The organism is Pararhizobium mangrovi, assembly GCF_006516965.1.
Classification (GTDB): domain Bacteria; phylum Pseudomonadota; class Alphaproteobacteria; order Rhizobiales; family Rhizobiaceae; genus Pararhizobium_B; species Pararhizobium_B mangrovi.
The window spans coordinates 225,317-281,777 of record NZ_VHLH01000001.1; the positions used below are offsets into that span (position 1 = coordinate 225,317).

The 56,461-nt window shown below is 65.9% G+C and carries 49 protein-coding genes (1 of these 49 only partly in view); 19 read left to right on the forward strand and 30 right to left on the reverse strand.

Features of this window, described 5'->3' with window-relative positions; genetic code table 11:
• Window positions 1-307: 307 nt before the first annotated feature.
• Entirely contained in the window at window positions 308-1,318 is a 1,011-nt protein-coding gene (locus FJU11_RS01090; protein ID WP_235890713.1) for a DUF2778 domain-containing protein, read from the forward strand.
• Between the two features lie 84 nt (window positions 1,319-1,402).
• Here the strand turns inward: FJU11_RS01090 and mgrA are convergent, their stop codons facing one another.
• The 9 genes from mgrA to FJU11_RS01130 all read right to left on the reverse strand — a co-directional run bounded on the left by mgrA (window position 1,403) and on the right by FJU11_RS01130 (window position 11,898).
• Complete coding sequence (gene mgrA, locus FJU11_RS01095; RefSeq protein WP_141165152.1) at window positions 1,403-2,446, reverse strand: L-glyceraldehyde 3-phosphate reductase; 1,044 nt, start codon at window positions 2,444-2,446, stop codon at window positions 1,403-1,405.
• Window positions 2,447-2,482: 36 nt separating this feature from the next.
• Window positions 2,483-3,619: a Gfo/Idh/MocA family protein gene (locus tag FJU11_RS01100; protein WP_141165153.1), complete on the reverse strand. Its 1,137-nt coding sequence runs from the start codon at window positions 3,617-3,619 to the stop codon at window positions 2,483-2,485.
• Between the two features lie 27 nt (window positions 3,620-3,646).
• Window positions 3,647-4,414: a sugar phosphate isomerase/epimerase family protein gene (locus tag FJU11_RS01105; RefSeq protein ID WP_141165154.1), complete on the reverse strand. Its 768-nt coding sequence runs from the start codon at window positions 4,412-4,414 to the stop codon at window positions 3,647-3,649.
• A 26-nt stretch (window positions 4,415-4,440) separates the two neighbouring features.
• Window positions 4,441-5,127 (reverse strand): D-lyxose/D-mannose family sugar isomerase, encoded by a 687-nt coding sequence (locus tag FJU11_RS01110; protein ID WP_141165155.1) that lies wholly within the window; start codon window positions 5,125-5,127, stop codon window positions 4,441-4,443.
• Window positions 5,124-7,610 (reverse strand): beta-mannosidase, encoded by a 2,487-nt coding sequence (locus FJU11_RS01115; RefSeq protein WP_141165156.1) that lies wholly within the window; start codon window positions 7,608-7,610, stop codon window positions 5,124-5,126. The genes FJU11_RS01110 and FJU11_RS01115 overlap by 4 nt, the downstream gene beginning before the upstream one ends.
• Before the next feature lie 51 nt (window positions 7,611-7,661).
• Window positions 7,662-8,753 (reverse strand): ABC transporter ATP-binding protein, encoded by a 1,092-nt coding sequence (locus tag FJU11_RS01120; RefSeq protein ID WP_141165157.1) that lies wholly within the window; start codon window positions 8,751-8,753, stop codon window positions 7,662-7,664.
• A gap of 4 nt (window positions 8,754-8,757) precedes the next feature.
• The gene (locus FJU11_RS01125; RefSeq protein WP_235890742.1) at window positions 8,758-9,603 is read right to left on the reverse strand and encodes a carbohydrate ABC transporter permease; all 846 of its coding nucleotides are present in this window, start codon (window positions 9,601-9,603) and stop codon (window positions 8,758-8,760) included.
• A 44-nt stretch (window positions 9,604-9,647) separates the two neighbouring features.
• Complete coding sequence (locus FJU11_RS18495) at window positions 9,648-10,535, reverse strand: carbohydrate ABC transporter permease (RefSeq protein ID WP_235890715.1); 888 nt, start codon at window positions 10,533-10,535, stop codon at window positions 9,648-9,650.
• 109 nt (window positions 10,536-10,644) lie between these two features.
• Window positions 10,645-11,898, reverse strand: a complete 1,254-nt coding sequence (locus FJU11_RS01130) for an ABC transporter substrate-binding protein (RefSeq protein WP_235890717.1) — start codon at window positions 11,896-11,898, stop codon at window positions 10,645-10,647.
• Window positions 11,899-12,175: 277 nt separating this feature from the next.
• Between FJU11_RS01130 and FJU11_RS01135 the strand changes: the two genes are divergently transcribed.
• Complete coding sequence (locus FJU11_RS01135; RefSeq protein ID WP_141165159.1) at window positions 12,176-13,231, forward strand: LacI family transcriptional regulator; 1,056 nt, start codon at window positions 12,176-12,178, stop codon at window positions 13,229-13,231.
• Window positions 13,232-13,531: 300 nt separating this feature from the next.
• Here FJU11_RS01135 and FJU11_RS01140 read toward each other — a convergent pair whose 3' ends face one another.
• Genes FJU11_RS01140 through FJU11_RS01150 form a run of 3 tightly spaced genes read right to left on the reverse strand, consistent with a single transcriptional unit; the run spans window position 13,532 to window position 16,286 of the window.
• Window positions 13,532-14,230 (reverse strand): phosphatase PAP2 family protein, encoded by a 699-nt coding sequence (locus FJU11_RS01140; RefSeq protein WP_141165160.1) that lies wholly within the window; start codon window positions 14,228-14,230, stop codon window positions 13,532-13,534.
• Between the two features lie 29 nt (window positions 14,231-14,259).
• Complete coding sequence (locus tag FJU11_RS01145; protein ID WP_141165161.1) at window positions 14,260-15,453, reverse strand: ATP-grasp domain-containing protein; 1,194 nt, start codon at window positions 15,451-15,453, stop codon at window positions 14,260-14,262.
• A 2-nt stretch (window positions 15,454-15,455) separates the two neighbouring features.
• Window positions 15,456-16,286, reverse strand: coding sequence for a bifunctional allantoicase/(S)-ureidoglycine aminohydrolase (locus FJU11_RS01150; protein ID WP_141165162.1), 831 nt, complete (start codon window positions 16,284-16,286; stop codon window positions 15,456-15,458).
• 505 nt (window positions 16,287-16,791) lie between these two features.
• Between FJU11_RS01150 and leuA the strand changes: the two genes are divergently transcribed.
• A complete protein-coding gene (leuA, locus tag FJU11_RS01155; RefSeq protein WP_181408003.1) occupies window positions 16,792-18,471 on the forward strand; it encodes a 2-isopropylmalate synthase in 1,680 nt (559 codons plus the stop codon).
• Window positions 18,472-18,684: 213 nt separating this feature from the next.
• Here the strand turns inward: leuA and FJU11_RS01160 are convergent, their stop codons facing one another.
• A complete protein-coding gene (locus tag FJU11_RS01160; protein WP_141165164.1) occupies window positions 18,685-19,635 on the reverse strand; it encodes a metallophosphoesterase family protein in 951 nt (316 codons plus the stop codon).
• A gap of 3 nt (window positions 19,636-19,638) precedes the next feature.
• Here FJU11_RS01160 and FJU11_RS01165 point away from each other — a divergent pair, with 3 nt between their 5' ends.
• On the forward strand, window positions 19,639-20,169 hold the full coding sequence (locus tag FJU11_RS01165; RefSeq protein ID WP_141165165.1) for an NUDIX domain-containing protein: 531 nt from the start codon (window positions 19,639-19,641) through the stop codon (window positions 20,167-20,169).
• Between the two features lie 16 nt (window positions 20,170-20,185).
• Here the strand turns inward: FJU11_RS01165 and FJU11_RS01170 are convergent, their stop codons facing one another.
• Complete coding sequence (locus FJU11_RS01170; RefSeq protein WP_141165166.1) at window positions 20,186-21,175, reverse strand: glutathione S-transferase family protein; 990 nt, start codon at window positions 21,173-21,175, stop codon at window positions 20,186-20,188.
• Between the two features lie 244 nt (window positions 21,176-21,419).
• On the opposite strand from FJU11_RS01170, the gene FJU11_RS01175 reads away from it, so the two are divergent.
• Together FJU11_RS01175 and FJU11_RS01180 are read left to right on the forward strand one after the other, a co-directional pair.
• Entirely contained in the window at window positions 21,420-21,929 is a 510-nt protein-coding gene (locus FJU11_RS01175) for a GNAT family N-acetyltransferase (RefSeq protein WP_141165167.1), read from the forward strand.
• Window positions 21,930-22,136: 207 nt separating this feature from the next.
• Window positions 22,137-22,559: a VOC family protein gene (locus FJU11_RS01180; protein ID WP_141165168.1), complete on the forward strand. Its 423-nt coding sequence runs from the start codon at window positions 22,137-22,139 to the stop codon at window positions 22,557-22,559.
• A gap of 397 nt (window positions 22,560-22,956) precedes the next feature.
• Here the strand turns inward: FJU11_RS01180 and FJU11_RS01185 are convergent, their stop codons facing one another.
• The 4 genes from FJU11_RS01185 to FJU11_RS01200 are packed head-to-tail and all read right to left on the reverse strand — an operon-like array spanning window position 22,957 to window position 29,806.
• Window positions 22,957-25,026 carry a hypothetical protein gene (locus FJU11_RS01185; RefSeq protein WP_141165169.1) on the reverse strand — a complete coding sequence of 690 codons (2,070 nt, stop codon included), beginning with the start codon at window positions 25,024-25,026 and terminating at the stop codon, window positions 22,957-22,959.
• A gap of 2 nt (window positions 25,027-25,028) precedes the next feature.
• On the reverse strand, window positions 25,029-27,866 hold the full coding sequence (locus tag FJU11_RS01190) for a DUF4159 domain-containing protein (RefSeq protein WP_141165170.1): 2,838 nt from the start codon (window positions 27,864-27,866) through the stop codon (window positions 25,029-25,031).
• Window positions 27,867-28,781 carry a DUF58 domain-containing protein gene (locus FJU11_RS01195; protein ID WP_141165171.1) on the reverse strand — a complete coding sequence of 305 codons (915 nt, stop codon included), beginning with the start codon at window positions 28,779-28,781 and terminating at the stop codon, window positions 27,867-27,869.
• A gap of 8 nt (window positions 28,782-28,789) precedes the next feature.
• A complete protein-coding gene (locus tag FJU11_RS01200) occupies window positions 28,790-29,806 on the reverse strand; it encodes an AAA family ATPase (protein WP_141165172.1) in 1,017 nt (338 codons plus the stop codon).
• A gap of 167 nt (window positions 29,807-29,973) precedes the next feature.
• Between FJU11_RS01200 and FJU11_RS01205 the strand changes: the two genes are divergently transcribed.
• The 3 genes from FJU11_RS01205 (at window position 29,974) to FJU11_RS01215 (ending at window position 32,518) form a co-directional block, all read left to right on the forward strand.
• Complete coding sequence (locus FJU11_RS01205) at window positions 29,974-30,609, forward strand: DUF1285 domain-containing protein (RefSeq protein WP_141165173.1); 636 nt, start codon at window positions 29,974-29,976, stop codon at window positions 30,607-30,609.
• Complete coding sequence (locus tag FJU11_RS01210) at window positions 30,606-31,247, forward strand: CoA pyrophosphatase (RefSeq protein WP_141165174.1); 642 nt, start codon at window positions 30,606-30,608, stop codon at window positions 31,245-31,247. Before FJU11_RS01205 ends, FJU11_RS01210 begins: the two co-directional genes overlap by 4 nt.
• 65 nt (window positions 31,248-31,312) lie before the next feature.
• On the forward strand, window positions 31,313-32,518 hold the full coding sequence (locus tag FJU11_RS01215; protein WP_235890749.1) for a CCA tRNA nucleotidyltransferase: 1,206 nt from the start codon (window positions 31,313-31,315) through the stop codon (window positions 32,516-32,518).
• Between the two features lie 78 nt (window positions 32,519-32,596).
• On the opposite strand, the gene FJU11_RS01220 is transcribed toward FJU11_RS01215, so the two are convergent.
• Both FJU11_RS01220 and hemF read right to left on the reverse strand, forming a co-directional pair.
• Window positions 32,597-32,788 carry a DUF1059 domain-containing protein gene (locus FJU11_RS01220; RefSeq protein ID WP_141165176.1) on the reverse strand — a complete coding sequence of 64 codons (192 nt, stop codon included), beginning with the start codon at window positions 32,786-32,788 and terminating at the stop codon, window positions 32,597-32,599.
• A gap of 77 nt (window positions 32,789-32,865) precedes the next feature.
• On the reverse strand, window positions 32,866-33,774 hold the full coding sequence (gene hemF, locus FJU11_RS01225) for an oxygen-dependent coproporphyrinogen oxidase (protein WP_141165177.1): 909 nt from the start codon (window positions 33,772-33,774) through the stop codon (window positions 32,866-32,868).
• Window positions 33,775-33,901: 127 nt separating this feature from the next.
• Here hemF and FJU11_RS01230 point away from each other — a divergent pair, with 127 nt between their 5' ends.
• Together FJU11_RS01230 and FJU11_RS01235 are read left to right on the forward strand one after the other, a co-directional pair.
• On the forward strand, window positions 33,902-34,159 hold the full coding sequence (locus FJU11_RS01230; RefSeq protein ID WP_141165178.1) for a hypothetical protein: 258 nt from the start codon (window positions 33,902-33,904) through the stop codon (window positions 34,157-34,159).
• A gap of 120 nt (window positions 34,160-34,279) precedes the next feature.
• On the forward strand, window positions 34,280-36,301 hold the full coding sequence (locus tag FJU11_RS01235; RefSeq protein ID WP_141165179.1) for a sensor domain-containing diguanylate cyclase: 2,022 nt from the start codon (window positions 34,280-34,282) through the stop codon (window positions 36,299-36,301).
• 1 nt (window position 36,302) lies between these two features.
• On the opposite strand, the gene FJU11_RS01240 is transcribed toward FJU11_RS01235, so the two are convergent.
• The 5 genes from FJU11_RS01240 to petA form a co-directional block, all read right to left on the reverse strand.
• Window positions 36,303-36,779: a tRNA (cytidine(34)-2'-O)-methyltransferase gene (locus FJU11_RS01240; protein WP_141165180.1), complete on the reverse strand. Its 477-nt coding sequence runs from the start codon at window positions 36,777-36,779 to the stop codon at window positions 36,303-36,305.
• Between the two features lie 28 nt (window positions 36,780-36,807).
• Entirely contained in the window at window positions 36,808-37,350 is a 543-nt protein-coding gene (locus tag FJU11_RS01245) for an adenine phosphoribosyltransferase (protein ID WP_141165181.1), read from the reverse strand.
• Between the two features lie 87 nt (window positions 37,351-37,437).
• Entirely contained in the window at window positions 37,438-38,280 is an 843-nt protein-coding gene (locus tag FJU11_RS01250; protein ID WP_141165182.1) for a cytochrome c1, read from the reverse strand.
• A gap of 22 nt (window positions 38,281-38,302) precedes the next feature.
• Complete coding sequence (locus FJU11_RS01255; RefSeq protein ID WP_141165183.1) at window positions 38,303-39,604, reverse strand: cytochrome b; 1,302 nt, start codon at window positions 39,602-39,604, stop codon at window positions 38,303-38,305.
• 14 nt (window positions 39,605-39,618) lie between these two features.
• Window positions 39,619-40,197: a ubiquinol-cytochrome c reductase iron-sulfur subunit gene (gene petA, locus FJU11_RS01260; protein WP_141165184.1), complete on the reverse strand. Its 579-nt coding sequence runs from the start codon at window positions 40,195-40,197 to the stop codon at window positions 39,619-39,621.
• Window positions 40,198-40,444: 247 nt separating this feature from the next.
• Here petA and FJU11_RS01265 point away from each other — a divergent pair, with 247 nt between their 5' ends.
• Entirely contained in the window at window positions 40,445-40,702 is a 258-nt protein-coding gene (locus tag FJU11_RS01265) for a hypothetical protein (protein WP_141165185.1), read from the forward strand.
• Between the two features lie 37 nt (window positions 40,703-40,739).
• Here the strand turns inward: FJU11_RS01265 and FJU11_RS01270 are convergent, their stop codons facing one another.
• Window positions 40,740-41,606 (reverse strand): NAD(P)-dependent oxidoreductase, encoded by an 867-nt coding sequence (locus FJU11_RS01270; protein WP_141165186.1) that lies wholly within the window; start codon window positions 41,604-41,606, stop codon window positions 40,740-40,742.
• A gap of 57 nt (window positions 41,607-41,663) precedes the next feature.
• On the opposite strand from FJU11_RS01270, the gene FJU11_RS01275 reads away from it, so the two are divergent.
• Window positions 41,664-44,126 carry a penicillin acylase family protein gene (locus tag FJU11_RS01275; RefSeq protein ID WP_141165187.1) on the forward strand — a complete coding sequence of 821 codons (2,463 nt, stop codon included), beginning with the start codon at window positions 41,664-41,666 and terminating at the stop codon, window positions 44,124-44,126.
• A 3-nt stretch (window positions 44,127-44,129) separates the two neighbouring features.
• Here FJU11_RS01275 and FJU11_RS01280 read toward each other — a convergent pair whose 3' ends face one another.
• On the reverse strand, window positions 44,130-44,945 hold the full coding sequence (locus FJU11_RS01280) for a class I SAM-dependent DNA methyltransferase (protein ID WP_141165188.1): 816 nt from the start codon (window positions 44,943-44,945) through the stop codon (window positions 44,130-44,132).
• A gap of 143 nt (window positions 44,946-45,088) precedes the next feature.
• Window positions 45,089-45,739, reverse strand: coding sequence for a molybdenum cofactor guanylyltransferase MobA (gene mobA / locus FJU11_RS01285; protein ID WP_235890718.1), 651 nt, complete (start codon window positions 45,737-45,739; stop codon window positions 45,089-45,091).
• A 258-nt stretch (window positions 45,740-45,997) separates the two neighbouring features.
• Here mobA and FJU11_RS01290 point away from each other — a divergent pair, with 258 nt between their 5' ends.
• The gene (locus tag FJU11_RS01290; RefSeq protein WP_141165189.1) at window positions 45,998-46,435 is read left to right on the forward strand and encodes an FKBP-type peptidyl-prolyl cis-trans isomerase; all 438 of its coding nucleotides are present in this window, start codon (window positions 45,998-46,000) and stop codon (window positions 46,433-46,435) included.
• Window positions 46,436-46,541: 106 nt separating this feature from the next.
• Here the strand turns inward: FJU11_RS01290 and moaA are convergent, their stop codons facing one another.
• Window positions 46,542-47,567 (reverse strand): GTP 3',8-cyclase MoaA, encoded by a 1,026-nt coding sequence (moaA, locus tag FJU11_RS01295; protein WP_141165285.1) that lies wholly within the window; start codon window positions 47,565-47,567, stop codon window positions 46,542-46,544.
• Window positions 47,568-47,669: 102 nt separating this feature from the next.
• Between moaA and FJU11_RS01300 the strand changes: the two genes are divergently transcribed.
• The gene (locus tag FJU11_RS01300; RefSeq protein ID WP_141165190.1) at window positions 47,670-48,041 is read left to right on the forward strand and encodes a gamma-butyrobetaine hydroxylase-like domain-containing protein; all 372 of its coding nucleotides are present in this window, start codon (window positions 47,670-47,672) and stop codon (window positions 48,039-48,041) included.
• Between the two features lie 90 nt (window positions 48,042-48,131).
• On the opposite strand, the gene FJU11_RS01305 is transcribed toward FJU11_RS01300, so the two are convergent.
• On the reverse strand, window positions 48,132-49,148 hold the full coding sequence (locus FJU11_RS01305) for a GGDEF domain-containing protein (protein ID WP_181407995.1): 1,017 nt from the start codon (window positions 49,146-49,148) through the stop codon (window positions 48,132-48,134).
• Between the two features lie 345 nt (window positions 49,149-49,493).
• Here FJU11_RS01305 and FJU11_RS01310 point away from each other — a divergent pair, with 345 nt between their 5' ends.
• The 4 genes from FJU11_RS01310 to lon all read left to right on the forward strand — a co-directional run.
• Window positions 49,494-51,575, forward strand: a complete 2,082-nt coding sequence (locus tag FJU11_RS01310) for a L,D-transpeptidase family protein (RefSeq protein WP_181407996.1) — start codon at window positions 49,494-49,496, stop codon at window positions 51,573-51,575.
• 251 nt (window positions 51,576-51,826) lie between these two features.
• Complete coding sequence (locus tag FJU11_RS01315; RefSeq protein ID WP_141165286.1) at window positions 51,827-52,465, forward strand: ATP-dependent Clp protease proteolytic subunit; 639 nt, start codon at window positions 51,827-51,829, stop codon at window positions 52,463-52,465.
• 255 nt (window positions 52,466-52,720) lie between these two features.
• Complete coding sequence (clpX, locus tag FJU11_RS01320; protein ID WP_141165193.1) at window positions 52,721-54,001, forward strand: ATP-dependent Clp protease ATP-binding subunit ClpX; 1,281 nt, start codon at window positions 52,721-52,723, stop codon at window positions 53,999-54,001.
• 231 nt (window positions 54,002-54,232) lie between these two features.
• On the forward strand, window positions 54,233-56,461 hold the 5' portion of the coding sequence (gene lon / locus FJU11_RS01325; protein ID WP_141165194.1) for an endopeptidase La. 195 nt of this gene lie beyond the right edge of the window; 2,229 of the gene's 2,424 nt are visible here — the first part of the coding sequence; it begins with the start codon at window positions 54,233-54,235; its stop codon lies beyond the right edge, outside the window.

Below are 56,461 nucleotides of genomic sequence, written 5' to 3' on the forward strand. Positions count from 1 at the left end.
GCAAAATCGTCGTCTTTTTCGGGCTTGTCGGAACCCGGGGCGTCGCCGCATCCGCTGCGGTCGCTTCCAAAAAGTCGGCAGCCGTAAAGACCTTGGTTACCAAGTTGATCGATTCTGGCCGCGTGGGACCGGTATAGCCGGCCCATCAGGGATCGACCGAGGGACATGATGACCGGACGGGCTTCCAGCCCTACGGACAGGGGATGAAATGGTGGACATTCGAAGCCCATACGGCAGCGCGCCGCATGACGCGACCGTGCGCCCAGATCGCTCCAGACGCCTGTTTCGCCGCAGTATGTGCGCGGGAATGGGCCTTGGCGTCGTCCTTGCCGGGGGCATCGGCTTTGCCGATCTGCATCCGACGGACCTGCTGGTGCCCGGCGGCACGCAGCACACGCCCGTCATCGAGAGCTCGCTGGCGCCGATCGCCGACAGGGCCGAGGCACCCGCCGGCACCGACGTCGCGCAATGGATGCCGAAGGGCATGAGTGCGGTGGAATCGGGTCGCAGCGGCCGTGTGGAAGCGACGGCGCTTCGCGGTGCGACGTTGCCGAGCAACATGCGCCTGGTCAGGATCAGCCGCTCCACGCGCCTCGACACGCGGCCGTGGATGACGCCGCTGAGCACGCTGAAGGCGATGGCCAAGAAGGGCCTCGCGACCGAAGTGGCACTCGCCAATATTCCGCTGCCGGGGCTCGCACCGCTCGACACCTCGCGCAGCGATGCCGCTTCGAACGCCGCCCAGGCCTTCGGCGAAGTGCTTTCGGGCGATGGTATTGATGGAAAGCCGGCGGCGGACGGCGAGCCGAGCCTCGGCCCTGCGACGCTCGCCTATGCCAGCCCCGACATGGTGCCTTCGCCGCGTCCGCAACTGCCGAAGAGCCCGCTCGCGACGCTGCAGCAGACCGACGGCAAGACGGCCGTCTACGACATCAAGAACGCCGTGGTCTACATGCCGGGCGGCGACAAGCTGGAGGCGCATTCGGGCCTCGGCAAGTTCACCGACACGCCGCGCTACGCCGATCGCAAGAACCGCGGACCGACGCCGCCCAACATCTACGACCTGACCATGCGCAAGCAGCTCTTCCACGGCGTGCGTGCCGTGCGCATGCTGCCGAGCGACGGCCGCAACAGGTTCGGCCGCGACGGGTTCCTCGCGCATACCTACATGCTGCGCGGCCGGCCCGGCCAGTCGAACGGCTGCGTCGTCTTCAAGAACTACGACAAGTTCCTGAACGCCTTCAAGAAGGGCAGGGTGGACCGTATCATCGTGGTGAAGGACCTTTCCGACCTCACCATTCAGATGGCTTCGCGCTGAACCGATCCGCATTCCCCGAATTCGAAAGAGACCCCGGACGGCGATGGTCGTCCGGGGTTTCTCGCGTTTCGATACCTTCATCGCTTAGCGTTTCGGGCCCTGCCGTTCGGCGGATGCCGCCCAGAGATTGATGTCCGCCTCGCGGGCGTAGGTCTCGATCTCGTCGAGTTCGGCATCGGTGAAGTCGGGATTGTCGAGCGCCCGGACGCAATCGGTCACCTGCTCGGGCCGGCTGGCGCCGATGAGGGCCGTGGTCACGCGGCCGCGCCGGAGAACCCAGGCGAGCGCCATCTGCGCGAGCGTCTGACCGCGGCGCTTGGCGATGGCGTCGAGCTGGCGGATGTTTTCGACGTTCTTGTCGTCGAGGAAGTCCTTCTTCAGCGACTTGCCCTGCGCGGCGCGGCTGTCTTCGGGAATGCCGCCTAGATACTTGTCCGTCAGCATGCCCTGGGCGAGCGGCGAGAAGACGATCGAGCCGACGCCGAGATCCTCGAGCGTATCGAGCAGCCCGTCGTCCTCCACCCAGCGGTTGAGCATGGAATAGCTCGGCTGGTGGATGAGGCAGGGCGTGCCGAGATCCTTCAGGATCGCGGCGGCTTCCCGCGTGCGCTGCGAGTTGTAGGAGGAAATGCCGGCATAGAGCGCGCGACCGGAGCGCACGATCGCATCGAGCGCGCCCATCGTCTCTTCCAGCGGCGTGTCGGGATCGAAGCGGTGGGAGTAGAAGATGTCGACATAGTCGAGGCCCATGCGCTTCAGGCTCTGGTCGCAGCTTGCGATCAGGTATTTGCGGCTTCCGAAATTGCCGTAGGGGCCGGGCCACATGTCGTAGCCGGCCTTGGAGGAGATGACGAGCTCGTCGCGATAGCCGGCGAAATCGGTCTTCAGGATGTCACCGAAAGCCTCTTCCGCCGAGCCGGGCGGGGGACCGTAGTTGTTGGCAAGGTCGAAATGGGTGATGCCGAGATCGAACGCGGTGCGACAGATGGCGCGCTTTCGCTCGTGCTCGGTGTCGCCACCGAAATTATGCCACAGGCCGAGCGCGATCGCCGGCAATCTGAGGCCGCTGCGTCCGCAGCGATTGTAGGTCATGCGTTCGTAGCGGTCTTCGGCAGGGTGCCAGTCCATGGGGCGTCTCCGCTTGGTTCGTGAAAGGGCGGGCGATCAGTCTTTGAGAAGCGCCCTGGCTTTCGAAACGCCGAAGGCGGGCGGACGTTCGCACGTCGTCGTCAATTCGACGAAACGCTTCTCCTCGCCGGACCGCAGGATCGACGTCATGATGTCGACGCCGTGGAGTGCCCGGTCGATCGAGCAACACGGCTCGCGCCCCGCGACGATCGCGTCCGCCATCTCCGCGAGCCCGACGGTGCGGTAGTTCGCCTTCATCCCGTCCGGGTGTTCCTGGTTCACGATTTCGAGCGGATGGTCCCAGGCTTCGAGCGGCGCGATGGCCGCGCCCTGCCGGGCGGCCTCGACGGGCCCGCCGAAGAAGTTCGGGTCGGGAACGAAGAGCGAGCCTTCGGTGCCGTAGAGTTCCATCGGCGCGTGGCCGTGCGTCCACACGTCCCAGCTCGCCGAAAGGGTGACGGTCGCGCCCTGTTCGAATTCGAGAAGGGCGTGGATCGTCGTCGGCGTCTCGACGGCGACCATCTCGCCCTTGCGCGGTTCGCACAGGATCTCGCGCTCGGTACGGGCCATGGAGGTAAGGGCACCGACCCGCCTGACGGGGCCGATCAGATTGATCAGATTGGCGACGTAATAGGGGCCGACGTCGAGGATCGGCCCAGCGCCAGGCTTGAAGAAGAAGTCCGGATTGGGATGCCAGTGCTCCATGCCGCGGCTCATGACGTGGCACGTGCCCGAAACGACACGGCCGATCAGGCCCTCGTCGAGCACGGCACGGGCGTGCTGGTGCGCGCCACCGAGGAACGTGTCCGGCGTGCTGGCGACGACGAGACCCTTCTCGTCGGCGAGCCTGCGCAGCGCCTCGCCCTCTTCCATCGACAGGACCAGCGGCTTTTCCGAGTAGACGTGCTTGCCGGCGTCAAGGGCGGCCTTCGTCACCTCGAAATGTGCGGAGGGAACGGTGAGGTTGACGACGATGTCGACCTTACCGTTGCCGAGCAGCGCTTCCACCGACTGCGCCGCGACGCCGTATTCTTCCGCGCGCGCCTTTGTGGCGGCCGGATCGATATCCGCGCAGGCGACGATGCGGATGCCGTGAAAGAGCGGAGCGAGGGTGAAGTAGGTCTTCGAGATGTAGCCGCAGCCGACGATCCCGATCCCGAGTTCTTTCGTCATCGCCATTCCTCCCCTGGTCCAGATCGATTACGCCGAAAGCGCCTTCGCCCCGTCGATGGAGCGGGTCGCGAACCGGCGGTCGTCTGCCGGCTTGTCGTGCTCCATGACGTAGTGGCGCACGCGCGTCTTCCCGATCGCTTGCATCAGGTCGCGCCAGGGCAGGGTGCCGTCGCCGACATCGGCCCAGCCGTCCTCGTCGGCGTTTTCGCCCGGTGCCGCGATATCCTTGACGTGGACGGCCGTGATCCGGTCGGCAAAACGGTCGATCCACGCGAACGGATCGGCACCGGCACGGGCGACCCAGGCGATATCGGCCTCCCACTCCAGCCCGGAACCATCCGCGAACACGTGCTCGATCGGCAGCGATCCGTCGGAAAGGGGCGTGAACTCAAAATCGTGGTTGTGCCAGCCGAACGAATGGCCCGATTGGCGCACCGCCTCGCCGACCGCTTCCAGCCGCTCGCCGAAGGCCTTCCAGCCGGATGCGTCGCCCGGTCGTCGCTCCGGCGCGATATGCGGACAGTAGATCGCCTCGATGCCGAGGGCGTCGGCGATCGCGCGCACCCGCTCCATGTCGCCTTCGAGCAGATCGAGGCCGAGATGTGCGGTCGGCATGGCGAGGCCGTAGTCGTCGAGCTCGCCCTTCAGGCGCGAAAGGGCGCTGTCGTCCATTCCCGCAAAGAGCGGCTCGTAGCCTTCGACCCCGGAATAGCCGGCCTCGTGAAGCATCCTGAGCGTGCCCGAGACCGGCGGAAATTCACGTGAACTGTAAAGCTGGTAATTGAACTCGGGCACGGCCATTCCTCCCTTTTCGCGGCTCCTCAGAGCCAGGTGTCGTAGTCGGAAACGAGAAGGTGAAGCGGCGCCTCGTCCTCCTCGACGGTGGAAAAGCGGCCGATGTCTTCATGGAAGATGTTGTCGGTCGCATCGTCGTTGACGGTGGAAACCTCGCCGATGAGCACGTCCTCGCCTTCGCCCCAGAAGGCGTGCCAGATGCCCGGCATCAGCGTGACGCTCTCGCCGGGAGCGAGCTTGAGGTGGCCGCCCGCTTCGAGCGTGCGCATGACGCCGTCGCAGGGCACTGTCACCTTGCTCTGCCGGTCGGGGCTGCCATCGGCCGCCTTTTCGTAGAGCTCGATGACGAGCGTGCCGCCGCCGCGATTGATGATGTCCTCGGCCTTCAGCTCGTGCCGGTGCATGGGCGAGAGCTGGTCCTTGCGCGAGATCATGATCTTTTCGGCGTAGAGCATGCCCTTGCCCTTCTTCAGGTCGTCCATGCGCCCGTTGCGCACGGTGAAGAGGAAGAGCCCCATCTTCGAAAAGTCGCCGGCGCCGTAGTCGGTGATGTCCCAGCCGAGGCGGGCCGCGTCGATCGCCTTGGCGTCGTCGCCGACGCGCGTCTTCATTTCGTCGGGCGACCAATAGGCGAAGGGCGGCATGACGTAGCCGAAGGAACGGATGAAGCTGTCGCTTTCGCGGATGATCGCGTTGATTTCGGAGCGTTTCATGGGTGGTTTCCTTGAGCGGAAGGCGTGGCCGAACTGGCTTGCAGATCGTAGATGCGAAGATCTGCCGGGGCCTCGCCCGGCACGGCCGGAATGAAGACGATGCCGAGCGGTTCGCCGGGCAGCACGTCCACCGCGTTATCCGAAAAGACGCCTTCCGTCGACGTTTCCAGAAAGACGTAGAGCGCGGGATCGTCGCTCGTCAGCATAAGGCCGGTCGTGCCGTCGGCGCGGGCCTCGCTCATGATGCGAATGTCGGCGGCCTTCAGCTCGAGGCCCTTGTAGGTGGCGGGCGCCAGATGCTCGCCGCCGGCCATGCCGTTGTCGGCCGTCCAGCGATAGAGCAGCATCTCGCCGTGGGCGAGATCGGCGGCGTCGACCTCCGCGAAAGTCGTGGCCTCGTCCGTTCCGCATCGCGTTTCGGCCTGGAAAAGCGTGCGGGTTCCCTTTGCCGGATCGAGCGCGAAGACCGTCAGCGAGATGGCGACGGGATCGGTCGTGTCGTTGATCGCCGAAAAGGAAAAGCGGTCGTTGTCGGCGGAGGGAATGGCGACCACGTTGACAGGGCTGAAGAAGCGCCTCGCCAGATAGTGCAGCGCCTTCCAGCGGCCGCCGTAGTCGAGGCTCGCCCAGGAGGCGACGGGCCACGTGTCGTTCAGCTGCCAGTAGAGCGTGCCCATGCAGTGGGGTTTCAGCGCGCGCCAGGCGTCGACCGCGGTGCGGATGGCGAGCGCCTGCTGGATCTGGCTCAGATAGACGAAGTTCGCGAAGCCTTCCGGGTAGCGGAAATAGCGGAACATCGTCTCGGCGATGCGGGCGTTGCCGCCGGCGTTCTTCTGGTGCGATTCCATGACGGGCGCTGAGACGTTCATGTCGCGCTCGCCGGCGAAGGTCGCGATCACCGGCATCGAGGTGAAGGACTGGAAGCCGAATTCCGAACAGAAGCGCGGACGTACGGATCGGTACATGTCGAAGGATTCTCCCTCGTGCCAGACCGACCAGTAGTGCATGTCGCCGGAATTGTCCTTGTGCCACGCATCCGCATAGTCGAGCACGCCGGACGCCGGGCTCGACGGCCACCATTGCGCCTGCGGCGTGGCGCGCTTCAACGCGTGCTCGATGGTGCGGTTCAGCCGGTCGTAGCTGACGAGGTAGCGGTCGCGGTCGGCGATCGATTCCTTGAACCAGGTGAGCGCGCCCACCAGTTCGTTGTCGCCGCACCATAGCGCCAGCGAAGGATGGGAGGAGAGGCGACGTGCCTGATGGTCCACCTCGGCCTCGACCTCGGCGAGGAAGTCCGGCGTCGAGGGGTAGAGGTTGCAGGCGAACATGAAGTCCTGCCAGACCATGAGGCCGAGCCGGTCGCACAGATCGTAGAAGTCCTCGCTTTCGTAGAAGCCGCCGCCCCATACGCGGATCATGTTCATGTTGGCCGCGACGGCGGAACGCAGCAGGCCCTCCGTCTTCGCGCGGCCGGAGCGCGAGAAGAGCGCGTCGGCGGGGATCCAGTTGGCGCCGCGGCAGAAGATTTCGCGCCCGTTCACTTCGAAGGCGAAGCGCCGACCGGCCTCGTCCGGCTCGTCGATCAGGCGGATCTCGCGAAAGCCGATCGTCCGCTCCTCCCGTTCGAACGGCGTTTCGACGACCAGCGTATGAAGCGTTTGATCGCCCGCGCCGGCCGGCCACCACAGGGACGGATCCTCGATGTCGATCGTCTCGACGACACGCGTGTGGCCGGGGGCGAGCGGACATTCCACATGCCGTTCGACGCCGGCGACCGCGATGTCGATGGGCAGCGTGCCGGCCGTCTCGCCGTGGAGATCGATCGTCAGCGTCAGCGCGACGGTCTTCGCCTGCCGGTCGTGTTCCTGGCTCACGGCGAGCGCCTCGATGCGGGCCGCGCCGGTTCGCCGGAGTACGATCTCGCCGTAGAGCCCGAGCGGGGCGATGGCGATGTTCCAGTCCCAGCCGAAATGGCTCTGTGGCTTGCGCAGCATGTTGCCGTGGGGAAGGGGCGAATTGCCTTCGTGATAGGGCACGGGGAAGGGCTGGGCGGCGTAGCGGGCGGCACCCTCCGAAAGGCTCGAGCGGATCACGATGTCGATGCGGTTCTCGCCGGCGCGAAGCGCGCTCGCGACGTTCTCCCGGTAACGGCGGAAGGTATTCTCGGTGGCGAGCACCGCAACGCCGTTGACGGCGATCTCGGCGACCGTATCGAGCCCGTCGACGTCGAGGATCCAGTCGCCGGCCGAAGCCTGTTCGTCGCTGAGCGCGAAGGTTCGCGAAAGGCGCCAGTCGCGTTCGGCGACCCATCTGACGGCGTATTCGTTGCGTCCGACATAGGGGTCTTCGATAATGCCGGCGGCAAGGAGCTCCGAGTGCACGTCGCCCGGCAGATCGATCCGGCAGGCATGCGCGCCGTCCTCGCTTGAAAGGTCCCAGATGCCTGACAGGTCGAGGGCGTCGGTTTTGGTATGGGTGGCCATGGCGGTTCCGGGGTCTTCAGGAAAGGGGTCGGCCGGTGGCCGGAATGCACGTCAAAGTCGCTCTCCGCTCTTTGCGTCGAAGATCGAGGCGAAGCGCATGTCGAAGACGAAGGGAACCGTCTGTCCCGGCGGGTAGCGCGCATCGGCCGGGCATCGCGCTGCGAGCGTGCGCTCGCCGGTCCTGATCCAGACGAGCGTATCCGGGCCCATCGGCTCCTCGATGTCGATCGTCCCGCGCAGCGCGGCCTCGTCGCTGTTCGTACCCATCTCGCCGATGCGGATATGTTCCGGCCGGACGCCGAGCGACACCGCGCGTCCGGGTTCGACCTTCGGCGCGAGGTCGCAGGGAAGGGGCACCTTCATGCCGTCCGCATCGAAGACGCGACGGCCGTCCTTTTCGAGGATGCTGCCTTCGAAGAAGTTCATGGAGGGCGAGCCGATGAACTCGGCGACGAAGCGGTTCTTCGGGCGGTTGTAGATCGTCAGCGGATCGTCGAGCTGCTGGATGACGCCGCCTTTCATGACGGCGATGCGGTCGGCGAGCGTCAGCGCCTCGATCTGGTCGTGGGTGACGTAGATCATCGTGTTTTCGAGCCGCTGGTGCAGGCGCTTGATCTCGACGCGCAGATCGACGCGCAGCTTGGCGTCGAGGTTCGACAGCGGCTCGTCGAAGAGGAAGACGTCGACGTCGCGCACGAGCGCCCGGCCGATCGCGACGCGCTGGCGCTGGCCGCCGGAAAGATGCGCCGGCTTGCGCTTGAGCAGCGGCTCGATCTGCAGGATTTCGGCGGCCCGCGCCACGCGCCGTTCGATGTCGGCCCTGTCGTGGCGCGCGACGCGCAGGCTGAAGCTCAGATTCTTCTCGACCGACATCTGCGGATAGAGCGCGTAGGACTGGAACACCATGCCGATGCCGCGATCCTTCGGCTCTTCCCAGGTGACGTTGCGCCCGGAGATCCAGACCTCGCCGTCGGCGACGTCGATGAGGCCGGCGATGGCGTTCAAAAGGGTGGACTTGCCGCAGCCGGACGGGCCGAGCAGGACGAGGAATTCGCCGCGCGCGATCTCCAGCTGGAGGTCCTTGATGACGTCGAGGGCGCCATAACTGATCTTGAGGTCGCGAACGGCAACGGAAGTGTCCATCGGTCTACCCCTTGACGGCGCCGGCTGCGATGCCGCGCACGAACCAGCGTCCGGAGACGAAGTAGACGACGAGCGGCACGAGAGCGGTGAGGATGGTGGCGGCCATGTTGACGTTGTAGGCCTTGGTTCCCATCGTCGTGTTGACGACGTTGTTGAGCTGCACGGTCATCGGCAGGTGCTGGCGACCGGCGAAGATCAGCCCGAAGAGGAAGTCGTTCCAGATGCCCGTCACCTGCAGGATCAGCGCGACGACGAGGATCGGCCCCGACATGGGCAGGATCAGCCGGAAGAAGATCGTCCAGAAGCCGCCGCCGTCGACCCGCCCGGCGCGGAAGAGGTCGGCCGGCATGGCCTCGTAGTAGTTGCGGAAGAGCAGCGTCATGATCGGCAGGCCGAAGATCGTGTGGACGATGACGATGCCGGGCAGGGTGTTGTAGAGCGAGACGAAGGAAAGCATCCGCACCAGCGGATAGATGAAGACCTGATAGGGGATGAAGGCGCCGAGAAGCAGCGTCGTCAGCACGATGTTGCCGGCCTTCGGCCGCCAGAAGGACAGCGCATAGCCGTTGATGGCGCCGAGCCCGATCGACAGGATGACGCTCGGCACGAGGATCTCGAAGGAATTGAGGAGGCCGACACGAATGCCGTCGCAATTGGCGCCGGTGCACGCCTTCGACCAGGCGACGATCCACGGCTCGATGGTCGCCTTCGAAGGCAGGGCGAAGATGCTGCCGTGCTGGATCTCCGGCATGGTCTTCAGTGAGGTGACGAGCATCACGTAGAAGGGCAGGAGGAAGAACACGGCCGAGACGAGCAGGAAGGCGTAGAGGCCGATCCGCCCGGCGGTCATGCGCTGCGGCTTCGGGCCGCGCGGGGTTTCGGCGGCGGTGTGCGTCACGAGGCTTCTCCCGGCCGGCGGCGCAGATACTGGCTGTAGAGCCACGGGCCGACGACGACGAAGACGGCGACGAACATGACGCTCGCCGCAGCGGTCGCGAGCGCCACGTTCTGGCGGTTGAAGAGGTAGTCGATGACGAACTTCGCAGGCACTTCCGTCGAAATGCCCGGGCCGCCGCCGGTCATGGCGACGACGAGGTCGTAGACCTTGACGACGGCGATGCCGAGAAGGACGAGCGCGGTGACGAACATGCCCGAAAGCATGGGGATCACGACGCTGAGATAGATGCGCCAGGCCGGTATGCCGTCGACGCGGGCGGCCTTCCACAGGTCCTCGTCGATGCCGCGAAGGCCGGCGAGCAGGATCGCCATGACGAGGCCCGCCGATTGCCATATGCCGGCGAAGGCGACGAGATAGATCGCCCGGTCGCCGCGGGCCAGCCAGTCGAAGGAAAAGCTCGACCATCCCCACGCATGCATCGCCTGCTCGATACCGAGCGTCGGGTTGAGGATCCACTGCCACACGAGGCCGGTGACGATGAACGACATGGCGTAGGGATAGAGGAAGAGGGTGCGCAGAATGCCTTCGCCGCGGATCTTCTGGTCCAGGAAGACGGCCAGCAGGAAGCCGAGCACGAGGCATCCGACGATGAAGATCACGCCGAAGATCGCGAGGTTCTGTACGGAAACGACCCAGCGATGGCTGTCGAAGAGCCGGTCGTACTGCTTCAGGCCGACCCAGTCGTAATGCGGGAAGATGCCGGAACTCGTGAACGAGATGCGGATCGTCCACGCGATCGTGCCGATATAGGCGAAGATCACGATCAGCCAGGACGGAATGAGCGCCGTCTGGGCGGCGACGTTGCGCAATCGACGCGGTTTCACGGGGACCAGACCTCCTCGGGCGGGCGAACGGCGCGAACCGGAGCGAGCCAAAGACGTTTTTCGCGAGGCGGCGGACGCACCGTGGCGCCCGCCGCAAACCGTTGCCGGCCTATTTCGCCATGATGTCCGCGAAGTTGTCGACGAACGCCTGGGGCGTCATGCTCTTGTCGGTGAAGAAGGACGAGACGAGATCGGTCAGCGATCCGGTCAGGTCCGGAGAGATCAGGATGTCCGAACTCGGAACGTAGTCTTCCTTCTTCAGGAGGTTGACGCCCTTCGTCGCGCACGCGTCGAGATCGTCGGTCGAGATGTCGGTCAGGACCGGCACGGACCCCTTCTCCTTGTTGAAGGCGACCTGGACCTTCGGTTCGAGCATCACCTTGGCAAGCAGGTCCTGGCCCTTTTCGTCCTTGGCGTTCTTGGGGAAGACGAAGACGTCGCCGCCGATCCAGAAGGCGTTGTGGCCGAGGCCGGGAATGCAGCCGACGTCCTTGCCGGGCACCTTGCCGTCGTGGGTGATCTCGCCCTTTGCCCAGTCGCCCATGAAGTTGAACCCGGCCTTTCCGTCGATCACCAGCGCGATCGCCTGGTTCCACTGCCGGCCCTGCATGCCGTCGTCGACGTAGTTCCGAAGCTTTCCGAAGGTCTGGGCGACCTTCATGAAGGCGTCCGACTTGATCGCGTCCGCGCTGCGGTCCTTGACGACGTTCATGTAGAGGTCCTTGCCGCCTTCACCGATGAGCACGTTGAAGAAGGTGAGGACCTGCGTCCACGCGTCGCCTGCCTGCGCGAGCGGAATGATGCCGGCCTTCTTGAGCGCGTCGGCATCCTTGAAGAAGTCGTCCCAGCTCTGGGGCGGCTTCACGCCGGCCTTGTCGAGCGCTGAATTGGAGTACCACAGCCAGATGTTGGAGTGGATGTTGACCGGCACGGCATACATGTGACCGTCCTCGGTCACGGCGCTGAGGAGGACCGGGTTGATCTCCTTCTTCCAGCCGTACTTCTGCGCAAGCGGGTCGAGATTGCGCAGGAGGCCGTTCTGGACGAGCTCGTCGAACTGCTTGCCGGTGTTGAACTGCATGGCGTCGGGCGGGTTGCCGCCGACGATCCGGTTGATGCCGTTGGTGCGTGCCGCATCGCCGCCACCGCCGGCGACCGCGGCATCGACCCAGTTGCCGCCCTGTGCGTCGAACGCCTTCTCGAACTGTTCGACCGCCGCGTGCTCGCTGCCCGACGTCCACCAGTGGATGACCTCGGCCTTGTCCTTGCCGCCGTCCGATCCGCTGCTCTGGGCGGCGGCCGGTACCGCCGCGAGCAGACCCATCGCGGTGCCGAGCAGGGCATACTTCGTCACTGAACGCATCATTGTCTCCTCCCATCTGAAACGTTGCCGTAAACGGTAAGAGAAACTGAAGCGCTTGGCAATCGCCGGATCCCGAGTTTCCGTCGGACGACAGGATTTGCTGCAGTGCAGGGCGATAAAGTGGCAATTATTGCCGCGGTGCGGCACAGAAAACGCGCGGCTGACACGATCTATCTTCCGTGAACAAACCACTGTATCGTTGCAGCCAATGTCCCGCTGAAAGAAGAAAACGTGCCGCTCGCCTAGCCCGGGTCGCCGTCGGCGGATAGGAGGCGTCATGGTACGATCTCACGGCACGTCGGGAAAACCCCCCGGTCAGCAATCCCGGCCGACCCTCAAGACCATCGCCTACATGACTGGCCTCGGCGTGACGACGGTTTCGCGCGCGCTCAAGGATGCGCCGGACATCGGCGCGGCGACGAAGGAGCGGGTTCGCCTCGTCGCGCGCCAGGTCGGATACACGCCGAACCGGGCAGGCGTGCGCCTTCGCACCGGGCGCACCTACGTCATCAGCCTCATCCTGCCGACGGAGGAGGAGGTGATGGGCCTGACGAGCGAGATGATCTGCGGCATCTCCGAGGCGCTCGCCGAAACGCCGTACCACCTGATCGTCACGCCCTACCGGCATGGCCAGGACCCGATGGAACCGGTACGCTACGTGCTGGACACGGGCTCCGCCGACGGGGTCATCATCTCGCGCACCGAGCCGGACGATCCGCGCGTGCGATACATGATGGAGCGCGACTTTCCCTTCGCCACGCACGGGCGCACGGAGCGAAACGGCATCCATGCCTACCACGACTTCGACAACTACGTCTTTGCCGTGGACGCGGTGAAGCGCCTCGTCGCGCGCGGCCGGCGGCGGCTGGCGCTGCTCGCGCCGCCGAAGCACCTGACCTACTACACCCACACCCAGCGCGGGTTTTCCGATGCCGTCGCAGCGGTCGATGCGGAGGAAATCGTGCTTTCCGGCGTTTCGATCGACGACACGATCCCCGACGTCAAGGATTACATCCAGTCGGTGATGGCGCGCGGCCACCGCCCGGACGGGATCGTGAGTTGCGCGGGCGGCGCGACGATCGGCGCGGTTCCGGGGATCGAGGCGGCCGGACTGAAGCTCGGTCGCGACGTCGACATGGTCTCCAAGCAGTCCGCCGACGTCCTGGAATGGTTCCGCCCGGAGATGATGGTGACCTTCGAGAACATCCGCGAGGCGGGAAAGACGCTCGCCCATGCCCTCATCGAGCGCATCGACGGCCGGCCGGCCGCAGAGCTGCAGTCGCTCGACGCACCCGTCGCGGAAGATCCGCCCCGGGTCGGCGCGGACGTCTGATCGCCGAACCCGCTTCGTCGCCCGTGCTTTGGGCCGAGAGCCTTTCAGGTTTATACGGAAGCGCTCTGTTCGATCGTGCCGGTTTCCCACGCGAAGGCGATCGCAGCGCGATGTGGTTCATCGGGCAAGATCGCCGAACAAAGTGGGAGGGCGGCACGGTCGAACCCTTCGGGCCGACCCTGTTTGCACCATGACGCTTCGACGAAGGCTCGACCGTACCACCAGTACGCTCGTCGCCATCCGTCTCGGTCCTGACGCAAACAGGGTCGGCAGAGCGTTTCCGTATGAACCTGAAAGGATCTAGCGCGTGTAGCGCCGTGCGATCAGCCAGAACAGGCAGACCCAGAGCGAACCGAAACACCAGCCGGCCAGCACGTCCGTCGGGTAGTGCACGCCGAGATAGACGCGGCTGGAGCCGACGAGCACGGTCATGAAGAGACCGCAGCCGAAGACGAAGGAACGCAGCCGCCAGTTGACCTGCGCACGGGCGAGCAGCGCGCCGAGGGTGAGGTAGGTGACGGCGGAAAGCGTGGCGTGGCCGCTCGGAAAGCTGTGCGTCGTCACGTCGACGAGGTGCGGAACGATGTCGGGACGCGCCCGCGAAAAGCCGAGCTTCAGCAGCTTCTCGAGGATGGCGCCGCCGCCGACGGAAAGGCCGACGAGAAGCCCGAGCCGAACGCGCCCTGCGACCAGCAGATAGGCAACGGCGATCGCGGTGACGATGGTGAGGATCGTCGGGCTGCCGAGCGCGGTGATGTCAGTCACGGCCCCCTTCAGCCAGGCCGGGCCGATGGGCGTGCCGAGTTTGCCGGGAACCCGCAGCGCGAGCAGGACGGTGCGGTCGAAGGCGCCGCTTTCGTTTTCGACGACATCCTCGATGATCTTGCCGAGCGCCAGGATCAGGCCGGCGACGATGCCGACGCCGGCGAGGACGCGCGGCTCCAGCGGCAGGTAGGTGAGCCAGCGTTTGGCGGCCGATCTGATTTCCGCGTAGGTCATGCCGCCTTTCGCACCCTTCCGGGCATCTTCTAAACCGCGCCGATCGCGGCCTGGAACGCACCGAACAGGCGGTGCATCGCCGCACGCTTGTAGGGGAAAACGGACGGCGAATCCAAGTCGTGAACGATCATCGCGGTATCGGCCTCGAACAGGAGAAGCCGGCCGTCCGGCATCTCGGCGCAGTCGATGCCGAAATAGTCGAGACCGATCGCCGCCGAAAGGGCCGCGAAGGCGCGCGCGTGTCGCCCGGCGAAATCGGTGTCGAACGCTTCCATCCAGCGTGCCTCCTCGAGGCGTCGCTCGTCGCGTTCTTCCATCCGCGCGCTCAGGTAATGGACCATCCAGTGGTCGGATACGGCGAGATGCACGGGGAAGGGGCGACCGCGGATGAAGACGATGCGCTGCTTGCGGTAGAGCCCGTCGGCGTTCGAATAGTCGACGAAGGGGGAAACGGAAAAGGCGTCTTCGGCCTGTGTGGAAAGGTAGCGGGAAAGGCCGGCGCGGTCCTCGATCCGGGCGGTACCCTGGCCGCCATGCGCATCCCGCGGACGCACGACGATGGGATAGGCGATGCCGGCGCCGAGATCGGCGAGGGTGCCCGAACCTTCGGCGATCGCCGCGAGCATGGGTTGCCCGGCGTCCACGGCGACCGGCGCATGGATGCCCGGGCTTCCTTGCAACAGGGCCGGGACGTCCTGTCGGGTGAGCGCGGCGATCCGGTCCGGCGAACCGTTGAGGAGCGGGACATGCTTCCAGCCCTCGACGAGATTCGCGCACCGAGCGAGGATCCCGGCATTGGCGTCGCTCGGGCCGATCGCGAGGATGGCGCCGGCGAGATCGGGGATCTGCGGCGGGGCCTCGGTGTTCGCATCGACATAGCAATGGAAGGCGACGGCGTCGGATCCTTCGAGAAGGAAGTCGACCGGGGTGTTGGCCATCATGTCGCCGCAGGCGACGAGGATTGCGACGCGCGGTCCTTTCCCGGTGCCGTGGACGCGACGATAGACCGGCTGGACGGTCGTCGCCGCGCGCTCGATCTCGAGCGCCGTCGCGCGCTCCCCGGTGGCCTGCAGGAGGACCGAAAGATCGATCCATGCGCCGACATCGGCCGGGTCTGCTTTCGTGCGTTCGATGCGCTCGGCGCGCAGGGGATCGACGTTGCGGCCTTCGTAGATCGGCCGCAGCAGCGTCGCGAGGCCACTGATCGCCGGGACGTCGTCCATCGTCACGGTGCCCGGCGGAGCGGCATATGGCGGTTGACGTCCTTGTAGAGCAGGTAGCGGAAGCGGCCCGGCCCGCCGGCGTAGCAGGCCTGCGGGCAGAAGGCGCGCAGCCACATGAAGTCGCCGGCCTCGACCTCCACCCAGTCGGCGTTGAGGCGGTAGACGGCCTTGCCCTCGAGCACGTAGAGGCCGTGTTCCATCACGTGCGTCTCGGCGAAGGGAATGCTGGCGCCCGGCTCGAAGGTGACGATCGTCACATGCATGTCGTGGCGCATGTCGGTCGGATCGACGAAGCGCGTGGTCGCCCAGCGACCCTCGGTTCCGGGCATCGGGGTCGGCGCGATATCGGCCTCGTCGACGACGAACGCCTCCGGTGCGTCGATCCCCTCGACCGGTTCGTAGGCCTTGCGGATCCAGTGGAAACGCACAGGCTCTTCGGTGTCGTTCTTCACCTGCCAGTCGGTTGCCGGAGGAAGGAATGCGTAGCCGCCCGGCGCAAGGCGATGGGTCGTTCCTTCGAGCCCCAGGGTGAGCTCGCCGCCGACCACGAACAGCACGCCTTCCGCTTGCGGGTCGGGCTCGGGCCGGTCGCTGCCGCCACCGGGGGCGACTTCGACGATCATCTGCGCGAAGGTTTCCGCGAAGCCCGAGAGCGGGCGGGCGAGCACCCAGGCCCGCGTGCGCTCCCATGCGGGAAGGGCGCTGGTGACGATGTCGCGCATCACGCCCTTCGGGATGACGGCATAAGCCTCGGTGAAGACGGCGCGGTCGGTCATCAGGTCGGTCTGCGGCGGATGGCCGCCGGTCGGGGCGTAGTAGTTCGGCATTGCCATGGCGGCGCATGATCCTCCGCGCGATTCGACGGTCGCGCGAAGGGTGCGACGCCGAGGCCACGGGCGCAAGCAGGGCAAGGCTCGCCGGGATCTCACCCGCGAAACATATGGTCGCAGTGGCCGCGTGCGAAGCAGGAAGGTTGCGTCGTTTGCCGGTCTTGGCTATATCGCTACCCATGCATGGCGCGATCGAAGCATTTCCTGGCGGTTTTTCGTACGGCTTCTCCGGCCGGACGCCGCATGCATGCGCGCTGAACTCGCTTCTTCTCCTCGGCCTTATCCGCGGTTGCCGGGTTTCCTGAGAGGAGCGCCCGGCGGCCGATAACGCCGCGCCGGCGCCCGCTCCTCGCTCACCCAACCGAATTTCGTCGATAGTCCGGATCTTTCGCGCGACGACGCGTTTGCCGGAACCAGCAGAAGTGAAGCGATCATGAGCGATCAGAGTTTCGAAGCACCCGTCGAGGGGCGTCCGTCGAGCGTCGAGGAGCGTGCCGGCAAGAAGGGCATGCCGAGCGCGGCGCGGAAATACCATGCCTATCCGAGCGTCGACCTGCCGGACCGTCACTGGCCCTCGCGCCAGATCACCAAGGCACCGATCTGGTGCTCCGTCGACCTTCGCGACGGCAACCAGGCGCTGGTCGACCCGATGGGCCACGACCGCAAGGCGCGCATGATGCGCCTGCTGCTCGACATGGGCTTCAAGGAGATCGAGATCGGCTTTCCGGCCGCATCGCAGACCGATTTCGACTTCACGCGCTGGTGCATCGAGGAAGGCGACGTGCCACGCGACGTCTCGCTGCAGGTGCTCGTCCAGTGCCGGCCGGAACTGATCAACCGCACGTTCGAGTCGCTCGCCGGCGCGCATCGGCCGATCGTGCATTTCTATAATTCCACCTCGGAACTGCAGCGGCGCGTCGTCTTCGGCAAGGATGTCGCGGGCATCAAGCAGATTGCCGTCGACGCGGCGAAGATGATCACCGACATGGCCGCCGCTGCGGCCGGCGGCAAGGAAGGCTACCGCTTCCAGTATTCGCCGGAAAGTTTCACGGGCACGGAACTGGAAGTCGCGCTCGAGATCTGCAACGCGGTGATCGAGGAAGTGCAGCCGACGCCGGACGACAAGCTGATCCTGAACCTGCCGGCGACCGTCGAGATGGCGACGCCGAACGTCCACGCCGACCAGATCGAGTGGATGAGCCGGCAGCTCGACAAGCGCGACTCCGTCATTCTTTCCGTCCATCCTCACAACGATCGCGGCAGCGCCATCGCCGCCACGGAACTCGGCCTGATGGCCGGCGCCGATCGTGTGGAGGGAACGCTCTTCGGCAATGGCGAGCGCACCGGAAACGTCGATCTCGTCACCCTGGCGCTGAACCTGTTCACGCAAGGGGTCGATCCCGAACTCGACTGCTCGCGTATCGAGCACATGAAGGAAGTCTACGAATACGCCAACCAGATGGGCATCCACGAGCGCCATCCCTACGTCGGCGAACTCGTCTACACCGCGTTTTCCGGCTCGCACCAGGATGCCATCAACAAGGGCATGAAGGCGATCCGCGAGGCCAACAAGCCGGAATGGGAAGTGCCGTACCTGCCGATCGACCCGCGCGACGTCGGCCGTTCCTACGAAGCGATCATCCGGATCAATTCGCAGTCGGGCAAAGGCGGCATCGCCTATGTCCTGCAGGCCGACTACGGGCTGAACCTGCCACGCAACCTGCAGATCGAGTTCCGCGAGATCGTTCAGGCGATGACGGACGAGGGGGGCAAGGAACTGCCTTCGAAGGCGATCCACGCGACGTTCATGCGCATCTATGTCGACCAGCCGGATGCGCGCCTGAAATTCGTCGATCATCATTCCTTCGCCGATCCGGAAGTCCGGGGACGGCGCATCGTCGAGGCGACGGTCGTCGACAACGGTGTGGAGACGACGATCGAAGGGCGCGGCACCGGCCCGCTCGACGCTTTCGTGAATGCGCTGTCGAAGCATGTCGGCGTCGAAATGGCCGTCGCGGACTATTCCGAGCATTCCCTGCAGCGCGGTTCGAACGCTGCGGCGATCAGCTATGTCGAGATGGAGCATCCCGGCGGAAAGCTCTTCGGCGCCGGCGTGAACACGAACATCTCGGCCGCCTCGATGGAAGCCGTGGTCGCGGCGGCGAACCGCGTGCTCGAAGCGGGGTGAGATAGAAGAGCCGGCCACGACGCGTCCGGCCAGGATCCGCAACGTCATCCTCGGGCTCGACCCGAGGATGACGTTGCAACACGACCGGAGTTGCGCGGTAGCAAGTCATGTCCCGCCGATCGCTCGGGTCTCGACCTTCGACGCCGAGAAAGCGGTGGCGGGGTTAGATCCTCGGGTCGAGCCCAAGGATGACGCGGGGAGGGCCGGTGTGGCTCAGGACTGGCCGATCGGGCGGTGTTCGCGGGCTTTGGCGACGGCCGTCGACGACAGGTCGTCGCTGGAGCGCATGTGGAGGCCCGACATGTCCTTTTGGAAGCGGTAGCTTTCCCGCCGGCACTGCCAGGCGCCGGGTTCGCCCTCGATGACGAAGAGGTTGTGGCCTGCCGGCGGGCGGCGTCCGCCGGCACCCTGGCTTGCCGATGGAACACCGACGACCGGCACCGTCACGCGGCGCGTGTGGAGCCAGTGCATCGTGTCCTCGTGGGTGTGGCCGTGCAGGACCAGTTCGGCGCCGCCGGTGCTGATCGTGGCGGCGAAGCGGCGGATGCCGATCAGCCGCTTGTGCCAGGGAGCGAGGTCGCGCATCGGCGGATGGTGGATCATCACCACCCGGAAGAGGCCTTTCTCGCGCGCGTAATGCAGCAGATTGACCGTACGACGCGCCTGGCCGCGGCCGAAATAGCCGCTGGCGAGGAAGGGCGGCGTCGCGTTCGCCGTCGAGATGCCGATCAGCGCCACGTTGTCGCGGATGCGGATATAGGGAAACATCTTGTCGCCGGTGACGGATGTATGCGCCTCGTCGCCCGACATCCAGGGCCGCCAGGCCTTGCAGATGCGCTCGTAGGCGCCCGGCACATAGGCGTCGTGGTTGCCGGGGATGATCGAGACCTTGTGCGGATCGCCCGTCGCCTCGAGCCAGGCGTGCGTGGCGGTGATCTCGTCCTTGGTGGACAGGTTCATCAGGTCGCCGGTAATCGCCAGATGGTCCGGGTTGCGGCTTTCGATGTCTTCGAGCAGGGTCTCGAGCACGTCGCCGACGAGGAGCTTGCGGCGGTTGCGCCTCCAGTTCACGTATCCGGTGATCCGCTTGGAGGCGAGCTCCTTGAGCGACAGGGAGGGCAGGGGCCCGAGATGGACATCGGAAATGTGGGAAAGACGATACATTCCATGAGACCTAGCGGGGTTACGGGTACGCCGCAAGGCGAGGTTGCCGAGACAGTGCACGGCGAGCGTCCTTCAATCAAGGAGTGGGCGACGATCCGCATGCTGCACGTGTGGTTCCTCCTGACCCGTTCGATGACGCTCGGCGTGCGTGCGGCCGTCTTCGACGAGGCGGGACGGGTCTTCCTCGTGCGCCACAGCTACATCGCCGGCTGGCACATGCCGGGCGGCGGCGTGGAGCGCGACGAGGCGGCACGCGAGACGCTGGAAAAGGAACTGCGCGAGGAAGGCAATCTCGAACTGACGGGAGAACCGCAGCTTTTCGCGGTCTATTTCAACCGCGCGACGAGCCGGCGCGACCACGTTCTGTTCTACCGGTGCGACGCCGCCCGCCAGACATCGGCGAAGGAATCCGACAGCGAAATCCGGGAGGCGGGCTTCTTCGCCCTCGATGCGCTGCCCGAAGGCACGAGCCAGGCGACGCGACGCCGGCTCGCCGAGGTTGCCGGCGAGGCCGAAGCCTCGCCGTACTGGTGAGCGGGCGCGCTGCAGATTACGCCGCAGCGCGCATCGTCTCGCGTCCGTGCGGGGCCTCGAAATCGATTTCGGGGCCGAGGGGTACGATCCGCGTCGGGTTCACCATCGGATGGCTCATATAGTAGTGGTTCTTGATGTGGCGGAAATCCACCGTCTCCTTTACGCCCGGCACCTGATAGAGCTCGCGCGCATAGGCCCACAGGTTCTCGTAGTCGACGAGGCGCCTACGGTTGCACTTGAAGTGGCCGAAATAGACGGGGTCGAAACGCACGAGCGTGGTGAAGAGACGCCAGTCGGCTTCCGTGATCCGGTCGCCGGCGACGTAGCGCTGGCGTGACAAGCGATCCTCCAGCCAATCGAGCGTGTCGAAGAGTTCGAGGAAATGCTCTTCGTAGGCGTCCTGCTCGGTGGCGAAGCCGGTCTTGTACACGCCGTTGTTGACGGTGTGGTAGACGCGCTCGTTCACGGCCTCGATCTCTTCGTGCAGTTCCGGCGGATCGTAGTCCGGCGTGCCGGCGGAAAGCTCGGTGAAGGCCGAATTGAACATGCGGATGATGTCGGCCGATTCATTGGAGACGATCGTCCCGCGTTTTTTGTCCCAAAGCGTCGGCACGGTGACGCGACCCGTATAGTGCGGATCGGCCTTGGTGTAGATCTGGTGCAGGAAGTCCGCGCCGTTGACGGGATCGAGCGTGCCGCCGTCGCGACCCACGAAGGCCCAGCCGTTCTCGCCCATGAAGTAGTCGACGACGGAGACGTCGATCGCCTTTTCGAGCTTCTTCAGCGTGCGGAAGATCAGCGCGCGGTGGGCCCATGGGCAGGCATAGGAAACGTAGAGATGGTAGCGTCCCGCCTCGGCTTCGAAGCCGCCTTCGCCGCTCGGTCCCGCACTTCCATCGGGCGTGATCCAGTTGCGAAAGCCCGCACTTTCGCGCTTGAAATGGCCCTTGTTGCTTTCCGTGTCGTACCACACATCGTGCCAGACGCCGTCGACGAGCTTGCCCATGGTCGAACCTCCTTTGGATGCAACGGAAGGTATCGCATGCCGGTTCCGATGCGAGGGTGCAGACGATGAACGGTGCGTTTTTGCGTTGAAGCGGGGGAGGGAGCGTGCTACCCGCACAGCGCCTCGAGACGGGAAGGGCCGATGAGCAAAGCGGAGAACCGGCGACGAAGCTGATCCGGCGCGTTCGTGCACGAGCGAACGCGAGCGACGCTTTGTGCCGTTTTCTCATCCCGCCGGGGCCAGCATGCCGATTTCCGATTTCGTCTTCCTGAGCGAAGACCCCTCGCACGAAACCGTCATCCAGACGATCAACGAAGAGGCTTTCGGGCCGGGGCGCTTCACGCGTGCGGCCGAGCGCATCCGCGAGCAGGGTCCGCACGACCGCCGGCTTTCCTTCGTGTGCGCCAATGGCGGTGCGATCGTCGGCTCCGTGCGCATGACGCCGGTTCTTGCGGGCGGCGTTTGCGGGCACCTCCTCGGCCCGCTTGCCGTGCGACCGACGCACAAGAAGCTCGGCATCGGGCGGGAACTGGTGCGCATCGCACGGTCTGCGGCGGCAAAGGCCGGCAGCGAGGCCGTGCTGCTCGTCGGCGATCCGCCCTATTACCGCCCGCTCGGCTTCGAGCCCGTCCTGCCCGCGGGCGCACTCGCCTTTCCCGGCCCCGTCGATCCGCATCGCGTGCTCGTCGCCGCGAACGCGTCCGACGTCGCCGGTCGTCTCGTCGGAATGGTGAGGCACGCGTGTCCGTCGTGATGGCAGCCGTAATTGGCGTTGCCGCGAATGGAGCGATCGGCTAATTTTGATGCGTCAGAAAAGGAGAGGCCGGTGCGGTTGGCCCGGCCCCCGCTGGTGCGGGTCCTGACCGTCGCGACGCGATCTGCGTTATTTCGCAATGCGATCCGAGTCCCATGGCCTTCAGCGCTTCCGCACTCCCGCGGCGGCGAACGAAAGGTTGATGGCATGCAACAGCAGATCTCCGTAATCACCCTCGGTATCGCCGACCTCGCCGTTTCGCGGCGCTTCTACGCCGAAGGTTTCGGCTGGGAGCCGGTCTTCGAGAACGAGAGCATCGTCTTCTACCAGATGAACGGGCTGATGCTCGGCCTGTTCGCGCAGGAAGAACTCGAAGCCGACATGAACCGCACCGGCCTTGTGCGCCCGGGCGCCTTCACGCTTGCGCACAACGTTGCCGGCAAGGAGGACGTCGAGCCGGCGATGGAGCGGCTGATCGAAGCCGGCGGCACGCTGCTTCGCGCCGCCGACGCCCCGCCGCATGGCGGGTTCCGCGGCTACGTCGCCGATCCGGACGACCACGCTTGGGAAATCGCCTGGAACCCCGGCTGGCCGATCGACGACGAAGGGCATGTGACGTTCGGTCTCTGAACGACGGCTCGAGGAGCGCTTCCGAGCGAACCGGAAGCGCTCCATAAGCGTTTGATCTCTGTCGGGAACGCTGACGATGAGCCTTCCGGACGGCCGCAGAAGCATGGCCTATCGAAAGGATGGCCACCCTCTCCACCCGTCATCCTCAGGCTCGACCAGAGGATCTGACCCCGGTGCCATACGAGCGGCGTGCCGAGCAGTACTGCGCACACCCGACACCTTAATCGGTGGGAAAGGTGGTTAGATCCTCGGGTCGAGCCCGAGGATGACGTCGGTGCGTGAGGAAGACGTCGGAGAGGAAACGACGGCCTCGTTTGAGAATAAAGAGATGAGAAGGAACCGTCACGGGTTTGCCTTCAGTAGCCGAGATTGGTTTTCCACCGAAGAATGAACGGCGCTAGCGGCCCTCGCGATACCAGGTCGAGCCGAGGGCGAGGAGGAGGATGGCGAGGCCGAGGAAGCCCGCGAAGAGGGGCATGCGGTTCACGCCCCTCAGCACCGATTCTCCGCTTTCCTGGAGCGCGATGCGGTTGCCGCTCGACGAGCGCACCTCGCCGTCGACCGGAATGATCGGTGGTGTCTCGACGCTGCCGCCCGACGGCGCGACGCGGGTGTCGACGCCGTGGGTCGCGTCGGTGATGGGAGCGAGGCGTTCCGTCGTCGAGACGGTTCGCCGGAATTCCGGTGCGTTGACGGCGCCGACATGGGCAAGTGCCGTCTTGTCGCCCTCCTTGACCGTGAAGAGGCCGGTTTCGGGCGCGCGCATGGTGGCGCGATAAAGGCCGGGCTCGGCCTTCTTCAGGGGCACGGTCCGCGACGAGCCGTCCGGCATCGTTACGGTCGCGTCCGGCGCGCTGTCGCCCATCGTCTGGCGCTCGATGGTGAGGTCGTGGCCCTTGGCGCTCGCGCGCAGCGCCTCCTCGTCGAGGGAGGGCTCCTTCATCAGCCAGTGGGCGATGCGCCGGTAGAGATCGACATACGGCCCGCCGCCCTCGAAATCGCGCGCCCAGAGCCAGCCGTCGTCCGAAAGCAGCATGGCGACGCGGCCCTTCTCCACACGGTCGAGTACGAGCAGGGGTTCGTCGTCGGCGCCCGTCAGCACGGTTTCGCCCTTGGGGTCGCGCGTGTCGATGGTGCGGAACCAGCGGCCCCAGTCCGGCGGGTTCGTGCCGGCACCCGGCAGGTCGCGGGTGACGGGGTGCTTCTTCCCCGCGTCGGACAGGCGCGGACGGAAGCCCTTTTCCGCGACCGAACCCGTCGGCATCGCCGGCAGGACGGAGGCGAGCGGCGTGTCGGCGATCGTGTCGGAGCCGGCGTATTCCGGACCGGCGGCGACGAGCAGGGCACCGCCGTCGCGCACGTAGCGGGCGATGTTGTCGTAGTAGAGGATCGGCAGCACGCCGCGGCGCTGGTAGCGGTCGAGCACGATCAGGTCGAACTGGTCGATCTTCTGGACGAAGAGTTCGCGCGTGGGAAAGGCGATCAGCGAAAGCTCGTCGATCGGCGTTCCGTCCTGCTTTTCCGGCGGGCGCAGAATGGTGAAGTGCACGAGGTCGACCGACGGATCGGCCTTGAGCAGGTTGCGCCAGGAGCGTTCGCCCGAATGCGGCTCGCCGGAAACGAGCAGCACGCGCAGGTTCTGGCGGATGCCGTCCATCAGCGCGACCGTCTCGTTGTTGACGGGGGTGATCTCGCCGTCGAGCACGGGCGTGGAGAACTCGACGATGTTCTGTCCGCCGCGCGGCACCTTGAATGTGAACGGCATCTGTTCGCCGACGGGCACGGAGCGGCGCGCGGTCTCTTCGCCGTTAAGCCGAATGTCGACGTCGGCCGTATCGCCAGACGCCTTACCGTCGTCGTTGACGCGGAAATAGATCGTCTGTTCCTCGCCGACGATACCGAAGCGCGGTGCGCGCACGACCTCGATGCGCCGGTCGGTCTCGCCTTCGTGGCCGGTGATCAACGCGTGGACGGGGGCCTTGAAGCCGAGGGCGCCGGCATCCGACGGAATGTCGTGAACCTCGCCGTCGGTGATCATGATGGCACCAGCGACACGCGCCGTCGGCACGTCCTGCAGGGTGGAGGAGAGCGTCTCGAAGAGCCGGCTCGAGGGGGAATCGTTGCCCGGATCGTTCGTCGTCTCGGCGACGCGCACCTCGAACTGCGGATAGCGCGAAAGCTTCTGCTTGACCTGCGCCAGCGCCGCGTCCGTTTCCCGCCGGCGCTCGTCCGATTGCTGGCTCTGCGTGCGGTCGACGATGACGGCGACGACGCTCTTCAGCGGATCGCGCTGCTCCTGGAAGAGGACCGGATTGACGAGTGCGAGCACGAGGGCGGCAAGCGCGATCGCGCGGATCGCCGTGCCCCGGACGCCGCGCACCAGGCCGAGCGCGACGAGCACGGCGGCGGCGACGGCCGCCGCGACGATCAGCCAGACGGGAAGGAGGGGGTCGAAGGCGAAGCTCATCGTCACTGCCCCAGCCGTTCGAGGAGGGCGGGAATGTGCACCTGATCGGCCTTGTAGTTGCCGGTCAGCGTGTACATGACGAGATTGACGCCGACGCGATAGGCGAGCTCGCGCTGGCGCGGATCGTTCGGCACGGTCGGCAGGAGCGGCGAGCCGTCGCCATTGACGGCCCATGCGCCGGCGAGATCGTTGCCGGTGATGACGATCGAGGAAACGCCGTCGCCGGCGCGCACCGGCCGGTCGGCGCGTCCCTCGTCGTCGGGCGTCGCTTCCACCCACATCCTGCCGCCGGCGTAGCGGCCGGGAAAGCTCCTGAGGATGTAGAACGCCTTGGTCAGCACGTCGTCGTCCGGCACGGGCTCGAGCGGTGGCACGTCGAGATTGGCGAGAATGGCGCGCAGGCGCTGCGTCTGCGGCGTGACCGCGCCGTCACCGCCGAGGCTGCCGAGCTGGTCGCGCGTGTCGAAGAGCACGGTGCCGCCGTTCTTCATGTAGGCGTCGATGCGGCCGACCGCGGCGTCGGACGGCATGGCGGCGTCGGGCGCCATCGGCCAGTAGATCAGCGGATAGAAGGCAAGAGGGTCGCTGTCGATGTGGACGCCGTCGGGTGGACCGGGTTCGAGCGCGGTATGGTTGGTGAGGAAGCGCGACAGCCCTTCGAGGCCCGCCCGGCTGATGCGGTCGACCGCCTCGTCGCCGGTGACGACGTAGGCGAGATGGGTGGTGTCGATCTTGTCGAGGATGGTGCTGGCGTCGCTGCCCGTGTCTTCCTGCGCGAAGGCCGGACGGGGCGCCCCGAGCCCGCAGAGCCCCGCACCGAGGCATGCGAGGAGCAATGCGGCGCCGGTGCTCCGCCCTGCACGGGCGAGCCGGGCGGTGGAGAGCGCGCCGCCCATGACGAGCACGATGACGCTGTCGACGAGAAGCAGGAGCATGGCGAGCGCGAAGAGCCACGGCTTGAGCGCACGGGCGGCGGTGTCGACGAGCGGCGTGCGGGTGATGTCGGCGGCTTCCGGCATGGCAAGCGGTTCCAGCGTGTCGCCCGCGCGCATGAGGTTCAGCGCGCGAAAGCCGTCCTGCGTGCCGTAGAGCCCCGGCGGATTGTCGAGCGTGGGGCGTGGTAGCGCTCCCTTCCGGAGCGTCACCGGGCGGGCGTCGCCCGAAGGTTCGACGAGAATGCCTTCCGCACTCAGCAGCCGATAGGGCGGCAGGCTCTGCGGTGCACCGGCGTCGACGCCGCTTCCGTTGTCGGTGCCCCCCGTCGGGCTTGCCTTGGAAAGCGCGATGGTCTTGCGCAGCATTTCGACGAAGGCGCCGGAAAGCGGCAGGTTCGACCAGGTGGGCGTCGCGGTCACGTGGAAGAGCACGATGCGGCCTTCCCCCTCGGTCTTTGCGGTGACGAGCGGCGTGCCGTCGGCAAGGCTCGCCCAGGTGCGCTCTTCGAGGTCGGGCGAGGGCTGGGCGAGCACCTGCCGGCTGACGGTCACGTTCTGCGGCGCCTGAATGCCGGCGAAGGGGCCAGAGCCGGAGAACGCGGCGAGGTGCTGCGGCTCGCTCCACGACATGGTGCCGCCGAGCGCGCGTTCGCCGGCGCGAAGCTGAACCGGCACCAGCGGATCCTTCGCAGTCGTGCCGGCAAGGCGCGGGCCGGCGAAGCGCAGCAGCGTGCCGCCGTTGCGAATCCATTTTTCGAGCGCCGGATAGACGTCTTCCGGCAGGGTTCCGATGTCGGCCATGACGATGACCGAAGGGTTGCGCTTCAAGAGGTTCGGGATCGCCTGGGCAAGGTCGCTGTCCTCCGGTTTCAGGAGATCGGCGTAGGGCTGAAGCGCCTGCTCGATGTAGTGCAGCGGCGAAAGAAGCTCCTGCGCATTGTCGCTCGGTGCGCCGGAAACGAGCGCCACGCGCCGGCGGCGGTCGCTGTCGTCGAGCAGGTAGCTCGCGCCCGCCGAGGCGACGCTCGCGATGCCGATGCGGGCGAAATCGTTGCGCAGTTCGAAGGGAACGTCGATGGCGCCGCTTCCCGTCGCGGAGCCGGCGTCGAAATGCAGGCGGCCGGTCGCGATGGACCGCCCCTTGGCGTCATATGCGTCGAGGCCGAGGTTTTCCGCGCCGTCCGTGTCGAGCCGCGTGGCCGAAACGGTGAAACGGTCCGCGCCATTGTCGGCATCGGTAATGGCGACGGGGTTTCCATCGCCCTCGATCAGGCGGATATCGGCCGGGCCGGTTGCGATCATCCGGGAAAACGCCTGTTCGCCGCCGTTCGAGGCGATGCCATCGGCGATGAAGGCGAGCGTGCCGGGTGCTGTGCCGGAAAACGCCTCGGTAAAGCGCGCAGCCGCGCGTTCGCGTGCCGGCGGGATCGGCTGCGGCCGGGCCGCGCGCAGGCGCTCGCGCGCATTCGCGGCACTCGTCGGCGTCGGATCGTTGTCGCGGCTTGCGGTGAAGGTCAGCGAAACCGGCACGTCGGTGTCGGCGGCCTGGTCGATCAGCCGGTCGGCGGCGGCGACGCGGCGTTGCCAGTCGGGCGCGGTCGACCAGGAATTGTCGACGACGAGCGCGAGCGGCCCGCGCGAAGAGACCGTGCCGGACGTCGGATCGAGGACGGGATCGGCAAGCGCCAGGATGACGAGGGCGGCCATGACGATGCGCAGCACGGTCAGCCACCACGGGCTCTGGGCCGGCGTTTCCTCCTTCTTCAGCACCGCCGCCAGAATGCGCAGCGGCGGAAAGACCTCGCTGCGCGGGCGCGGTGGCGTCAGCCGGAGCAGCCACCAGATGACCGGGAGCGCGAGAAGGCCGAACAGCACGGCCGGAGCACCGAAGGCGAGCGGCAGCATCTAGGCGCTCCTCCGCCCGCCGGCGGGATCGCCGGACAGGCGCATATGGACGGCGATGAGCGCTTCGGAGGCCGGACGGTCGGTGCGGTGGGTGAGGAACGTCCAGCCGAGCCGCTGCAGCCGCCCGGCAAGCGTCTCGCGGCGCGCGAGATAGGCGCGGCGGTAATCCTCGGCGACGGTTTCCGCGCGCCCGGCGGTCAGCCTCGAACCGGTTTCGGGATCGCGGAACTCGGTCCGGCCTGCATACGGGAAGACCTCTTCGGCCGGATCGCAGACCTCGACGACGTGGCCGCGAATGCCGCGCCGGGCGATCGGCGCGAGACGCTCCATCGTGACCTCCGGCTCGTCGAGAAAATCGCCGACGAGGACGACCTCGCTGTACCGGCCGGCATCGAGAAAATCGGGAAAGGCCGCCGTGTCTTGCGCCTGGACGAGGGCACCGGCCAGCCGTTCGGCGGCGTTGCGCTGGGCCGTCGGTTCCATGATCGCCGGCGAGGCGATGCGTTCGCCCGAACGCGCGAGCACTTCGGCAAGTGCAAGTTGAAGCACGAGCGCGCGCGCCTCCTTCGAGGCGCGCGCCAGATCCGACTTGAAGAGCATGGATGGCGATGGGTCGGACCACAGCCAGAGCGTATGTGCCGCTTCCCATTCGCGGTCGCGCAGATAGGTGTGGTCGTCGCGGGCCGAACGGCGCCAGTCGATCCGCGCGACGCTTTCGCCGACGGTGTAGGGCCGGAACTGCCAGAAATTCTCGCCGGTGCCACGCCGCCGCCGGCCGTGCCAGCCCGAAACCGCGGTGTGCGCGATGCGGCTCGCCTCGACCAGGCAATCGGGCACGAGGGCCGCGCGCTGGCGTGCACGGGCCAGCGCTTCGGTGTTGGCGGTGCGCGAGACGCTGCGGCCGAGGCTGGCCATCGCGCCGCTCAGTCGCCCCGTGCCGCTGCGACGAGGGAATCGATGACGTCGTGCATGCTGATGCCTTCCGCGCGGGCGGCGAAGTTGAGTGCCATGCGGTGCTGGAGAACCGGATGGGCAAGGGCCAGAACGTCGTCGACGGAAGGCGCCAGGCGTCCTTCGTAAAGCGCGCGGGCGCGCGTGCAAAGCATCAGCGCCTGGCCGGCGCGGGGGCCCGGGCCCCACGAGACGTGCCGGTCCGTCTCGGCGTTGCCGCTGCCAGGCCGGGCCGAACGCACGAGCGAAAGGATGGCGTCGACCACCTTTTCCGTCACCGGCATGCGCCGGATGAGCATCTGGATCTCCCGCAGGCGCTCGCCCGTGATGACGGGGGTCGCCTCGGCATCTTCCGTGCCCGTGGTTTCGGTCAGGATACGCCGCTCGGCGTCGAGCTCGGGATAGGTCACGTCGATCTGCATGAGGAAGCGGTCGAGCTGTGCCTCGGGCAGGGGGTAGGTGCCTTCCTGTTCGAGCGGGTTCTGCGTGGCGAGCACGTGGAAAGGCTTCGGCAGGTCGTTGCGTTCGCCGGCCACGGTCACGTGATATTCCTGCATGGCCTGGAGCAGGGCGGACTGCGTGCGCGGCGAGGCGCGGTTGATCTCGTCGGCCATCAGGAGCTGCGCGAAGATCGGCCCGCGCACGAAGCGGAAGGAGCGCCGGCCGCTGGCGTCCTGGTCCATGACTTCGGTGCCGATGATGTCGGAAGGCATGAGGTCCGGCGTGAACTGGACGCGGCCCGAATCGAGGCCGAGCACCGTGCCGAGGGCGGCGACGAGCTTCGTCTTGGCCAGTCCCGGCACACCGACCAGCAGACCGTGGCCGCCGGCGAGGATGGCGAGCAGCGAGCGTTCGACCACCGCTTCCTGGCCGAAGATGACGCTGCCGACATGCTCGCGCACGCGGGCGATGTCTTCGAGAGCGGATTCGGCCGCGGCGACCATCTCCTTCTCGCTCATGGCATGTTCGCTGGTCTGCTGGATGCCCATGGCGCACGATCTCCCGCGTCTGGGTTGCCTGGACTGGCGCCCTTGTCGAAGGATGCCATCGTCGCCGGGGCTTTGCCCGGCATGCCGGTTTAGCTTATTCGAGCAGGAATTGCAGGCAAAGCCGTGAACGATCACTATCTGCGGAGCTTGGAGAAATTGTGGTGGTAATGGCCAGGGACGATCTGACGAAGGACGGTGCGGCGAACGGCGGGGCGCAAAGCGGGCTGGACGCGCTCGTCGCCCGCGCCTGGGAAGGTGCGGGACGCGGTCGCGGTCTGCCGCCCGTGGAAAAGTGGGAGCCGGACTTCTGCGGCGAGATCGACATGGTGATCGCCGCCGACGGGACATGGTTCTATCAGGGCACGCCGATCGGAAGGCCGGCGCTGGTGCGGCTTTTTTCGACCGTCCTGCGCAAGGACGCCGACGGGCGCACCTATCTCGTCACGCCGGTGGAAAAGCTCGCGATCACCGTCGAGGATGCCGCTTTCCTCGCTGTCGAGATGCAGTGCGAGACGCGCGACGACGGGCCGGTGCTGACCTTTCGCACCACGACCGGTGACGTGATCGAGGCGGGGCACGATCATGCGCTGCGCTTTTCGCTCGAAAGCGGAATGGACGAAGTGAAGCCCTATCTGCACGTGCGCGGCCGGCTGGAAGCGCTCGTCTCACGCGCGGTCATGTACGAACTTGTCGAGCGGGGCGAGGACATCGAGATCGACGGGCGCACCATGTTCGCCGTTCGCTCCGGCGGTGCCGTCTTCCCCATCATGGCGAGGGACACGCTGGACGCACTGGCGCAATGAGCGACATTTCCGATCCGGGGTCGTTCACCGCGGCGGATTTTCGCCGGCGTATCGCGAAGCGCGGATCCGCCCTTTCCGATCCTTCCACCTATGCCGGCGACCATCGGCTCAATCCCTCCATGATCGAGGAACTGGAAAGGGAGGATCTTCGCCACGCGGCGGTGCTCGTGCCCGTCATCGACACCGGCGCGGAAGCCCGGATCATCCTCACGCAGCGCACCACGAGTTTGCGCAAGCATTCCGGCCAGATCGCCTTTCCCGGCGGCGGGATCGATCCGGGCGACGCCTCGCCGGAAGCGGCTGCCCTTCGCGAAGCGAACGAGGAGATCGGCCTCGACCCCTCTCTGGTGGAGACGCTCGCGCGCCTGCCGGATTACCTGACGGCGACCGGATTCCGCATCACGCCGGTGATCGCGCTCGTCGACGGCGGCTTCAGCACGAAAATCAATCCCGCCGAGGTGGCCGCGGTCTTCGAAGTGCCACTGTCCTTCGTTATGGACGCACGAAACCACGGACGCGGCAGCCGTGAGTGGAAGGGGAAATCGCGCCACTTTTTCACCATGCCCTACGGCGAATGGTTCATCTGGGGCATCACGGCCGGCATCATCCGAACGCTTTACGAAAGGCTCTACGCTTGACACGAACGATCCGATCCGCCGTTGGCCGGGATTCCTGGTTCCGGGAGCCGGGATTGCAGCGTATCATGCGGCTCCTGAACCGCGACGAGGCGGAGACGCGCGTCGTCGGCGGTGCCGTGCGCAACGCGCTCCTCGACCGGCCGGTGGACGAGGTGGATCTGGCGACGACACTGAAGCCGGAGGCCGTGATCGAGCGCGCCGGGGAGGCGGGCCTCAAGAGCGTGCCGACCGGCATCGAGCACGGCACGGTGACGCTCGTCATCGCCGGCCACTCCTACGAGGTGACGACGCTGCGTTCCGACGTCGAGACGGACGGTCGCCATGCGACGGTCGCCTTCGGAACGGACTGGCAGGCGGATGCCGAGCGGCGGGACCTGACGATCAACGCCCTTTATGCCGATGCCGACGGCGCGGTCATCGACCCGGTCGGTGGCCTTGCCGACCTCGCCGCGGGAACGGTGCGCTTCATCGGCGACCCCGAGACGCGCATCGCCGAGGACTATCTGCGCATCCTGCGCTTCTTCCGCTTCTTTGCCTGGTACGGCTCCGGCCGGCCGGAGCCGGAAGGCCTGAAGGCTTGTGCGCGCGAAAAGGACCAGATCGCCCGGTTGTCCGCCGAACGGGTGTGGAGCGAGACCCGCAAGCTTCTGGCCGCCCCGGACCCCGGCCGCGCGCTCTTGTGGATGCGCCAGTCCGGCGTGCTGACGGCCGTGCTGCCGGAAACCGAAAAATGGGGCATCGATTCCGTGCCCGCGATGGTCGGCACCGAAAAGGCGTTCAAGTGGAACCCGGATGCGCTTTTGCGGCTGATGGCGATCGTCCCGCCCGAGACCGAACGGCTCGATGCGCTCGCCAAGCGGCTGAAGCTCTCGCGCGCCGAAGCCGATCGCCTCGAGGACTGGGCGGAGGCGCCGCAGGTTCCCTACGACATCAAGGACGCCGCCTTCGACCGGCTGCTCTATGCCAACAAGCCGCCGGCGGTGATCGACCGGCTCAAGCTGCAGCTCGCTTCCGCACGGGGACGCGCCATCACCGATTCGAAGGCGATGGTGGAAGCGGCCGCAATGTCGCGGCTGATCGAGCGTGCCAAGAAATGGCGTCGCCCGTCCATGCCGCTCGGCGGCGCGGACCTGAAGGAGCAGGGCGTGGAGGAGGGGCCGCGCATGGGCCGGATCCTGGCCCGGCTCGAGGCGGCGTGGCTCGACAGCGATTTCCGGCTCGATCGCGATGCGCTGCTCGAAAGGCTGCCCGAGGCGATCGGCTCGGAGTGAGACGCCGCGCGATGCCGGCTCAAGCGGATCGTTCGCGGCGTCGGGATTGCTTCCGTCCGGTATGCGAACTCGGCAGCCTCAAGCCGCGCGGTCGCTGCCGTCGTCGTGGATGCGTTGCTTGACGTTCTCGACCATCGATTCGCGCATGACGCGTTCGCCGTGTACCTCGCGCAGATGGTCGACCGCCCGATGGACGATCTCCGCCTCCTCCTCGGCACTGGTGTGCCATTCGCAGCCGGGTACGAGTGAACCGCATTCAAAGGTCTTCATGATCGACTCCTTCCTCGTTCACGACAGAGAAAACGGTGCGATGGGTCGATCGTTCCCGTTTCGCGGCACGCACGCGATCAGGCGAAGCGCACCAGCGGCGGCATCGAGGAGAGGATCGAATCGACGTTGCCGCCCGTGCGCAGGCCGAAGATCGTGCCGCGATCGTAGAGCAGGTTGAACTCCACGTAGCGGCCGCGCCGCACGAGCTGTTCCTCGCGCTCGGCCTCGCTCCAGGGCGTGTCGAAGTGCCGGCGCACTATCTGCGGATAGACGCGTTCGAGCGCGCGTCCGACATCCTGCGTAAAGGCGAAGTCCGCATCCCATCCGCCGGCTTCCTCGTCGGAGTGCAGGTAGTCGTAGAAGATACCGCCGATGCCGCGCGGCTCGTTGCGGTGCTTCAGGAAGAAATAATCGTCGCACCATTGCTTGTAACGGTCGTAGTCGGCGACGGCATGGGACGTGCACGCCGCCTGCATCGCGTGGTGGAAGGCCTGCGCGTCGGCGTCTTCCTGGTTGCGCTGGCGTTCGAGCACCGGGGTGAGGTCCGCGCCGCCGCCGAACCACTGCCGGCTGGTCACGACCATGCGGGTGTTCATGTGCACCGTCGGCACGTTCGGATTCACGGGATGGGCGATCAGCGAGATGCCGGACGCCCAGAAGTTCGGATCCTCCTCGGTGCCGGGGATCTGGTTGCGGAACTCGGGCGAGAACTGGCCGAAGACGGTCGAGGTGTGGATGCCGGCCTTTTCGAAGACGCGACCGTGCAGCATCGACATGGTTCCGCCGCCGCCCGTTTCGCCGCGGTCCCATTCGCGCCGTTCGAAGCGGCCCGCAGCGCGGTCGGACAGCGGGCCGGAAAGGTCGTCCTCCAGCGTTTCGAACGCTGCGCACAGCCGGTCGCGCAACGTCTCGAACCATGCGCGCGCCGCTTCCTTCTTGGCATCGAGCTCGTCGGGAAGCCCGTTCGGCAGTTCCGGCTTTTCCATGGCGTTTCCTCGTCATTGGTCGCTTGGGGTCGCTTGGGGTCGCTCGTGCGTCGCGTCCACGACTCGCAAAAGTGCATGCGGCGCGCTACCCTTTTGTCGTGAAGGTTTGAGCAGCGTTTCGAGTTTCATGACCAGAGTGCCTTCTCCTCCACCGATGAACGGCCTGCGCCGGCAGATCGCCCGTGCGCGTGAGCGCCGGCAGGATCCGGCTTCGAGCTTCGTGCGCGAGACCTTCCGACTACCGCGCGCGGACGCTCGCGCCAAGGCGCGCGAATGGTTCGATACCTGGCCGAAGGCCGCCTACTGGACGACCGTGGAAAGCTGGAGGCAGCTGCCGGACGACCATATCGAGTTCACGATGCGGCGCCTGCCGACCGCGGATTGAACGGACGGACCCTCGTACATTTTGACACGCCTTTTTCGACAACCTTGGCGGGAAATCCGGCGAGCGGTTCACTTTGGCTTTACCTTTGGCGTGCATGCATTCGTCGAGCAGAGGGCCTCGATGACCGATCCATTACGTAAAGCTGCAGCGCGCATGCGCCCCGGTTCGCTGGCATCCGGTCTCGGGCTCGTTCTTCTGGCGGCCGTCTCCTATTTCGCCGGCGTTCGGCTGAGCGTCGCGTTCGTTCCCATGATGCCCGCCGGCGGCACATGGGACTGGTGGGTTCCGGTGTGGATTTCCACCGGTCTTGCCGTCGCTCTCGTCTTCCGGTTCGGCTGGCAGGTCGTTCCCGGTCTCGTCATCGGCTCGCTTGCCAGCGAGATCCACATGGGTACGCCCGTGCTCATCGGTCTTGCGATCGCCATCCTGAACGGTACGCAGCCTCTCGTGCTGCAGCATCTCATGGGGCGTCGGCACGATCCGGCACACATGTTCGCACGCGTCGGGCCGGTCTTCCGCTTCATCTACGCGACCGCCGTCAGCACCGGGCTCTACAGCGTCTTCTTCGGGTCGCTCGTCCTGCACCTTTCCGGCAGGACGGGTTTCGACGGGCCGAGCCTCCTGTGGGTCAGATGGATGCTCGGCGATCTCAGCGCCATATTCCTGGTGACGCCGATCCTGACGCTGATGCTCTTTCGCCAGGTCGACACGCGGCACGTGATCGAGCCGGAAAGCATCGCCGTGTTCCTCGTCGCCGGTCTGGTGACCGCCGGCCTCTTCGCAACGGACGGGATCGCGCTGCCGGTCGGCTTCGTCCTCTTCCCGATCGTCGTCTGGGCGGCGTTGCGGCGCAACGCGTTCGTCGTATCGATGACGGTGCTTCTGATAACCGTCATCGCCACGGTCCTGACGGCGATGGGGCACGGCCCGTTCATCGCCGTCGCGCAGGCGAACTACGCCATCCTTCCGCTGCAATACCTGATCGCGGCGCTCGCCCTGACCGGCCTGCTTCTGTGCAGCGCGACCGCCGAGCGGAACCGGCTTCAATCCGAGCTTGCCGACATGCTGACCCGGCTCGACGGCGAGGTCGGCGAGCGCACCCGCGAACTGGCCGAGACGAACCGCCACCTCAACGCGGAGATCGCCGCGCACGAGCGCGCCACCCGCGTGATCGAAGGGCGCAACCGCATCATGCAGAAGCTGGCGCGCGGCAGCGCGCTCGACGAGCTTCTCCAGGACCTCGCCCAGGAAGTGACCGCCTTTCGCGACCGGTGGACGGTACGCATCGCGCTCGCCGATCCGCGCGGCCATGCACGCGTCGCGGCGATCGGCGGCGAGGGCGCGCACCGGGAAACGCTTCGCCGCGACATCGACGTCTACGGAGCGGGCCGCGTGTTCCTGAACACCGCGATCATGGCGGGGCCGGACCATCGGCTCGGCACGCTGTCGATCCTGCTCGAACCCGGCACGCCTTTCACCGAGGAGGATCGGGTCTTTCTGGCCGAGACCGCCGATCTCGCAAGCGTGCTCATCGAACACCGCGAACGCGAGGAGCGGCTTCGCACGCTGGTGCGCTACGATTCGCTGACGGGCGTCTTCAACCGCACGGCCTTCGAGGAAGCACTGCAGGAAATGATGGGCGAGGCGGCACGGGAGAAAGAGAAGGTCTACGTGCTCTATCTCGACCTCGACGGCTTCAAGGCCGTCAACGACACCTTCGGCCACGACGCCGGCGACCGGCTGCTTGTCGAGGCGGCGTCGCGCGTAAGCACGGCGGCCGGGACGCACGCCTGCGTCGGGCGCTTCGGTGGCGACGAATTCGTGGTTGCCATGTCGGCCGTGGAGCGTGTGGACGTCGAGGCGACGGCGCGCGCGATCATCCGCAGTTGCCATATCGACGACGCCGTTCCGGGCTCCGCGACCAACGTCTCGGCCAGCATCGGCATCAGCGCGTATCCGGGCGACGCGACCACCGTCGAGGCCATGGTGCGCAGCGCCGATACGGCGATGTACGTCGCCAAGCGGGTAGGCGGCAGCTGCTACGCCTTCAGCGGCGAACGCGCCGGCGGCCTGCATGCGCGCGTATGGGGCGAAATGCGCGCGCCGCACAGCGCGAGCGTCCTTTCGAGCCAGGTCGGATAGGTCATCCGCGCATCGATGGAAAGCCTTTTGTCTGGCGCAGCGCCTCGCTGGCCAGAATGCCGGCGGCGACCGCCACGTTGAGCGAGCGGCTTCCCTCGGCGAGGGGAATGCGAATGCGCATGTCGGCCTTCGCGTGGACGTGCTCGGGAACGCCCGCGCTTTCGCGTCCCATGAGCAGGACGTCGTCGCCGGCGAACGCATGGTCGAGGAAGGATCCGGCGGCGTGCGTGGTCGAAAGCACGAGCCGGCGACCCTCGCCACGTCGCCATGCTTCGAACGCTTCCCAACTCGCATGCCGCACCAGTCGCGCTTCGGCGAGATAGTCCATCCCGGCCCGTTTCAGGGCGCGATCGGTGAGCACGAAGCCGGCCGGCTCGATCAGGTCGACCGTGAGGTCGAGGCACGCCGCCATGCGCAGGATCGTGCCCGTATTGCCCGGTATGTCCGGCTGGTAGAGGGCAATACGCAGGTTGCTCATCGGTTTGTCTGGACGGCGGATGAAATGATCAGTCGCCCTCGAAGGCGAGCAGCGTGTTCACCGGCACGTTGAGCGCTTCGAGCCTGGCGCGTCCGCCGAGATCCGGCAGATCGATGACGAAGCACGCCGAGACGATCTTCGCCCCCATCTGGCGCAGGAGCTTGACGGCCGCTTCCGCCGTGCCGCCGGTCGCGATCAGGTCGTCGACGAGGATGATTTCCTCGCCTTCGGCGACGGCGTCGCGGTGGATCTCCATCTCGTCGATGCCGTATTCGAGGCTGTAGGCAACGCGCACGGTCTCGTGCGGCAGCTTGCCTTTCTTGCGGATCGGCACGAAGCCGGCGGAAAGCTGGTGCGCGACTGCCCCGCCGAGAATGAAGCCGCGCGCCTCGATGCCTGCGATCTTGCCGATCGACCGGCCGGCATAGGGCTGGACGAGCGCGTCCACGGTACGGCGAAAGGCGCCTGCGTCGCCGAGCAGCGTCGTGATGTCGCGAAACTGCACGCCCGCTTTCGGATAGTCGGGAATCGTGCGGATCGCCTTCGTCAGTTCGTCGGACAGATCGGACATGGTTCGTCTCCTCACACAGCTGGCCGCACGCGAAAACGGGCGCTCCCGGCGCCCGCTTGTCGTCGAACTCGGCGATGCTCCCGGCGATCAGTGATCGTCGAGGCGCGAATAGATCGCCTTTTTCGTGTAATAGATGAGAACGGTGAAGATCGCCAGAAAGATGATGACGACGAAGCCGGTCTCCTTGCGCTCGACCATGTGCGGCTCGGCCGCCCACATCTGGAAGGCCGCGATGTCCTTGGCGTACTGATCGACGGTCTCGGGGGTACCGTCGTCGTACTTCACGACGCCGTCGGAGAGCGGCGGCGGCATCTTCAGGAAGGCCGCGCTGTGGAAATAGGGGTTGTAGTAGCCCCCCTGCGGGACGCGCATGCCCTTCGGCGGGTCCTGATAGCCCGTCAGCAGCGCATGGACGTAATCCGGCCCCTTCGTCGTGTACATCGTGAAGATGTCGAAGACGAAGCCCGGGAAGCCGCTTTCCACCGCGCGCGCCTTGGCGATGGTGGAAAAGTCCGGCGGTGCCGCGCCGCCATTGGCGTAGGCGGCGGCTTCCGTATTGGCGAACGGGGCGGGGAAATAGTCGTTCGGCTTGCCCTGCCGCTTGAACATCTCGCCCTGGTCGTTCGGGCCGTCCGTCACCTGGTGCGAAGCGGCGAACCCCTTCACCTGATCTTCGCTGTAGCCAAGATCCGTCAAATTTCGGAAGGCGACCATGTTGAGCGAATGGCAGCCCGAGCACACCTCGGTGTAGACCTTGAGACCGCGCTGGAGCTGGCCCTTGTCCCATGTGCCGAACGGACCGGCGAAGGACCAGGAGAGCCGCGGCGGGTCCTTGATCGGGTAGTGCGGAATGTCCGCGGCACCGGCTGCAACGCTTGCGAGCGGTGCTGCGAGGCCGATCGCCAGTGCGGCTGCGACAAGCTTCTTCATCGTCTTTTCCCTCCCTCTCGCCTCAACCGCGGTCTTCGGGCGCGGCGGTCGCACCCGCCGGACGACCGGCCGAAGTCTGGCGCCTGGAAAGCACCGCCTCGGTGATCGAGTTCGGCAGTCGCCTCGGCTTTTCGACGAGGCCGAGAAGCGGCATGATGATGAGGAAGAAGCCGAAATAGTAGAGCGTGCCGAGCTGGGCGGTCAGCACGATCGCACCCTGCGGCGGCTGCGAGCCGCACCAGCCGAGAAGCAGGCAATCGACGATGAACAGCCAGAAGCACACCTTGTAGACCGGCCGGTAGACGGCCGAGCGCACCTTCGAGGTATCGAGCCACGGCACGACGAAGAGCACGAGGATGGAGGCGAACATGGTCAGCACGCCGCCGAGCTTCGAGTTGATCGGCCCGAGGTTGAAGGTGATAGCGCGCAGCATCGCGTAGAAGGGAAGGAAGTACCATTCGGGCACGATTTCGGCCGGCGTCTTCAGCGAGTTCGCCTCGATGTAGTTGTCCGCATGGCCGAGATAGTTCGGCATGTAGAAGACGAAATAGGCGAAGACGAGGAAGAACACGGACATGCCGAGCGCGTCCTTGATCGTCGCGTAGGGCGTGAACGGAATGGTGTCGGTCTTCTTGCGGATGTCGACGCCCGTCGGGTTGGTCTGCCCCGTCACGTGGAGTGCCCAGATGTGAAGGATGACGACGCCGGCGATCATGAACGGCAACAGGTAATGCAGCGAATAGAAGCGGTTGAGCGTCGGCTGGCCGACGGCGAAGCCGCCGATCAGGAGCCGCTGGATCCAGTCGCCGACCGCCGGAAAGGCCGAGAAGAAGCCGGTGATGACCGTTGCGCCCCAGAACGACATCTGCCCCCAGGGCAGCACGTAGCCCATGAAGGCGGTGCCCATCATGAGGAACAGGATGACGACGCCGAGGATCCACAGAAGCTCGCGGGGCGCCTTGTAGGAGCCGTAATACAGACCGCGCGCGATGTGGAGGTAGACGGCGAGGAAGAAGAACGACGCGCCGTTGGCGTGTAGGTAGCGCAGCAGCCAGCCATAATTGACGTCGCGCATGATGAACTCGACCGAGGTGAACGCCTGGTCGGTCGAGGCGACGTAGTGCATGGCGAGCACGATGCCGGTCAGCATCTGCAGGCCGAGCATGATCGAGAGAATGCCGCCGAACGTATAGGCGTAGTTCAGATTGCGCGGCACGGGATAGGAAACGAAGCTGTCGTGCATGAGCCGCGGCAGCGGCAGACGCGTGTCGATCCACTTCGTGAACCCCGAACGCGGTGCGTAGGTCGAATGATCCCCACTCATCGATGCTCTCTCCCTCAGCCGATCCTGACCGTCTTGCCCGGTGTCAAGTCGAAGGGCGGCAGTTCCATGTTGTACGGTGCGGGACCGTGCCTGATGCGCCCAGCGGTATCGTAGACGGAGCCGTGGCACGGGCAGAACCAGCCGCCGAACTCGCCCTGTTCGCCGAGCGGAATGCAACCGAGATGCGTGCAGACCTGGATCATCACGAACCAGTTCTCCTTGCCCTTGCCGGCGGAGCGGTTGATGTCGGTCGCATCGGCGTTGGCATCGAGATTGGCGTTGCGCGCCACCGGATCCTTCAGGTCGGAAAGTTGGACGTCCTTGGCTTCCTGCACTTCCTTGTCGGTGCGGTTACGGATCGTCACCGGCTTGCCGCGCCATTTCACCTGAAGGGTCGAACCCTTTTCGAGGCTCGAGATGTCGACCTCGATCGAGGCGGCGGCGAGCGTGGAAGCGTCGGGCCGCATCTGGTCGATGAACGGCCATGCGAGCGAGGCGGCACCGACCACGCCGGCCATGCCCGTCGCCAGGTACAGGAAATCGCGTCGGTTCGGTTCGTGCTCCGAATCGGCCGTCGTTTCGTGCTCGCTCACCTTGGAACCTTCCTCTCCAAACCCGCGCCGCCCTTATGGGCGACATGCACTCCCCGCGCCGCGTTCGCGCCAGGACCCTCATCGTGCATCGAGTTCCCTCCGAACCGCGGCTTCTAGCCTCGATACGAAATTCTGTCCAGCGAACGCAACGCCCGGGCGCCAGTTTGTCGCAGAAAATTCGCCGCGGCAAATGGCAGCGCCCGCCGAAACGCTTCCGTATAGACCTGAAAGGCCCTATGTCGCCCGAATGCAGGATGTCCTGGGCAAGCTCGTCGACGATTTGCGTGCCGACCGCCGCGTCCAGGTCGCAGACCTGAAGCGTATGCTCGCCGTCATCGATGCCGAGATCGCAGCCGCGCTTGAAAGGGGCGATGGCGTCCCGGCCCCGATCCGCGACGTGCGCGAAGTCGTTGCCCGCGCCTGTGGTGCGGGCACGCGTGCCGATGGCTGGGACGACGATGGCGACACGGCAGGGATCCCACCCGCAGGCGACGACCCGACCTGAAAGGCCCTAGGGGCCCGGGCTGCCGAGCCCGCAGAACCTACCGTTCCAGTCGGGCGAGCAGGGCGGAGGTATCCCATCGGTTGCCGCCCATTGCCTGCACTTCCGCGTAGAACTGGTCGACCAGGGCGGCGACGGGAACCTGTGCGCCGTTGTTGCGCGCTTCGGCGAGCACGATCGAAAGGTCCTTGCGCATCCAGTCGACCGCGAAGCCGTGGTCGTATTCGCCGGCATCCATCGTCTTCCAGCGGTTTTCCATCTGCCACGACCCGGCTGCCCCTTGCGAGATGACGGAGACGACGTTTTCGATGTCGAGGCCGGCGCGCTTGCCGAAATGCAGCCCTTCGGCGAGGCCCTGGACGAGGCCGGCGATGCAGATCTGGTTGATCATCTTCGTCAGCTGGCCGGCACCGGCCGGGCCCATCAATCCGACCATGCGCGCATAGGCGTCGATGACCGGCTTCGCCCTGTCGAAGGCTGCCTGCTCGCCGCCGACCATCACGGTCAGCTTGCCGTTCTCCGCTCCCGCCTGACCGCCGGAGACCGGAGCATCGAGGAAGGCGGCACCCTTTTCACGTGCTGCTTCATCGAGTTCGCGGGCGATGTCGGCCGAAGCGGTGGTGTTGTCGATGTAGACGGCGTTCTCGCCGAGCGATTCGAAGAGGCCGTCCTCGGCAAGCGTCACCGAGCGAAGATCGTTGTCGTTGCCGACGCAGGTGAAGACGAACTCAGCCCCCTCGGCCGCCTTCGCCGGCGTCTCTGCAAGCGTTCCGTCGTGTTCCGACACCCAGGCCTCGGCCTTCTTGCGGGTCCGGTTGAAGACGCGGACCTCGTGTCCGGCCCTCTTCAGGTGCCCGGCCATGGGATAGCCCATCACGCCGAGGCCGATGAATGCGACGGTTGCCATTGCCACGTCCCTCCTGCACAACTGTGCTCGCTGTCGTTCGCGTCGAGGCATAACCCAATGCGCCGGTTCTTCAAAGCGCTCGGCAAGCTGTCGTTTCTCGTCTTCCCGCTTCTCCTCGCCGCTGCCGTCGTGGCGCTCTTCTGGCTTTCGGCTTCGCTGCCGGTGCCTTCCGGCACGATGCGCATCGCCGGTCTGGCCGGCCCGGTGACGATCACCCGCGACCGCAACGACGTTGCGCACATCACCGGGCAAAGCCGCGCCGATGTCTTCGCGGGCCTCGGCTTCGTCCACGCGCAGGAGCGGCTGTGGCAGATGGAACTGACGCGGATGGCCGGCGAGGGGCGGCTTTCGGAGATCTTCGGCGCACCGACGGTCGATACGGACGTTTTCCTGCGCACCCTCGATATCGCCGGTGCCGCGCGCCGTTCGCTCGAAGCGCTTTCGCCGGAAGCGCGCGCCGCGCTCGAAGCCTATGCGCACGGCGTGAACGCCTGGATCGACCGACCGGGACCGGCCTTCGGCGCGAAGTTCTCGCCGGAATTCGTCGTCTTCGGCCACGAGCCGGAACCGTGGAGCGCGGCCGACGCGTTGATCGCCATCAAGATGATGTCCGTCGGTCTTGCGCAAAACGTCGGCGACGAGGCGAGCCGGCTCGCCTTCGCCGCGCTCGGTCTTTCGGACCGGGAGATCGACGATCTGATGCCGCCGCTCGAGGGCGACCGGCCGCCGCCATTGCCGGATCTTCGCAGGCTTCTCGCCCTGCCGCCGGTCGCGATCGGCCGGAACGACGAGCGGGCCGCGATCGAGCGGATCGATACCGGCTGGAGCGAGCGACGCGGCGCCTCGAACAACTGGGTGGTGTCGGGAAGCCGGACGAAGAGCGGGCTGCCGATCCTTGCCAACGACCCGCATCTGGGGCTCGCCGCACCGTCGATCTGGTATCTCGCCGACCTCCGCGTCGAGCGTCCGGGCGAAGAGCCGCGTACGCTGACGGGCGTGACGCTGCCGGGCGCCCCCTTCGTCCTGCTCGGGCGTGGCACGTCCATCGCATGGGGCTTCACGAATACGGGTGCCGACGTGCAGGACGTCTTCGTCGAACGCGTCGATCCGCACGATCCCAAACGGTACCTGACGCCGGACGGGTGGCGCGCCTTCGACACGCGCAGGGAGACGATCCGCGTGGCGGGCGGAAAGGACGTCGTCTTCACCCGGCGCGCGACGCGCCATGGGCCCGTTCTCCCGCACGACTTCCTGGGCCTCGGTTCGTACCTGCCGAACGACACGGTCGCAGCGCTCGGCTGGACGGCGCTCGCCTCCGACGACACGACTGCGATGGCCGGCTTCGACCTGTGGAATGCCGATACCGTCGACGATTTCAAGAACGTGATGCGCGATTTCGTGACGCCCATGCAGTCGATGGTCGTCGCCGACACGAAGGGGTCGATCGGCTTCGTCGCCGCCGGGCGCGTGCCGGTGCGCGACCCGCAGAACACCATCATGGGGCGCGTGCCGGTGCCCGGATGGCTCGCCCGCTACGACTGGAAGGGAACCATTCCCTTCGAGGATCTTCCGCAGGCTAAGAACCCGCCGGTCGGCGCCATCGGTACGGCGAACGCCAAGATCGTCGGTCCGGACTACAAACCCTTCCTCACCTTCGATTGGGAGGAGCCGTTCCGCCAGCGCCGGATCGACCAGCTCATCGTCCATGGGCCCGACGACCAGACGCTCGAGACCTCGCGGCGCGCGCAGGCCGACGTACTCTCGCTCGGCTTGCTGGCGATCAAGCCGCGCATGCTCGCCCTCGTTCGTGGCCGCGGGGACGTCGATCGCGGCACGCTCGCCAAGCTCGCGGCCTGGGACGGACGGATGCGCGGCGACGAAGCCGAACCGCTGATCTTCCTCGCCTGGGTGCGGGCTGCGACGCGCGACATCTTCGCCGACGATCTCGGCCCCGCCTTCGATCGCTGGTTCCGCATCCGCATCGTGCCGCTCGAGCGTGCGCTCGGCAGCGATCCGGCGCGCGACTGGTGCGACGAGAAGGGCACCCGGGCGCACGAAACCTGCGGAGACGTGCTCGCCACCGCGCTGTCGCAAGCGCTGGCGGACCTGGCCACGCGCTACGGTCCCGACCGATCGGCATGGCGCTGGGGCACCGCGCACATGGCAAGGGGCGAACACCGCCCGTTCTCGCGCGTGCCGGGTCTGGCAAAGCTTTTCGACGTCGAGGTGCCGAGCCCCGGCGGTCCGTTCACGCTCGATCGCGGCGTCACCAACGTGGCGAACGAGGACGATCCTTACGGCAACGTCGCGGCGGCGAGCTATCGCGGGCTCTTCGACCTCTCCGACCTCGACGCCTCCACCTACATCCAGACGACGGGCCAGTCCGGCAATGTCTTCTCGCCGCACTATCGCGATTTCGCCCGCCCCTGGGCAAAGGTGGAGGCGATCACCATCCAGACCGACCCGGCAGCCTATCGCAAGGGCGATCTCGGCGTTTGGCGCCTTGTGCCGGCCGATTGAGCGTCACAGCCGCTCGGCGAGATAGAGATGGCCGGGCGTCGGCGTGCCGCTTTCCTGGCGAACGACGATCTCGCCGGCTTCGAGGCAGGTGAAGCCCGCTTCCGTCAGCGCCATGTGCACATAGCTCTCCGCATGGGCGAAGCGCTGTTGCGGGCCGACCTTGAAGGGCGCGCCGGCAAACGCCTGGTCGGGCAGCGTCTCGCTCGAAAAGGCGAGGATCGCGCCGTTTTCGCTGCAGCGTGCCGCGCCCGCGAGGAAGGTTTCGAGGAAGCCGAGATAGGGCAGCACGTCGGTCGCCGCGATCAGGTCCCATGCCGGCTCCTCGATCTCGGTCAGGAAATCGACCACTTCGCCGACATAGAGGTCGTCGTAGACGTCGCGTTCGTCGGCGAGTGCGACCATCGATTCGGCGAGGTCGATGCCCGTCGCGTGATCGACCATGTCGCGCAGCGCACCGCCGGCGAGCCCGGTGCCGCAACCGAGGTCGAGCAGGCGGGCAAAGCGCGTCCGGCCAACGGCCTGTAGCCGCTCGCGCAGGAGTAGCGGCACGCAGTAGCCGAGTTGGTCGACGAGCACGTCGTCGAAGACTTCCGCATGCTGGTCGAAGAGCGTCGAGACATAGGCGTCCGGCGCCTTGGGCGGCGTGGCGCCGCGGCCCATGCTGGCAAGACGCACGGTGGCGCCGGCGCGATCCTCGGGATCGAGCGCCAGCACCTCGTGGTAGGCGAGCGCCGCCGCATCGAAGCTTCCCTCCTTTTCGAGCGCGAGCGCCCGGTCGTAGGCTTCGGCCAATGCCTGCTCGGTGTCGGTATTCGTCATGGTTCGCGCTTTCCGTCCTGGAGGAGGCTTTCTTCTGGCGTGCTGGACCTGATCGAATCAGTTTCGGCGCACGATCTCGTTGTTTGATGCATTGTTCGCGACGCCGGACACGATCAGTCCGGCTGCAAGATGCTCTTACGCGGTCACACCTCGCCGTCGAAGCTCTTCTCTCGACTTTGGGCCCTGCGCCGGGCAACGGCCAGATCTTCCGGCGTGTTGACGTTGAAGAACGCGTCGCCGCCGTCCGACGACGGCGGGAACGCGACGATGCGATGGCGCTGCGCGCGAACGAAACGCATGACGGAGCGATCGCCCTCGTCCTTGAGATGATCCCGCAGCGCCGGTGCGAGCAAGACCGGCCAGAGTGCGAAGACGGGATGGACGCGCTCCCCGCTTGCCGCCACCGAGATCACGGCGGAATCGCCGGCGGCAAGGCGTTCGACGAAATTGCACGGGAAGAACGGCGTGTCGGCGGCAACGGTCGCCACGCGCTCGTATCCGGCGCTTCCGGCGTCGTCCATCGCCGCGAGGATGCCGGCAAGCGGTCCCGGATGTCCGGGAAAGGGGTCGGCGAGGACGGGGCAGGCGAGGGCGTCGAAGCGTGCCGGATCGCCATTGGCGTTGATCGCCACGCGGGCGACCTGCGGGCGCAGCCGGGCAATCACACGCGAAATCAGGGTCTCGCCATCCACGTTGAGAAGCGGCTTGTCCCGCCCCATGCGACGGGAGAGGCCGCCAGCCAGGATGCAGCCGGATATGTCGGGCGGGCTTGCGATGGCGTTCGTCCTTTCCACTTCGGGTTTCCGTCACCGGCGAAAACCGGAGACGTTGCGGAACGCTCCGCGGTCCCGTCCGTTCAAGCTCATCATGGACGGCTCGTGCCGTCTGGCATTACGGATCCTCGACGATGCGCCCTGTGCGCCGCCGACGGGGATCCGAGCAGGCGGGCAAGGTCTCGTGTCTTGCCCATGGTGTGGTCGGCCTCTTTCAGTTTCCGCGCTGGGCCGGCCGGTAACGAGCAACGCAGACGCAATAACAGAGAGAGCAATACGATGACGAAACCCGAAAAGGGCGACACCGTTCGCGTGCATTATACCGGACGGCTGAGCGACGGCACCGAATTCGATTCTTCCGCAGGCCGCGATCCGCTGCAGTTCGAGCTCGGCGCGGGCCAGATCATCGACGGTCTCGACCGCGAGATCGCCGGCATGGACGAGGGCGCCAAGCAGACCGTCACCGTGCCGGCCGCCGAGGCCTACGGCGACCGCAGGCCCGAACAGGTGCAGGAACTGCCGCGTTCGGCCATTCCCGAGGAAATCAATCCCGAGCCTGGCATGCAGCTCCAGGCGACGACGCAGGCCGGACAGCCGGTGCCGATCGTCGTCACCGACGTCAGCGAGGACACGGTGACCGTCGACGCCAACCATCCGCTCGCCGGCCGCGACCTGGTCTTCGACGTCGAGCTCGTCGAGGTCATCAAGGCCGCCTGATACGTCCGACGCTCGAAGAGCGACGACGAAAAAGGCCCGCGCGTTCGCCGCGCGGGCCTTTTTTGATCGGGAAGAGCCGACGGATGGTCCGTCACACTGCCGACGATCAGCCGCCCGTCACGCTCATGTGCCGGCCGACGGAGGGACGGTTCGCCCGGTCGATGACGAAATCGTGGCCCTTGGGCTTGCGGCCGATCGCTTCGTCGATGGCCTCGCGCACGAGCCGGTCGTCCTCGCTCGCGCGCAACGGTGCGCGCAGGTCGGCCGCGTCCTCCTGGCCGAGGCACATGAAGAGCGTGCCCGTGCACGTCAGGCGTACCCGGTTGCAGCTCTCGCAGAAATTGTGGGTCATCGGCGTGATGAAGCCGAGCCTGCCGCCGGTTTCCGCGATCCGCACGTAGCGCGCCGGGCCGCCGGTCTTGAAGGGAATGTCCTCGAGCGTGAATTCCTCTTCGAGGTCGGCGCGCAACTTCGAAAGCGGCAGGTACTGATCCGTCCGGTCGGCGTCGATCTCGCCCATCGGCATGGTCTCGATGACCGTCATGTCCATGCCGCGCCCGTGCGCCCAGCGCAGCATCGACGGGATCTCGCGATCGTTGAAGCCTTTCAGCCCGACGGTATTGATCTTGATCTTCATGCCTGCGTGCTGGGCCGCGTCGATGCCGGCCATCACCTTGTCGTAGTCGCCCCAGCGGGTGATCTCGTGGAACTTCGCGGGGTCGAGCGTATCGAGCGAGATGTTGAGCCTGCGCACGCCGGCGGCGGCGAGATCGTCCGCGTAGCGCGTCAGCTGGGAGCCGTTGGTCGTCAGCGTCAGCTCGTCGAGCCGCCCGGTCTCGATTTCCGCGCCAAGCGCGCGGATAAGCGACATGATGTTCTTGCGCACCAGCGGCTCGCCGCCGGTCAGGCGCAGCTTGCGCACGCCCTTGTCCATGAACGCCTTGCACAGGCGCTCCAGTTCCTCGAGCGAGAGGAGGTCGCGCCTGGGCAGGAACGTCATGTTCTCGGCCATGCAATAGGTGCAGCGAAAATCGCACCGGTCCGTGACCGACACGCGCAGATAGGTTATTTCCCGGCCGAAGGGGTCGATCAATCGATCGTCCTCGCCTTCGGGCGGCACGATGAGCGGCATGGTCATGATATTCGATCTCCGTTGCGCGGTATGTTGCGGTCCATGCCGCTTGCGTCAAGGCCGGGCCGCGGCAGATCGAAGCGAAGAAGGGAGCGAAATGCCATGAACGGCGATCCGGCCGCCTGGCCTGCCGAACTGAAGGTATCGAAGGACCGCCGCCGGCTGACGGTGGTCTTCACCGACGGCGTGCACCACACGATCGAGGCGGAATTGCTGCGGGTGAACTCGCCGTCCGCCGAAGTGCAGGGGCATGGAGCGGGACAGCGCATCACCGTGGCGGGCAAGCGCGACGTCGGGATCATGCAGATGCAGCCCGTCGGCAGCTACGCCGTGCGCATCGTCTTCGACGACATGCACGAAACCGGTATCTTCACCTGGGACTATCTGCGCGATCTCGGCGACCATCGCGAGGAGCGCTGGGCTGCCTACCTGAACGAACTGGCGGAGAAGGGGCTCGGCAGGGACACCGGCTGAAGGCGGCCCGACGCGGGCTCGAAGCCGACCCGGAGCGGGCCCGAAGCGGGCCCGAAGCGGGAACGGCGGGCGTCGTGCCGACCGGTCGCGTCAGCGGTACATCGTGCGTGCACCGCCACTGGCGCCGTGCGGAACGTGGCGATACCGGCGCACGCGATTTCGCCCTTCCGCCTTCGCCGCGTAGAGCGTGGCGTCGCATTTGCGGTAGAGATCTTCCGCATCGCGGGCGAGCGTGCCGGCGCACACGCCGAGCGAGACGGTGACGGGGCCGTAGTTCGTGCCCGTCTTGCGGTTTTGGAGCGGCGTCGTCTCCACGGCGCGGCGCACGCTTTCGGCAAGCGCGTCCGATGCCTCCTCGTCGAGCCCGTTCGTGACGATCGCGAATTCCTCGCCGCCGGTTCGTGCGAGCACGCAGCCGTGCGGCGTCTGGTTGCGCATGACGCTTGCCAGGATCGATAGCACGCGGTCACCGACGGGATGGCCGTAGCTGTCGTTGAGATGCTTGAAGTGGTCGATGTCGATGAGGATCAACGTCGCATCGGCGGTCCTGCCGGGCATGGCGAAGAGGTCCGCCATGATTTCGTCGAAGGCCCTCCGGTTGGCCAGCCGCGTCAGCTTGTCGGTATTGGCGATGCGCTTGTAGGTCTCGAGTTCCTGGCGCACGTCCTCGATCTCGATCGAATGGGCGGTGACGGAGTCGGCGATCGCCTTGCCCTTGTCCATCGTCTCGTCGGTTGCCTCGCTCAGCGTCGAAACCATGGCGCGCAGGAGGTTACTGTCGGTCGCGGCGAGCGCGCCGATCTGATCCTGCGCCTTTTCGAGGATCGAGCCGTAAGCGCCGAGCGATTGCTGTTCCCGGCGCAGCAGTCCGAGAACGCTTTCGAGCTGGGAGGACATCTTCTTCTGCGCGCTGCGGACCATCGAAAACCGGTTATGGCCTTCGAGCGCCGTCTCGCCGAGATGGTCGAGATCCGCCTGCGTCGGATTGCCGTCGAACTTGGCCAGCGCACGGGCGAGTTCGGGATTGTTGCCGCTATGGGCCTCGTAGACGAGCTCGTAATTGCGTGGAATGGCGGAAAGGTTCATGTCGCTCAGCGTCTGAAGCACACGAGGCCCGATCCCGCTATCCCCTTTTACGGTGTATTTCGCATTCGCCATCGCATACCCCCAGCCGATGCGTTGCCGTATCGAAATGTGACACTATTTTGTTAGCCTGATCTTAATTATGCGACATCGTTGCAGCCGATGCGGGGTTCCGCGTGGCAGATTTGCCATGGGGATGATGAAACAAAGGTCTCGGGGTCGTCGTTCGTTTCGTCGAGGCGATTGTTAAGCTAGTATCAACCCTTCAGGGGCTTCGTACACGTTTGGAAGACCGGGCGTCAGGCCGCGGCGGAAACGAAACGGTTGGGCAGTATGAGATTGAACAGGAATGGTCGCGCTACTTTGTTGGTGGCGACACTATCCGCAAGCGTATCACTCACGGCAATTCCGGCGGCGCATGCCGGCGTGTTCGACCAGATATTCGCCGGCGGCAGCGGGCGCCATCACGGGCACGGAAACTTTCCGCCGCCACCGAAGGCGCCGAGCCGTTCGAATTACGGCAACTCGTCTTCCAACGTCTCCTCGACGTCGTCCTCGGTGGCGACCCCGGTGGCGGTCGACAAGCCGGAACCGGCGCGTGTCCACAGCTACGAGCCGGACAAGCTGGTGACGGTTCCGCTCTCCGATCTCGCCGATTCCGTCACGACCGGGTCGATCGACGATATCGGCAACGGTTCGGGCGATTCTTCGCAGTCCGCCGACAATCGTACGACGGATAGCGCCTTCCTGTCCGCCCGCGCCGATCTCGCCGACATGCGCCTGCGGGCGCTGCCCGAGGTCGCGGCTGCGATCAAGGCGCATTACGCGAGCGATCCGAGCTTCATCTGGGTCAGCGACGGACGTGTGAACGAGAAGGCGAAGGCCGTTCTCGACGTGCTCGCCAACGCCGACACGGTCGGCCTCGATCCGGCCGACTACGCGGTTTCGATGCCGAACCGTCCGACGGTGTCCGGGATGCCGAACGCCGACGGCGGGCAGGCCGGCCTTCAGAACGCGAGCGCCATCGGCGGCGACGCGGACCAGTCGATGTCCGGAATGAACGACGGCGGCGAGGGCAGCTTCGTCACCGATCCGTCCGGTTCTTCCGAGCGCGGCATGGGTTCCGGCGCGTCGTCCGGTTCGAGCCGCGAACAGGCGCTCATGCGTTTCGAGATGGAGCTCTCCCGCGCCGCACTGACCTATGCGCTCGATGCGCACCGCGGCCGCGTGGCGCCGGACCGGCTCTCCGACTATCACGACCTTCCGCGCAAGAAGGTCGACCTCGAAGCCGCGCTCGACACGATGGCGAACGACGGCAATGCCGCACGATGGCTGAAGAGGGAGAACCCGCAGGGCGAACAGTTCGTCGCGCTCAAGCAGGCGCTCGCCAAGCTTCGCGAGGACGGCAGTCGTCCGGTCATCTCGCTTCCCTCAAGCCTCGTCATCAAGGTCGGTCAGCGCGACCCGAACACATCGAAGGTGGTCGCCGCCCTGCGCCAGAACGGTTCGGACGATCTGCACTCGAAATACGCGGACACGCTCGCCGACTATGACGGCAGCGACCTTTACACCCGCGACATCTCGCACATGGTCCGCACGTTCCAGAAGGAACAGGGGCTGAGCGCGGACGGCGTCGTCGGACCCAACACCGTATCGGCGCTGACCGGCTTCTCCAACGCGAACAAGATCGAGAAGCTCAAGCTTTCGATGGAGCGGGCGCGCTGGCTTCCCGGCGTCCTTCCCGCCGAGCGCGTCTTCGTCAATCAGGCCGCCTACGTCGCCGACTTCTACAAGGACGGCAAGGAAGCCTTCAAGACGAAGGTCATCATCGGCAAGAAGGATCACCAGACCAACTTCTTCTCCGACGAGATCGAGACGGTCGAGTTCAACCCGTACTGGGGCGTGCCGCAATCGATCATGATGAACGAGATGCTGCCGAAGCTGCGCCGCAACTCGGCCTATCTCGACCGCATGGGCTACCAGCTCACCTACAAGGGCAAGGACGTCTCCTCGACGCAGTTCAACTGGAACCAGATCGGTTCGATGAAGAGCTTCGCCGTGCGCCAGCCGCCGGGCGACGACAATGCGCTCGGTCGCCTGAAGATCCTTTTCCCGAACAAGCACGCGATCTATCTGCACGACACGCCGTCGCAGTACCTGTTCAAGCATAGCGTACGCGACTTCAGCCATGGCTGCGTGCGCATGCACGATCCGCGCGGGATGGCCGCGGAGGTTCTGGGCATCTCGCGCGACAAGGTGGACCAGTACATCGCCAGCGGTCGCAACCAGGCGGTCGACGTCAAGCACAAGATCCCGGTTTTCCTCGCCTACTTCACGGCGTGGCCGCAGAACGGCGGAGCCGTCGAATATTTCGACGACGTCTACGGCCGCGACGCGAACCTGAAGGAAGCGATCTCGCGCACCGAGACGACACGCCGCGCGCAGACCTGAACGGATCGCGCCGGACGGAATTCCGGGCGAAGCCAACGGACGAACGGGTCGCTTTCGAGCGGCCCGTTTTTCGTTTATGGAGCGGCATTCGTCCCCGCCAGAATCCTCATCCATCGCGCGCTCGAAAGGCTCTTGCTTTGGAACGCTTGAAGAAGCGGGGGGCGAGACTCTATGTAGGCAGGGCAGAAGCAAAACCCGATTCACGCGTGTGGCGTGCGGATCGGCCGGAAATGGCAAAGGTGCTTGATTTCATGATAAACCCGGTGGATACCGCCGCGGCGCTCGTGCCGATGGTCGTGGAGCAGACCAATCGCGGCGAGCGCTCCTACGACATTTTCTCGCGCCTCCTCAAAGAGCGCATCATCTTCATCACCGGTCCCGTCGAGGACCAGATGGCCTCGCTCGTATGCGCGCAGCTCCTCTTCCTCGAGGCGGAAAACCCGAAGAAGGAGATCGCGCTCTACATCAATTCGCCGGGTGGTGTCGTCACCGCGGGCATGGCGATCTACGACACGATGCAGTTCATCCGTCCCGCCGTATCGACGCTTTGCGTCGGCCAGGCGGCATCGATGGGCTCGCTGCTCCTGTGCGCCGGTCACCCGGATATGCGCTTCGCCACGCCGAACGCACGTGTCATGGTCCACCAGCCCTCCGGTGGCTTCCAGGGCCAGGCCTCCGACATCGAGCGTCACGCTCAAGACATCGTGAAGCTGAAGAAGCGGCTGAACGAGGTCTATGTCCAGCATACCGGCAAGGACTACGAAACGATCGAACGCACGCTCGATCGCGATCATTTCATGACGGCGCACGAAGCGCAGGAATTCGGCATCGTCGACAAGGTCATCTCTTCGCGCGAGGCGATGGAGAGCGACAAGCCGGAAACCAGTTGAGGCGCGTAGCGACGCATCGAAGATGTGCGTTTTCATGCATTCCGGGCTTCCAAGACGCCCGGAATGCGTTAGAACCGTGCGTTAAGGCTGTGTTGATCGCGCGGCACTACATTCATTGCGTTGCGTAAGTGCCTGTGAAAGGGCCGGGCGTCGTCCGGGCCTTCGGCTCCTCGCTGGGGCCGGGGTCAAGGATTTCGGTCCGCAGCCTTGGAACGGCCGGGCGCAAGACGTCCGGCATGCTGGAAGGAATTGGAAATGAGCAAGGTCAGCGGTAGCAACGGCGGCGATTCGAAGAACACGCTCTACTGTTCGTTCTGCGGCAAGAGCCAGCACGAAGTCCGCAAGCTGATTGCCGGTCCGACCGTCTTCATCTGCGACGAGTGCGTCGAACTGTGCATGGACATCATCCGCGAGGAGAACAAGTCCTCGATGGTGAAGTCCAGCGAGGGCGTGCCGACGCCGCAGGACATTCTCCATACGCTCGACGAATACGTCATCGGCCAGTTCTCGGCCAAGCGGATCCTGTCCGTCGCCGTGCACAACCACTACAAGCGGTTGAACCACGTCGCGAAGAACGCCGGCGACGTCGAGCTTTCGAAGTCCAACATCATGCTCGTCGGCCCGACGGGCTGCGGCAAGACCTATCTTGCGCAGACGCTGGCGCGTATCATCGACGTCCCCTTCACCATGGCGGACGCGACGACGCTGACGGAGGCGGGCTATGTCGGCGAGGACGTCGAGAACATCATTCTCAAGCTCCTCCAATCGGCCGACTACAATGTCGAGCGGGCGCAGCGCGGCATTGTCTACATCGACGAGGTCGACAAGATCTCCCGCAAGTCCGACAATCCGTCCATCACCCGCGACGTTTCGGGCGAGGGCGTGCAGCAGGCGCTGCTGAAGATCATGGAGGGCACGGTCGCCTCCGTGCCGCCGCAGGGCGGGCGCAAGCATCCCCAGCAGGAATTCCTGCAGGTCGATACGACGAACATCCTGTTCATCTGCGGCGGCGCGTTCGCCGGCCTCGACAAGATCATCTCGGCGCGCGGCGAGAAGACCTCGATCGGTTTCGGCGCTTCGGTCAAGGCGGCCGAGGACAGGCGCATCGGCGACGTGCTGAAGGATCTCCAGCCGGAGGACCTCGTGAAGTTCGGCCTCATTCCGGAGTTCATCGGTCGTCTGCCCGTCATCGCGACGCTGGACGACCTCGACGAGGACGCGCTGATCCAGATCCTGTCCGAACCGAAGAATGCGCTCGTCAAGCAGTACCGGCGCCTCTTCGAGATGGAAGACGTCGAACTGACGTTCCACGAGGACGCCCTGCGCGAGATCGCCAAGCGCGCGATCCTGCGCAAGACCGGCGCCCGCGGGCTGCGCTCGATCATGGAGAAGATCCTTCTCGACACCATGTTCGAACTGCCCGCGCTCGAGGGTGTGCAGGAGGTCGTCATCTCCGACGACGTGGTCAACGGCAACGCCCGGCCGCTCTATATCTACGCCGAGCGCAACGAGGAAAAGGGCAACGCGACCGCGTGAGCGAAGCCCTTTCAGACCATTCGGCCTTGAAGGACGGGCGTTGCCGGCTCGGCGGCGCCCGTCTTTTCGCTTCGATGACGCAGGGAATGCCGGAAGTCATCGACTTGGCGTACCGGGGCCGGTCTTGAAACCGTTTCGCCTGCACGCCACGTGTCGGACAACGAAAGTCCACGGGATGCATGCCGTCCCGAACGCCGGCTCGCTTCGGGCCGGGGAAGAGGAAGAATACTCATGAACGACACATCAAGGTCGGCCGGCGAGAGCCAGAATTATCCCGTCCTTCCGCTGCGCGACATCGTCGTCTTCCCGCACATGATCGTTCCGCTGTTCGTGGGCCGCGACAAGTCGATCCGCGCCCTCGAGGAAGTCATGGGCGAGGACAAGCAGATCCTGCTCGCCACCCAGATGAACGCCGGCGACGACGATCCGGACCCTTCCGAGATCTATCCGATCGGCACCGTCGCGAACGTGCTGCAGCTCCTCAAGCTGCCGGACGGCACCGTGAAGGTTCTCGTCGAAGGGCGCGAGCGCGCCGAGATCGAGCACTACACCGAGCAGGAATCGTATTACGAGGCGAACGCGCACCACTTGCCGGAGCCCGACGAGGACGAGGTAGAGATCGAGGCGCTCTCGCGCTCGGTCGTTTCCGAGTTCGAAAGCTACGTCAAGCTCAACAAGAAGATCTCGCCCGAGGTCGTGGGTGCGGCAAGCCAGATCGAGGACTATTCCAAGCTCGCCGACACGGTCGCCTCGCACCTGTCGATCAAGATCCCGGAAAAGCAGGACATGCTGGCGACCACCAGCGTGAAGAAGCGCCTGGAAATGGCGCTCGGCTTCATGGAAGGCGAGATTTCCGTCCTGCAGGTGGAAAAGCGCATCCGCTCGCGCGTCAAGCGCCAGATGGAGAAGACGCAGCGCGAGTACTACCTCAACGAGCAGATGAAGGCGATCCAGAAGGAGCTCGGCGAGGGCGAGGACGGCCGCGACGAGATGGCCGAACTGGACGAGCGCATCACCAAGACGAAGCTTTCCAGGGAAGCGCGCGACAAGGCCGAGGCGGAGATGAAGAAGCTCCGCCAGATGAGCCCGATGTCCGCCGAAGCGACGGTGGTGCGCAACTATCTCGACTGGCTGCTTTCCATCCCGTGGGGCGTCCGCTCGCGCGTGAAGAACGACCTTTCGGCGGCCGAGCAAGTGCTCGACGACGACCATTACGGTCTGGACAAGGTCAAGGAGCGGATCATCGAGTATCTGGCGGTCCAGTCGCGCGCGAAGAAGATCAAGGGGCCGATCCTGTGCCTCGTCGGTCCGCCCGGCGTCGGCAAGACGTCGCTCGCCAAGTCCATCGCCCGCTCGACGGGGCGCGAATACGTGCGCATGGCACTCGGCGGCGTGCGTGACGAAGCCGAGATCCGCGGCCATCGGCGCACCTATATTGGCTCGATGCCCGGCAAGGTCATCCAGTCGATGAAGAAGGCGAAGAAGCAGAATCCGCTCATGCTGCTCGACGAGGTCGACAAGATGGGCATGGATTTCCGCGGCGATCCATCGTCGGCCCTTCTCGAGGTGCTGGACCCGGAACAGAACTCGCATTTCGCCGATCACTATCTCGAGGTCGAGTACGATCTGTCGAACGTGATGTTCATCACCACGGCGAACACGCTGAACATCCCGGCGCCGCTGATGGACCGCATGGAGATCATCCGCATCGCCGGCTACACGGAAGACGAGAAGGTCGAGATCGCCCGGCGCCACCTCCTGCCCAAGGCGCTCAAGGAGCATGCGCTGAAGGACAAGGAGTTTTCCGTCAGCGACGAGGCGCTTCGCGATACCGTGCGCACCTATACGCGCGAGGCGGGCGTGCGTAATTTCGAGCGCGAACTGATGAAGCTCGCCCGAAAGGCCGTGACGGAAATCCTGCGCACCGACGCGACGCGCATCGACGTCACCCGGGACAATCTTGCCGATTATCTCGGCGTTCCGCGCTTCCGCTTCGGCGAGGCCGAGACCGAGGACCAGGTCGGCGTCGTGACGGGGCTCGCCTGGACGGAGGTCGGCGGCGAGCTTCTGACCATCGAGAGCGCGATGATGCCCGGCGGCAAGGGGCGGATGACCGTTACCGGCAACCTGCGTGACGTCATGAAGGAATCGATCTCGGCGGCCGCTTCCTACGTGCGCTCGCGTTCGGTCGATTTCGGCATCGAGCCGCCGATCTTCGACAAGCGCGACATCCACGTGCACGTGCCGGAGGGTGCGACGCCCAAGGACGGGCCTTCCGCCGGCACGGCGATGGCGACCTCGATCGTGTCGCTGATGACGGGCATTCCCGTTCGCCGCGACGTCGCCATGACCGGCGAGGTGACGCTGCGCGGGCGCGTGCTGCCGATCGGCGGGCTGAAGGAGAAGCTTCTGGCCGCCCTTCGCGGCGGCATCAAGAAGGTGCTGATCCCCGAAGAGAAC

Excerpts from the sequence above, each read along its gene's own strand:
- FJU11_RS01210 (WP_141165174.1), top strand. The coding sequence starts at position 30,606 with ATGAGCGACATTTCCGATCCGGGGTCGTTCACCGCGGCGGATTTTCGC.
- FJU11_RS01240 (WP_141165180.1), bottom strand. The coding sequence starts at position 36,779 with ATGAGCAACCTGCGTATTGCCCTCTACCAGCCGGACATACCGGGCAAT.
- FJU11_RS01135 (WP_141165159.1), top strand. The coding sequence starts at position 12,176 with ATGGTACGATCTCACGGCACGTCGGGAAAACCCCCCGGTCAGCAATCC.
- leuA (WP_181408003.1), top strand. The coding sequence starts at position 16,792 with ATGCCGAGCGCGGCGCGGAAATACCATGCCTATCCGAGCGTCGACCTG.
- FJU11_RS01115 (WP_141165156.1), bottom strand. The coding sequence starts at position 7,610 with ATGGCCACCCATACCAAAACCGACGCCCTCGACCTGTCAGGCATCTGG.
- FJU11_RS01170 (WP_141165166.1), bottom strand. The coding sequence starts at position 21,175 with ATGGGCAAGCTCGTCGACGGCGTCTGGCACGATGTGTGGTACGACACG.
- FJU11_RS01125 (WP_235890742.1), bottom strand. The coding sequence starts at position 9,603 with ATGACCGCCGGGCGGATCGGCCTCTACGCCTTCCTGCTCGTCTCGGCC.
- FJU11_RS01145 (WP_141165161.1), bottom strand. The coding sequence starts at position 15,453 with ATGGACGACGTCCCGGCGATCAGTGGCCTCGCGACGCTGCTGCGGCCG.
- FJU11_RS01180 (WP_141165168.1), top strand. The coding sequence starts at position 22,137 with ATGCAACAGCAGATCTCCGTAATCACCCTCGGTATCGCCGACCTCGCC.
- FJU11_RS01280 (WP_141165188.1), bottom strand. The coding sequence starts at position 44,945 with ATGACGAATACCGACACCGAGCAGGCATTGGCCGAAGCCTACGACCGG.
- FJU11_RS01200 (WP_141165172.1), bottom strand. The coding sequence starts at position 29,806 with ATGGGCATCCAGCAGACCAGCGAACATGCCATGAGCGAGAAGGAGATG.
- FJU11_RS01245 (WP_141165181.1), bottom strand. The coding sequence starts at position 37,350 with ATGTCCGATCTGTCCGACGAACTGACGAAGGCGATCCGCACGATTCCC.
- FJU11_RS01110 (WP_141165155.1), bottom strand. The coding sequence starts at position 5,127 with ATGAAACGCTCCGAAATCAACGCGATCATCCGCGAAAGCGACAGCTTC.
- FJU11_RS01195 (WP_141165171.1), bottom strand. The coding sequence starts at position 28,781 with ATGGCCAGCCTCGGCCGCAGCGTCTCGCGCACCGCCAACACCGAAGCG.
- FJU11_RS01265 (WP_141165185.1), top strand. The coding sequence starts at position 40,445 with ATGCAGGATGTCCTGGGCAAGCTCGTCGACGATTTGCGTGCCGACCGC.
- FJU11_RS01300 (WP_141165190.1), top strand. The coding sequence starts at position 47,670 with ATGAACGGCGATCCGGCCGCCTGGCCTGCCGAACTGAAGGTATCGAAG.
- FJU11_RS01205 (WP_141165173.1), top strand. The coding sequence starts at position 29,974 with ATGGCCAGGGACGATCTGACGAAGGACGGTGCGGCGAACGGCGGGGCG.
- FJU11_RS01315 (WP_141165286.1), top strand. The coding sequence starts at position 51,827 with ATGATAAACCCGGTGGATACCGCCGCGGCGCTCGTGCCGATGGTCGTG.
- FJU11_RS01100 (WP_141165153.1), bottom strand. The coding sequence starts at position 3,619 with ATGACGAAAGAACTCGGGATCGGGATCGTCGGCTGCGGCTACATCTCG.
- FJU11_RS01130 (WP_235890717.1), bottom strand. The coding sequence starts at position 11,898 with ATGCGTTCAGTGACGAAGTATGCCCTGCTCGGCACCGCGATGGGTCTG.
- moaA (WP_141165285.1), bottom strand. The coding sequence starts at position 47,567 with ATGCCGCTCATCGTGCCGCCCGAAGGCGAGGACGATCGATTGATCGAC.
- FJU11_RS01190 (WP_141165170.1), bottom strand. The coding sequence starts at position 27,866 with ATGCTGCCGCTCGCCTTCGGTGCTCCGGCCGTGCTGTTCGGCCTTCTC.
- FJU11_RS01140 (WP_141165160.1), bottom strand. The coding sequence starts at position 14,230 with ATGACCTACGCGGAAATCAGATCGGCCGCCAAACGCTGGCTCACCTAC.
- FJU11_RS01255 (WP_141165183.1), bottom strand. The coding sequence starts at position 39,604 with ATGAGTGGGGATCATTCGACCTACGCACCGCGTTCGGGGTTCACGAAG.
- FJU11_RS01290 (WP_141165189.1), top strand. The coding sequence starts at position 45,998 with ATGACGAAACCCGAAAAGGGCGACACCGTTCGCGTGCATTATACCGGA.
- FJU11_RS01160 (WP_141165164.1), bottom strand. The coding sequence starts at position 19,635 with ATGTATCGTCTTTCCCACATTTCCGATGTCCATCTCGGGCCCCTGCCC.
- FJU11_RS01120 (WP_141165157.1), bottom strand. The coding sequence starts at position 8,753 with ATGGACACTTCCGTTGCCGTTCGCGACCTCAAGATCAGTTATGGCGCC.
- FJU11_RS01215 (WP_235890749.1), top strand. The coding sequence starts at position 31,313 with ATGCGGCTCCTGAACCGCGACGAGGCGGAGACGCGCGTCGTCGGCGGT.
- FJU11_RS01185 (WP_141165169.1), bottom strand. The coding sequence starts at position 25,026 with ATGAGCTTCGCCTTCGACCCCCTCCTTCCCGTCTGGCTGATCGTCGCG.
- FJU11_RS01235 (WP_141165179.1), top strand. The coding sequence starts at position 34,280 with ATGACCGATCCATTACGTAAAGCTGCAGCGCGCATGCGCCCCGGTTCG.
- mgrA (WP_141165152.1), bottom strand. The coding sequence starts at position 2,446 with ATGGACTGGCACCCTGCCGAAGACCGCTACGAACGCATGACCTACAAT.
- clpX (WP_141165193.1), top strand. The coding sequence starts at position 52,721 with ATGAGCAAGGTCAGCGGTAGCAACGGCGGCGATTCGAAGAACACGCTC.
- hemF (WP_141165177.1), bottom strand. The coding sequence starts at position 33,774 with ATGGAAAAGCCGGAACTGCCGAACGGGCTTCCCGACGAGCTCGATGCC.
- FJU11_RS01165 (WP_141165165.1), top strand. The coding sequence starts at position 19,639 with ATGAGACCTAGCGGGGTTACGGGTACGCCGCAAGGCGAGGTTGCCGAG.
- FJU11_RS01250 (WP_141165182.1), bottom strand. The coding sequence starts at position 38,280 with ATGAAGAAGCTTGTCGCAGCCGCACTGGCGATCGGCCTCGCAGCACCG.
- FJU11_RS01270 (WP_141165186.1), bottom strand. The coding sequence starts at position 41,606 with ATGGCAACCGTCGCATTCATCGGCCTCGGCGTGATGGGCTATCCCATG.
- FJU11_RS01230 (WP_141165178.1), top strand. The coding sequence starts at position 33,902 with ATGACCAGAGTGCCTTCTCCTCCACCGATGAACGGCCTGCGCCGGCAG.
- FJU11_RS01175 (WP_141165167.1), top strand. The coding sequence starts at position 21,420 with ATGCCGATTTCCGATTTCGTCTTCCTGAGCGAAGACCCCTCGCACGAA.
- FJU11_RS01275 (WP_141165187.1), top strand. The coding sequence starts at position 41,664 with ATGCGCCGGTTCTTCAAAGCGCTCGGCAAGCTGTCGTTTCTCGTCTTC.
- FJU11_RS01220 (WP_141165176.1), bottom strand. The coding sequence starts at position 32,788 with ATGAAGACCTTTGAATGCGGTTCACTCGTACCCGGCTGCGAATGGCAC.
- FJU11_RS01090 (WP_235890713.1), top strand. The coding sequence starts at position 308 with ATGGGCCTTGGCGTCGTCCTTGCCGGGGGCATCGGCTTTGCCGATCTG.
- FJU11_RS01150 (WP_141165162.1), bottom strand. The coding sequence starts at position 16,286 with ATGGCAATGCCGAACTACTACGCCCCGACCGGCGGCCATCCGCCGCAG.